The organism is Massilia sp. P1_C10 (assembly GCF_056406475.1).
This window is the reverse complement of sequence record NZ_JBFUAC010000001.1, coordinates 737,824-792,372: the sequence shown is the minus strand read 5'-3', so window position 1 is coordinate 792,372 and position 54,549 is coordinate 737,824. Positions and strand designations below refer to the sequence as shown.

The 54,549-nt window shown below is 65.4% G+C and carries 55 protein-coding genes, 1 tRNA gene and 1 riboswitch (2 of these 57 cut by a window edge); of the genes, 30 read left to right on the top strand and 26 right to left on the bottom strand.

Annotation, left to right across the window (positions count from 1 at the left end; all coding sequences use genetic code 11):
* Window positions 1-611, bottom strand: the 5' portion of a protein-coding gene (gene ribBA, locus AC1D02_RS03720) for a bifunctional 3,4-dihydroxy-2-butanone-4-phosphate synthase/GTP cyclohydrolase II (RefSeq protein ID WP_477313799.1). The gene continues 502 nt to the left of window position 1, outside the view; only the first 611 of its 1,113 coding nucleotides appear in the window; it begins with the start codon at window positions 609-611; its stop codon lies beyond the left edge, outside the window.
* 171 nt (window positions 612-782) lie between these two features.
* Here ribBA and AC1D02_RS03715 point away from each other — a divergent pair, with 171 nt between their 5' ends.
* A complete protein-coding gene (locus AC1D02_RS03715) occupies window positions 783-3,596 on the top strand; it encodes a M16 family metallopeptidase (protein WP_477313797.1) in 2,814 nt (937 codons plus the stop codon).
* 48 nt (window positions 3,597-3,644) lie between these two features.
* On the opposite strand, the gene AC1D02_RS03710 is transcribed toward AC1D02_RS03715, so the two are convergent.
* Window positions 3,645-5,582 carry a S9 family peptidase gene (locus AC1D02_RS03710; RefSeq protein WP_477313795.1) on the bottom strand — a complete coding sequence of 646 codons (1,938 nt, stop codon included), beginning with the start codon at window positions 5,580-5,582 and terminating at the stop codon, window positions 3,645-3,647.
* 103 nt (window positions 5,583-5,685) lie between these two features.
* Between AC1D02_RS03710 and AC1D02_RS03705 the strand changes: the two genes are divergently transcribed.
* Entirely contained in the window at window positions 5,686-6,171 is a 486-nt protein-coding gene (locus AC1D02_RS03705) for an N-acetyltransferase family protein (protein ID WP_477313793.1), read from the top strand.
* A 5-nt stretch (window positions 6,172-6,176) separates the two neighbouring features.
* Here the strand turns inward: AC1D02_RS03705 and AC1D02_RS03700 are convergent, their stop codons facing one another.
* The 9 genes from AC1D02_RS03700 to glyA all read right to left on the bottom strand — a co-directional run bounded on the left by AC1D02_RS03700 (window position 6,177) and on the right by glyA (window position 12,942).
* Window positions 6,177-6,794, bottom strand: a complete 618-nt coding sequence (locus tag AC1D02_RS03700) for a riboflavin synthase (RefSeq protein ID WP_477313791.1) — start codon at window positions 6,792-6,794, stop codon at window positions 6,177-6,179.
* Between the two features lie 11 nt (window positions 6,795-6,805).
* Window positions 6,806-7,876 (bottom strand): bifunctional diaminohydroxyphosphoribosylaminopyrimidine deaminase/5-amino-6-(5-phosphoribosylamino)uracil reductase RibD, encoded by a 1,071-nt coding sequence (gene ribD, locus AC1D02_RS03695; protein WP_477314007.1) that lies wholly within the window; start codon window positions 7,874-7,876, stop codon window positions 6,806-6,808.
* Between the two features lie 50 nt (window positions 7,877-7,926).
* Window positions 7,927-8,472: a GspH/FimT family pseudopilin gene (locus tag AC1D02_RS03690; protein ID WP_477313789.1), complete on the bottom strand. Its 546-nt coding sequence runs from the start codon at window positions 8,470-8,472 to the stop codon at window positions 7,927-7,929.
* Window positions 8,469-8,918 carry a type IV pilin protein gene (locus AC1D02_RS03685; RefSeq protein ID WP_477313787.1) on the bottom strand — a complete coding sequence of 150 codons (450 nt, stop codon included), beginning with the start codon at window positions 8,916-8,918 and terminating at the stop codon, window positions 8,469-8,471. The genes AC1D02_RS03690 and AC1D02_RS03685 overlap by 4 nt, the downstream gene beginning before the upstream one ends.
* 19 nt (window positions 8,919-8,937) lie before the next feature.
* Entirely contained in the window at window positions 8,938-9,519 is a 582-nt protein-coding gene (locus tag AC1D02_RS03680; protein WP_477313785.1) for a pilus assembly PilX family protein, read from the bottom strand.
* Entirely contained in the window at window positions 9,516-10,376 is an 861-nt protein-coding gene (locus tag AC1D02_RS03675; protein ID WP_477313783.1) for a PilW family protein, read from the bottom strand. Before AC1D02_RS03675 ends, AC1D02_RS03680 begins: the two co-directional genes overlap by 4 nt.
* On the bottom strand, window positions 10,373-10,888 hold the full coding sequence (gene pilV, locus AC1D02_RS03670) for a type IV pilus modification protein PilV (protein ID WP_477313781.1): 516 nt from the start codon (window positions 10,886-10,888) through the stop codon (window positions 10,373-10,375). The genes AC1D02_RS03675 and pilV overlap by 4 nt, the downstream gene beginning before the upstream one ends.
* A 260-nt stretch (window positions 10,889-11,148) precedes the next feature.
* Window positions 11,149-11,610, bottom strand: a complete 462-nt coding sequence (gene nrdR, locus AC1D02_RS03665; RefSeq protein ID WP_477313779.1) for a transcriptional regulator NrdR — start codon at window positions 11,608-11,610, stop codon at window positions 11,149-11,151.
* Between the two features lie 84 nt (window positions 11,611-11,694).
* Window positions 11,695-12,942: a serine hydroxymethyltransferase gene (glyA, locus tag AC1D02_RS03660; RefSeq protein WP_477313777.1), complete on the bottom strand. Its 1,248-nt coding sequence runs from the start codon at window positions 12,940-12,942 to the stop codon at window positions 11,695-11,697.
* A gap of 100 nt (window positions 12,943-13,042) precedes the next feature.
* Window positions 13,043-13,152: riboswitch (ZMP/ZTP riboswitch) on the bottom strand.
* Between the two features lie 127 nt (window positions 13,153-13,279).
* Here glyA and AC1D02_RS03655 point away from each other — a divergent pair.
* The 11 genes from AC1D02_RS03655 (at window position 13,280) to AC1D02_RS03605 (ending at window position 21,748) form a co-directional block, all read left to right on the top strand.
* Window positions 13,280-14,026 (top strand): SDR family NAD(P)-dependent oxidoreductase, encoded by a 747-nt coding sequence (locus AC1D02_RS03655; protein WP_477313775.1) that lies wholly within the window; start codon window positions 13,280-13,282, stop codon window positions 14,024-14,026.
* A gap of 429 nt (window positions 14,027-14,455) precedes the next feature.
* Window positions 14,456-14,860 (top strand): tol-pal system-associated acyl-CoA thioesterase, encoded by a 405-nt coding sequence (gene ybgC / locus AC1D02_RS03650; RefSeq protein WP_477313773.1) that lies wholly within the window; start codon window positions 14,456-14,458, stop codon window positions 14,858-14,860.
* 35 nt (window positions 14,861-14,895) lie between these two features.
* Entirely contained in the window at window positions 14,896-15,582 is a 687-nt protein-coding gene (gene tolQ, locus AC1D02_RS03645; RefSeq protein WP_477313771.1) for a protein TolQ, read from the top strand.
* 32 nt (window positions 15,583-15,614) lie between these two features.
* On the top strand, window positions 15,615-16,028 hold the full coding sequence (locus AC1D02_RS03640) for a biopolymer transporter ExbD (RefSeq protein ID WP_477314005.1): 414 nt from the start codon (window positions 15,615-15,617) through the stop codon (window positions 16,026-16,028).
* A 2-nt stretch (window positions 16,029-16,030) separates the two neighbouring features.
* A complete protein-coding gene (gene tolA / locus AC1D02_RS03635; RefSeq protein ID WP_477313769.1) occupies window positions 16,031-16,969 on the top strand; it encodes a cell envelope integrity protein TolA in 939 nt (312 codons plus the stop codon).
* A 37-nt stretch (window positions 16,970-17,006) separates the two neighbouring features.
* Window positions 17,007-18,263 (top strand): Tol-Pal system beta propeller repeat protein TolB, encoded by a 1,257-nt coding sequence (gene tolB, locus AC1D02_RS03630; protein WP_477313767.1) that lies wholly within the window; start codon window positions 17,007-17,009, stop codon window positions 18,261-18,263.
* A 37-nt stretch (window positions 18,264-18,300) separates the two neighbouring features.
* Complete coding sequence (gene pal / locus AC1D02_RS03625) at window positions 18,301-18,822, top strand: peptidoglycan-associated lipoprotein Pal (RefSeq protein WP_477313765.1); 522 nt, start codon at window positions 18,301-18,303, stop codon at window positions 18,820-18,822.
* 86 nt (window positions 18,823-18,908) lie between these two features.
* Entirely contained in the window at window positions 18,909-19,670 is a 762-nt protein-coding gene (ybgF, locus tag AC1D02_RS03620) for a tol-pal system protein YbgF (protein WP_477313763.1), read from the top strand.
* Between the two features lie 157 nt (window positions 19,671-19,827).
* Window positions 19,828-19,903, top strand: a tRNA-Lys gene (locus tag AC1D02_RS03615).
* Between the two features lie 368 nt (window positions 19,904-20,271).
* On the top strand, window positions 20,272-20,814 hold the full coding sequence (locus AC1D02_RS03610) for an ankyrin repeat domain-containing protein (protein WP_477313761.1): 543 nt from the start codon (window positions 20,272-20,274) through the stop codon (window positions 20,812-20,814).
* Window positions 20,815-20,908: 94 nt separating this feature from the next.
* Window positions 20,909-21,748 carry a hypothetical protein gene (locus AC1D02_RS03605; protein WP_477313759.1) on the top strand — a complete coding sequence of 280 codons (840 nt, stop codon included), beginning with the start codon at window positions 20,909-20,911 and terminating at the stop codon, window positions 21,746-21,748.
* A gap of 17 nt (window positions 21,749-21,765) precedes the next feature.
* On the opposite strand, the gene AC1D02_RS03600 is transcribed toward AC1D02_RS03605, so the two are convergent.
* Together AC1D02_RS03600 and AC1D02_RS03595 are read right to left on the bottom strand one after the other, a co-directional pair.
* Entirely contained in the window at window positions 21,766-22,065 is a 300-nt protein-coding gene (locus tag AC1D02_RS03600; protein ID WP_477313757.1) for a BrnA antitoxin family protein, read from the bottom strand.
* Window positions 22,025-22,165, bottom strand: coding sequence for a hypothetical protein (locus AC1D02_RS03595; RefSeq protein WP_477313755.1), 141 nt, complete (start codon window positions 22,163-22,165; stop codon window positions 22,025-22,027). Before AC1D02_RS03595 ends, AC1D02_RS03600 begins: the two co-directional genes overlap by 41 nt.
* Window positions 22,166-22,279: 114 nt before the next feature.
* Between AC1D02_RS03595 and AC1D02_RS03590 the strand changes: the two genes are divergently transcribed.
* From AC1D02_RS03590 to AC1D02_RS03570, 5 genes are all read left to right on the top strand, one after another.
* Window positions 22,280-22,780 (top strand): arsinothricin resistance N-acetyltransferase ArsN1 family B, encoded by a 501-nt coding sequence (locus AC1D02_RS03590; RefSeq protein ID WP_477314003.1) that lies wholly within the window; start codon window positions 22,280-22,282, stop codon window positions 22,778-22,780.
* Window positions 22,781-22,854: 74 nt separating this feature from the next.
* The gene (locus AC1D02_RS03585) at window positions 22,855-24,255 is read left to right on the top strand and encodes an L-cystine transporter (protein WP_477313753.1); all 1,401 of its coding nucleotides are present in this window, start codon (window positions 22,855-22,857) and stop codon (window positions 24,253-24,255) included.
* Window positions 24,256-24,330: 75 nt separating this feature from the next.
* A complete protein-coding gene (locus AC1D02_RS03580; RefSeq protein WP_477313751.1) occupies window positions 24,331-25,095 on the top strand; it encodes a histidine phosphatase family protein in 765 nt (254 codons plus the stop codon).
* 13 nt (window positions 25,096-25,108) lie between these two features.
* On the top strand, window positions 25,109-26,014 hold the full coding sequence (locus tag AC1D02_RS03575; RefSeq protein WP_477313749.1) for an NAD(P)H-hydrate dehydratase: 906 nt from the start codon (window positions 25,109-25,111) through the stop codon (window positions 26,012-26,014).
* 107 nt (window positions 26,015-26,121) lie between these two features.
* On the top strand, window positions 26,122-26,373 hold the full coding sequence (locus AC1D02_RS03570) for a hypothetical protein (RefSeq protein ID WP_477313747.1): 252 nt from the start codon (window positions 26,122-26,124) through the stop codon (window positions 26,371-26,373).
* Between the two features lie 180 nt (window positions 26,374-26,553).
* Here AC1D02_RS03570 and AC1D02_RS03565 read toward each other — a convergent pair whose 3' ends face one another.
* The 3 genes from AC1D02_RS03565 to AC1D02_RS03555 all read right to left on the bottom strand — a co-directional run bounded on the left by AC1D02_RS03565 (window position 26,554) and on the right by AC1D02_RS03555 (window position 31,574).
* Window positions 26,554-29,784, bottom strand: a complete 3,231-nt coding sequence (locus AC1D02_RS03565; RefSeq protein ID WP_477313745.1) for an efflux RND transporter permease subunit — start codon at window positions 29,782-29,784, stop codon at window positions 26,554-26,556.
* A 1-nt stretch (window position 29,785) separates the two neighbouring features.
* Entirely contained in the window at window positions 29,786-30,937 is a 1,152-nt protein-coding gene (locus tag AC1D02_RS03560; RefSeq protein WP_477313743.1) for an efflux RND transporter periplasmic adaptor subunit, read from the bottom strand.
* Window positions 30,938-31,148: 211 nt separating this feature from the next.
* The gene (locus AC1D02_RS03555; protein WP_477313741.1) at window positions 31,149-31,574 is read right to left on the bottom strand and encodes a divergent PAP2 family protein; all 426 of its coding nucleotides are present in this window, start codon (window positions 31,572-31,574) and stop codon (window positions 31,149-31,151) included.
* Window positions 31,575-31,721: 147 nt separating this feature from the next.
* Here AC1D02_RS03555 and AC1D02_RS03550 point away from each other — a divergent pair, with 147 nt between their 5' ends.
* Together AC1D02_RS03550 and AC1D02_RS03545 are read left to right on the top strand one after the other, a co-directional pair.
* Window positions 31,722-32,780 carry a DUF475 domain-containing protein gene (locus AC1D02_RS03550; RefSeq protein ID WP_477313739.1) on the top strand — a complete coding sequence of 353 codons (1,059 nt, stop codon included), beginning with the start codon at window positions 31,722-31,724 and terminating at the stop codon, window positions 32,778-32,780.
* A 36-nt stretch (window positions 32,781-32,816) separates the two neighbouring features.
* Window positions 32,817-33,188, top strand: coding sequence for a hypothetical protein (locus tag AC1D02_RS03545; RefSeq protein ID WP_477313737.1), 372 nt, complete (start codon window positions 32,817-32,819; stop codon window positions 33,186-33,188).
* A 3-nt stretch (window positions 33,189-33,191) separates the two neighbouring features.
* Here AC1D02_RS03545 and AC1D02_RS03540 read toward each other — a convergent pair whose 3' ends face one another.
* The 3 genes from AC1D02_RS03540 to AC1D02_RS03530 form a co-directional block, all read right to left on the bottom strand.
* Complete coding sequence (locus AC1D02_RS03540; protein ID WP_477313735.1) at window positions 33,192-33,914, bottom strand: substrate-binding periplasmic protein; 723 nt, start codon at window positions 33,912-33,914, stop codon at window positions 33,192-33,194.
* Between the two features lie 117 nt (window positions 33,915-34,031).
* The gene (locus AC1D02_RS03535; RefSeq protein ID WP_477313733.1) at window positions 34,032-36,299 is read right to left on the bottom strand and encodes a coiled-coil domain-containing protein; all 2,268 of its coding nucleotides are present in this window, start codon (window positions 36,297-36,299) and stop codon (window positions 34,032-34,034) included.
* 118 nt (window positions 36,300-36,417) lie between these two features.
* Window positions 36,418-37,404 carry a serine/threonine protein kinase gene (locus tag AC1D02_RS03530; RefSeq protein WP_477313731.1) on the bottom strand — a complete coding sequence of 329 codons (987 nt, stop codon included), beginning with the start codon at window positions 37,402-37,404 and terminating at the stop codon, window positions 36,418-36,420.
* A gap of 395 nt (window positions 37,405-37,799) precedes the next feature.
* Here AC1D02_RS03530 and AC1D02_RS03525 point away from each other — a divergent pair, with 395 nt between their 5' ends.
* The 3 genes from AC1D02_RS03525 to AC1D02_RS03515 all read left to right on the top strand — a co-directional run bounded on the left by AC1D02_RS03525 (window position 37,800) and on the right by AC1D02_RS03515 (window position 41,350).
* The gene (locus tag AC1D02_RS03525; RefSeq protein ID WP_477313729.1) at window positions 37,800-38,495 is read left to right on the top strand and encodes a UPF0149 family protein; all 696 of its coding nucleotides are present in this window, start codon (window positions 37,800-37,802) and stop codon (window positions 38,493-38,495) included.
* 95 nt (window positions 38,496-38,590) lie between these two features.
* Complete coding sequence (locus AC1D02_RS03520) at window positions 38,591-40,093, top strand: helicase HerA-like C-terminal domain-containing protein (protein WP_477313727.1); 1,503 nt, start codon at window positions 38,591-38,593, stop codon at window positions 40,091-40,093.
* A gap of 279 nt (window positions 40,094-40,372) precedes the next feature.
* Window positions 40,373-41,350, top strand: coding sequence for a DUF535 family protein (locus AC1D02_RS03515; protein WP_477313725.1), 978 nt, complete (start codon window positions 40,373-40,375; stop codon window positions 41,348-41,350).
* A 6-nt stretch (window positions 41,351-41,356) separates the two neighbouring features.
* Here AC1D02_RS03515 and AC1D02_RS03510 read toward each other — a convergent pair whose 3' ends face one another.
* Window positions 41,357-42,547: an HPP family protein gene (locus AC1D02_RS03510; RefSeq protein WP_477313724.1), complete on the bottom strand. Its 1,191-nt coding sequence runs from the start codon at window positions 42,545-42,547 to the stop codon at window positions 41,357-41,359.
* 220 nt (window positions 42,548-42,767) lie between these two features.
* On the opposite strand from AC1D02_RS03510, the gene AC1D02_RS03505 reads away from it, so the two are divergent.
* Window positions 42,768-43,721, top strand: coding sequence for an MBL fold metallo-hydrolase (locus AC1D02_RS03505; RefSeq protein ID WP_477313723.1), 954 nt, complete (start codon window positions 42,768-42,770; stop codon window positions 43,719-43,721).
* 74 nt (window positions 43,722-43,795) lie between these two features.
* Here AC1D02_RS03505 and AC1D02_RS03500 read toward each other — a convergent pair whose 3' ends face one another.
* The 6 genes from AC1D02_RS03500 to orn all read right to left on the bottom strand — a co-directional run bounded on the left by AC1D02_RS03500 (window position 43,796) and on the right by orn (window position 47,889).
* The gene (locus tag AC1D02_RS03500; RefSeq protein WP_477313722.1) at window positions 43,796-43,969 is read right to left on the bottom strand and encodes a hypothetical protein; all 174 of its coding nucleotides are present in this window, start codon (window positions 43,967-43,969) and stop codon (window positions 43,796-43,798) included.
* A 62-nt stretch (window positions 43,970-44,031) separates the two neighbouring features.
* Complete coding sequence (locus AC1D02_RS03495; protein WP_477313721.1) at window positions 44,032-45,789, bottom strand: chloride channel protein; 1,758 nt, start codon at window positions 45,787-45,789, stop codon at window positions 44,032-44,034.
* Window positions 45,782-46,213: a MarR family winged helix-turn-helix transcriptional regulator gene (locus tag AC1D02_RS03490; RefSeq protein ID WP_477313720.1), complete on the bottom strand. Its 432-nt coding sequence runs from the start codon at window positions 46,211-46,213 to the stop codon at window positions 45,782-45,784. Before AC1D02_RS03490 ends, AC1D02_RS03495 begins: the two co-directional genes overlap by 8 nt.
* A 106-nt stretch (window positions 46,214-46,319) precedes the next feature.
* Complete coding sequence (locus AC1D02_RS03485; RefSeq protein WP_477313719.1) at window positions 46,320-46,736, bottom strand: DUF1828 domain-containing protein; 417 nt, start codon at window positions 46,734-46,736, stop codon at window positions 46,320-46,322.
* A complete protein-coding gene (locus tag AC1D02_RS03480) occupies window positions 46,733-47,191 on the bottom strand; it encodes a hypothetical protein (protein ID WP_477313718.1) in 459 nt (152 codons plus the stop codon). Before AC1D02_RS03480 ends, AC1D02_RS03485 begins: the two co-directional genes overlap by 4 nt.
* Before the next feature lie 113 nt (window positions 47,192-47,304).
* A complete protein-coding gene (orn, locus tag AC1D02_RS03475; protein ID WP_477313716.1) occupies window positions 47,305-47,889 on the bottom strand; it encodes an oligoribonuclease in 585 nt (194 codons plus the stop codon).
* A gap of 47 nt (window positions 47,890-47,936) precedes the next feature.
* On the opposite strand from orn, the gene AC1D02_RS03470 reads away from it, so the two are divergent.
* The 6 genes from AC1D02_RS03470 to AC1D02_RS03445 all read left to right on the top strand — a co-directional run.
* The gene (locus tag AC1D02_RS03470; RefSeq protein ID WP_477313714.1) at window positions 47,937-49,193 is read left to right on the top strand and encodes a M48 family metallopeptidase; all 1,257 of its coding nucleotides are present in this window, start codon (window positions 47,937-47,939) and stop codon (window positions 49,191-49,193) included.
* A complete protein-coding gene (locus AC1D02_RS03465) occupies window positions 49,190-49,522 on the top strand; it encodes a 4a-hydroxytetrahydrobiopterin dehydratase (protein ID WP_477313712.1) in 333 nt (110 codons plus the stop codon). The genes AC1D02_RS03470 and AC1D02_RS03465 overlap by 4 nt, the downstream gene beginning before the upstream one ends.
* The gene (rsgA, locus tag AC1D02_RS03460) at window positions 49,519-50,409 is read left to right on the top strand and encodes a ribosome small subunit-dependent GTPase A (protein WP_477313710.1); all 891 of its coding nucleotides are present in this window, start codon (window positions 49,519-49,521) and stop codon (window positions 50,407-50,409) included. Before AC1D02_RS03465 ends, rsgA begins: the two co-directional genes overlap by 4 nt.
* 16 nt (window positions 50,410-50,425) lie before the next feature.
* A complete protein-coding gene (locus AC1D02_RS03455; RefSeq protein ID WP_477313708.1) occupies window positions 50,426-53,242 on the top strand; it encodes a sensor histidine kinase in 2,817 nt (938 codons plus the stop codon).
* A gap of 146 nt (window positions 53,243-53,388) precedes the next feature.
* Entirely contained in the window at window positions 53,389-54,315 is a 927-nt protein-coding gene (gene argF / locus AC1D02_RS03450; protein WP_477313706.1) for an ornithine carbamoyltransferase, read from the top strand.
* 38 nt (window positions 54,316-54,353) lie between these two features.
* Window positions 54,354-54,549 carry the 5' end (the start) of an argininosuccinate synthase gene (locus tag AC1D02_RS03445; protein WP_477313704.1) on the top strand. The gene runs 1,037 nt beyond the window's last position, so the window shows 196 of its 1,233 coding nt (coding positions 1-196); it begins with the start codon at window positions 54,354-54,356; its stop codon lies off the right edge, out of view.

Sequence of the window (54,549 nt, the reverse complement as noted above, 5' to 3'; positions counted from 1 at the left end):
GACTCGGTCTGGCCGCGGTAATGGATCAGGTCGGCGATGGTGCCGATCTTCAGCTTGTGTTCTTCGGCGAACTGCAGCAGGTCCGGCAGGCGCGCCATGGTGCCGTCTTCGTTCATGATCTCGCAGATCACCGACGCCGGCGTCAGGCCGGCCATCCCGGTCAGGTCGCAGCCCGCTTCGGTATGGCCGGCACGCATCAGCACGCCGCCCTTGACGGCCTTCAGCGGGAAGATGTGGCCCGGCTGCACGATGTCGCTCGGGGTGCTGTTCTTGGCCACGGCCACCTGCACGGTGCGCGCGCGGTCGGCCGCCGAGATGCCGGTGGTGACGCCTTCGGCCGCTTCGATCGAGACGGTGAAATTGGTGCCGAACGAGGTGCCGTTACGGGCAGTCATCATGCCGATGTCGAGCTGGTCGCAGCGCTCTTCGGTCAGGGTCAGGCAGATCAGGCCGCGCGCATGCTTGGCCATGAAATTGATGGCTTCGGGCGTGACGAAATCGGCGGCCAGCACCAGGTCGCCCTCGTTCTCGCGATCTTCTTCATCGACCAGGATGACCATGCGGCCGGCGCGCAGTTCGGCTACGATTTCCTGGGTGGTGGAGATAGACATATGGGATTCCTATGGGACGGGCGAACATTGCGCAATCCGCTATTTTAAAGGATTTGGCGGCTTCCCACCGCCGCCCGGCCGTATTGACGACCCGAAATTGTGCGAGTCGAGCAGAAATATTGCTGATAGACTAAATAAATCAACCACTCACGTCCTTGCGACCCCGTCCCGATGAAGCTCAAATTCCTGGCCGCGGCCTGCCTGTCGATTCTGCTTGCACAAGGCGCGCTGGCCGAGATCCGGCTGACCGACACCATCCCCGTCGGCCCGCAAGTGAAGGTGGGCAAGCTGCCGAACGGCCTGACCTACTACATCCAGAAGAACAGCCGTCCCGAGAAGAAGCTCGAACTGCGCCTTGTGGTCAAGGCCGGCTCGATCCTGGAAGACGAGGACCAGCAGGGACTGGCCCACTTCCTCGAGCACCTCGCGTTCAACGGCTCGGCCCATTTCAAGCAGCACGAGCTGACCGAGTACCTGCAGTCGATCGGCGTCAAGATGGGCGCCGACCTGAATGCTTACACCAGCTTCGACGAAACCGTCTACATGCTGCCGATCCCCACCGACAAGCCGGAAAACGTCGACAAGGGCTTCCAGGTGCTGGAAGACTGGGCCCACGGCCTGACGCTGGCCGACGCCGACATCGAAAAGGAGCGCGCCATCGTGCTCGAGGAAGCGCGCCTGGGCAAAGGCGCGGGCGAACGCATGAACAAGATCGTGATGCCGAAGATGTACAACGGCTCGCGCTACGCGCAGCGCCTGCCGATCGGCCAGGAAGCGGTCATCAAGTCGTTCAAGCCCGATGCGGTACGCCGGTTCTACCGCGACTGGTACCGTCCGGACCTGATGGCGGTGGTGATCGTCGGCGACATCGATCCGGCGCGCGCCGAGACGCTGGTCAAGGCGCACTTCGGCGCGATGAAAAACCCGTCGCCGCTGCGCCCGCGCACCTATGCGCCGATTTCCGCGCGCGCTGCGACCGAAGCGGTAGTCGCCACCGACAAGGAAGCATCTGGCAACGCGGTGATGATCCGCTATCCGGTGCGTGAGGCGCGCGAGCGCAGCACCTTCGGCGCCTACCGCGAAAAGCTGATCGACCTGATGTTTACGGCGATGCTCAACCAGCGCATGCAGGAACTGACGCAGCAGGCCAGCCCGCCGTTCATGGGCGGCGCCAGCTCGCTCGGCAAGCTCACGCCGCGCTACAAATCCTACGGCGCGGTCGCTTCGCTCGGCAAGGAAGGCGCCGCGCCGGCCATCGCCGCGCTGGTGCAGGAGAACGAGCGCGCGCGCCAGTTCGGCTTCAGCGACGCGGAACTCGAGCGCAGCAAGAAGAACTTCATGCGCGCGATGGAACGCCAGTACAACGAGCGCGAGAAGACCAACTCGAGCACCTATGTGAGCGAATACACCCGCAACTTCCTCGAGCGCGAGGAGATTCCCGGCATCGAGAACGAATACAACTATGCCCGCGAACTGGTGCCGGGCATCACGCTGGCCGAAGTGAACCGCTACGCCCGCGAGACCATCCCGTCCAACAGCGCCAAGCTGGTGGTCTACACCGGCTCCAGCAAGGGCGCCACGCCGACCCCATCGACCGCCGACCTGCTGGCGTGGACCGACGCGGCGGCAAGGAACAAGGTCGCGGCGCGCGTTGAAAAGCAGATCGCATCCAGCCTGATGTCGAAGGCGCCGGCGCCAGGTTCCATCGTCGCCGAGACCACCGAAAAGGCCCTGGGCCTGACCAGGCTGACGCTGTCGAACGGCGTCAAGGTGATCCTGAAACCCACCGACTTCAATAACGACCAGGTCTTCCTGAGCGCCTCTCGTCCCGGCGGCCTGACCCAGTTCGCGCAAAAGGACATCGTCAACGCCCGCTACGCCAGTTCGATCGTCGACAGCATGGGCCTGAACGAATTCTCGCCGCTCGACATGCAGAAGGCGCTGGCCGGCAAGACCGCCGGCATCGGCATGGGGATCGGTCAGTACAGCGACAATATCGGCGGCAGCGCGGGCAGCACCGACGTCGAACTGCTGCTGCAGATGGTCCATCTTCGCTTCACCACCATGCGGCGCGACGAAGACCTGTACAAATCCTATCTGGGCAAGCGGCTTGAAGCCGCGCGCAACGTGATGGCGCAGCCGGCCGCGGTGTTCAGCGACGCCCTGATCGGCACGATGTACAACGACAGCCCGTGGGTGGCGCGCCCGCCGCGGCCGGCGGACTTCGCCAACCTCGACATGGACCGCGCCATCGCGCTGTACAAGGAACGCTTCGCCAGCGCCAAGGGCCTGACCTTCATCCTGGTCGGCAGCTTCGACGTCGAGAAGGTGAAGCCGCTGGTGGCGACTTACCTGGCCAGCCTGCCGACGCCGGACCTGCCGCTGACGGTCAAGGATGTCGGCGTGCGTCCGGTCAGGGGCGTGGTGAAGAAGGAAGTGTTCAGCGGCGCCGAGCAAAAGAGCCAGGTGTCGATTAATTTCAGCGGCCCGGCGACCTTCTCCGAAGACGAGCGGATGCGCCTGCAGGCGCTGATCGACGTAATGAACCTTCGGATCAACGACATCCTGCGCGAAAAGCTGACGCTGATTTACAGCGGCCGGATGAGCGGTTCGCTCGAAAAAATCCCGTACGACCACTACACCATCGGCATGGCGCTGCCGACGGGGCCGGAGAACGTCGACAAGACCATCGCCGCCACGTTCGCGGAAATCGCGCAGCTGAAGGAAAAGGGACCGTCGGCGATTGACCTGGCGAAGGTGAAGCAGAACTGGATCCAGGTGCACCGCAGGGCGATGCGCGAAAACGGCTTCTGGCTGAATGAGCTGCAGTCGTCGGTCACGCTGGGCACCGACCCGGTGGAGTCGGTGCTCACGTACGAACAGCGGGTGGCGGCGATCACCGCGCAGGACGTGCAGGCCGCGGCGGCGCGCTACCTGGACACCAACAACTATGTGCAGGTGGTGCTGTATCCCGAAAAGAAGTAAGGAGCCTGCAAGCTGGGGGCTGGTCCTGCGGACCTGCCCCCAGCGTCGTTACTTCAGGTAGCGGTCGAACCACGCCAGCGTACGCGCGCGCTGATCGCGCTGATGCTCCGGCTTGCGAATCGAGTGTCCTTCACCGTCGTAGATCACCAGCGACGTCGGCACGCCCATCGCCTTCAACCCGTGCCAGAACTCGGTCGACTGCGCCGGCGGACACTCCACGTCGCGCTCGCCCACATAGATCAGCGTCGGCGTCTTGGCCGCCTTGATCGATTCGATCGGCGAAGCCTTTCGGTAGATCGCCGGATCGTCATACGCCGATGCGCCGAAGAACGGAATCATCCACTGGTCGATGCCGTTCTGGCCGTAATAGCTGATCCAGTTCGCGATTCCCGCGCCGGCCACCGCCGCCTTGAAGCGCGTGCTGTGCGTCACGCCCCACATCGTCATGAAGCCGCCGTACGAATGGCCCATCAGGCCGAGGCGCTGGCCGTCGACCGGCGCGACCTTGATGGCCGCATCGACGCCGGCCAGGATGTCGCGCCAGTCGCCGCCGCCGAAGTCGCGCTTGTTGGCGCCGCTGAAGGCCGTACCCTGGCCGAAGCTGCCGCGCGGGTTCGGCATGAACACAAAATAGCCCTTGTTGGTCAGCTCGCGCAGCAGCGCGTTGCCGCCCTCGCCCTCCGACACGAAGCGCGGCCCCGCGGCGGAGGCCGGACCGCCGTGCACCATCACGATCATCGGATACTTCTTGCCCGCTTCGATCTTCAACGGCTGCACCAGCCAGCCCTGGACATTGAATTTGTCGTTGATCCAGCTGATGCTGCGCGCCGACACCTGCGGCGCGTGGCCCTCGTTGTCGTGCGTGATGGGCGCCAGGTTCGGCAGGCGGCCGGCGACGATGCGCGCCGCGTGCTGGAAGTCTTCATGGACCGAAGCCGCCACCGCGCCGTCGGCGCTGAAGGCGAAGCGGCCGTCTCGCGAGCCCGAGGCCGACACCGGCGCCGACCACAGCGTGCGCTGGGTGCGGGCGGCCGGATCGATCGTCACGATCGCCTGGTCGCTGCCGACCAGCGCCGACGCCACGATCTGCCTGCCCTGCCACGACAGTCCGTTGAACGAGCCCTTGTAGCCTGGCGTCGCGTTGACCGGTGCGCCGCCCGCGGCCGGCACCACGAACACGTCGCCGCCGACCGAGCCGAAGTCGCTCATCAAGCCGCCGATGAAAGCGACCGACTTGCCATCGCTCGACATGCGCGGCATGTTCATCTGCATCTTCGGCGCCGCCAGGATGCGCAGCGAGCCGGTCGCCGCGTCGACATGGCCGAGCGTCGCCACCCACCAGTTGTTGTCGCCGTTGCCCTTGGCGCTGATGACGACGAAGCCCTTGCCGTCCGGCGTCCAGTCGTATTCGTAGATGAAGGTGTCGCTTGGGGACACCAGCTTGATCTCGCCGCCGCTGCGCGCCACGACGGCGATGCGCTGCTCGTCTTCCTCGGCGCCTATTTCACCCACCAGCGCGGCGCCGGCCTCGGTTGCACCGGTCATCTTTTTCGCGCCGACGGTGGCCAGCAGCGCCAGCCGCGCGCCGTCCGGCGACCAGCGCGCCGTGTTGGCGACGCCCTTGATGGTGGTAAGCGCCGTGATCTTGCCTTCGTCGGCGACGTACAGCGTCGCGGTGCCGGCCTTGCGGTCGGATCCGATGAAGGACAACGCGTTGCGGTCAGGCGACCAGGAAGGAAAATCGTAAGTACAGGTCGTGCACGGGTCGAAGGTCGCGACGACCTTGCCGGAGGCGGCGTCGCGCACGTTGATGACGCCGTGAGGGCGCGCTGCACCCTCGCCCACTTCGATCGACTCGATCGCCGCCACGCGGTCGCCGGCGCCGCTGATCGCCAGCGCGCGGTATGCATGCATCCCCTGCGCCGCGGCGGCGCCGGACAAGGCGCCCAGCATCACGATCAGCACACCCGATTTCAATTTCGTCATTCCGCATCCCGTTTTCAAAAAGGTGAAGCCGGGAGTCTACGCCAAAACAGATGAGAATTGCAGCATGCTATGCTGACAATCAACTCACTGAAAGGACCGATTCTTGATCATTCGACCGACCACGGAAGAAGACTGGACCGCGCTGAAAGCCATGCGCCTGGCTGCGCTGCGCGACGCGCCCACCGCGTTCGGCGTCGATTACGCGACGGCGGCGGCGAACAGCGACGATCAATGGCGCAATCGGGCGGCCGGCCGCGGGCCCGCCCGATTTTTCATGGCGTTCGAAGACGATGAAGCGGTGGGACTGATCGCCGGCGTGGCGGATCAAGCCGGTGAAACCGAATTGATCGCCATGTGGGTGCGGCCCGAAAGCCGCGGCCTTGGTGTCGCCGACCGGCTGGTGGACGCGGTGAAGGAGCTTGCCGTGGCCAGCGGGCACGCGCGCGTTTTGCTCGACGTAGCGGCCGAAAATGCGCGCGCAGCAGGCTTCTATCGCAAGCAGGGCTTCGCGTTCCTGCCCGAATGGGCGCCACTGGCCAGCCATCCCGGCATCACGGTGCAGAAGATGGAATGGCGTGCAAATACCTGAGGAATTTACGTGGCCGTCAATGACAGCATGCGCTCGACATAGCGCGCAATCAGGTCGATCTCGAGATTGACCTTGCTGCCGGCGCGCAGGTGCTTGAGCGTGGTGACCGCGATCGTGTGGGGAATCAGGTTGATCGAGAAGCGGCACACATCGCCGATGTCCTCGACCCGGTTGACCGTCAGCGATACGCCGTTGACGACCACCGAGCCCTTGAATGCCAGGAACTTGGCCAGCTCGCGCGGCGCGTCGATCACCAGCTCGCACGACTCGCCGATCGGCTCGAAGCGCTGCACGGTGCCCAGTCCGTCGACGTGGCCCGAAACCAGGTGCCCGCCCAAGCGCTCGGCTAGCGTCAGCGCCTTTTCCAGGTTCACTTCACCGACCGCATCCAGCCCCGCCGTGCAGTTCAGGCTTTCGCGCGACACGTCCACGCTGAACGAAGTGGCGGTCTTGTCGACCACCGTCATACAGGCGCCGTTGATCGAGATCGAGTCGCCCAGGCCGACGTCTGCCAGCGGCAAGCCGCCCGCATCGATATCGAGGCGCACGCCCGCATCCAGTCCGCCCGGCTGCGGCGCGACCGAATTGATTTTTCCGACTGCGGCGACAATTCCAGTAAACATAAAGAGGCTTCCTAATTCTTGAGGATTCTTGCAAGGATACGCAAGTCGTCGCCGACTTGCTGGACATGGTGGAAAGCGAGGCGCTCGCGCTGCTCCAGCGAGTCGTACGGCCCGAGCGCGAACATGCCCTGCGCTTCGCCGAGCAGGCTGGGCGCAAGGTACACCAGCAGTTCGTCGACGCAGCCTTCGCGCACCAGCGAGCCATTCAGCTTCGAACCGGCTTCCACATGCACTTCGTTGATCTCGCGCCGGCCCAGTTCGCGCATCAGCGCCGGCAGGTCGACCTTGCCCGACGCATTCGGCAGGAGAATGACGTCGTGCCCTGCTTCGCGCAGTGCCGCTTCCTTGACCGGGTTGGTGGACGCGCCGACGATCCAGCATGGCGCGCCGGCAAGCGCGCGCGCATCGAGCGCGATTTCCAGTTTGCTGTCGACGATCACCCGGCGCGGCTGGCGCGTTGCTTCGATGCCGCGCACCGTCAGTTGCGGGTCGTCGGCCTTGACGGTGCCGATGCCGGTCAGGATGGCGCAGGCGCGCGCGCGCCAGGCGTGGCCGTCGGCGCGCGCGTCGGGCCCGGTGATCCACTGGCTGGCGCCGTTGTTCAGCGCCGTCATGCCGTCCAGGCTCGCCGCGACCTTCAGCCGCACCCACGGCAGGCCGCGCCGCATGCGCGAGAAAAAGCCGATGTTCATTTCGTGGGCCGCGTCTTCCAGCACGCCCGATGCGGTGGCGATGCCGTTGGCGGCCAGCTTGGCCATGCCCTGCCCCGCGACCAGTGGATTCGGGTCTTCGATCGCGGCGACGACTCGCCCGAGCCCCGCGCGCACCAGCGCATCGGAACATGGCGGCGTGCGGCCGTGGTGATTGCAGGGTTCGAGCGTGACGAAGGCGGTGGCGCCGCGCACGTCGTTGCCGCGCGCCTCGGCGTCGCGCAGCGCCATGATCTCGGCGTGCGCCTGGCCGGCGGGCTGGGTGTGGCCGGCGCCGATGACCTGGCCGCCGCGCACGATCACGCAGCCCACGCGCGGGTTCGGCGCGGTGCTGGTCATGCCTTTGGCCGCCCATTCGAGCGCCAGGGTCATGCCATCGATGTCGTTCAGTATTTGCACGGTGTTCCAGTCTGGGTTGTCGATCACGGATCGTCGCCGGCGCAGCTGGCGCCGTCCCGCGCCGGATTGCACACGCGGGCGCGCCCCAGCATGTTGATCCTGATGCGCCGCACCTGCCCGCCGTGGACCAGCGACAGCGTGCCCCAGCGCGCGGCCTGGCTGCTGGTGTCGGAGCAGCTGCGACCCGCACTATTATAAGCAAGATACGGCGCTCCCGCCTGGCTGGTGAAGCTCATGCCGATCTCGATGCCGGCCGCCAGCGGCCCGTGACGCGAGATCACCTCCTCGCCGGCGCCTGGCCGGCGGTTGCCATCCCGGTCGATGAACACGATCCAGCCACCGCGCCAACCCTGGCCGATATCGGCGGGCGCCAGTGTCACTTTGCGGCCGCGCGCGATCGCGTGCATGCGCGCCAGGCCGATCGCCGCGAACAAGTCGTTGGCGGCTGCCTTGATCTGCATCGAATGGGCCAGGTGGCGCAAGCCGGGCAAGGCCATGCCGCTCAACACGGCGCCAATCGCCAGCACCACCAGCAGTTCGAGCAGCGTCGCGCCTGGCTGGCGCTTCATGGCCAGCAGCGCTCCATCGGCCCGGACGCGCCCCGCTCGCCGGCGCTGTTGAGGGTGAGGGTTTCGCAATCGGCGTCGCGGAACCTGGCGTCGACCTTGTCGGTGCCGGGCGTCGCGCGCACTTCGACGCACTGGGTCAGCTCCTGGCCGGCGCAGGGATAAGCGCGCAGTTCGTAGGCGCTGCGCGCGGCTGCGGCTCCCGACCACCATTTGAAGCGCTTCTCCTCCTCGTCGGTGGAGGCCGAGGAGAACGCGATGTAGGTATTGTGCGCGGAGTAGAAGCGTTCCTGCTGCTGCAGCGCTTCGATCAGCGCGATCTGGCCTTCGATCCGGCGCGACTTGGTGATGTAGCCGGCGTACGCCGGGTACGCGATCACCGCCAGCACCGCCATGATCGCCAGTACGATCAACACGTCGATCATGGTAAATCCGCTCGTCCGCTTCATTGTTATCTCCCCTTTTGAGTTATGTGGCGGCATCGTGCAGCTCCTGCCAGTTGGCGATTTCGCGCCAGCTGACGCGCAGGTGCGCGGCGCCTCTCTTGCGATGGATCGATTGCAGAACCACTTGGCTGTTCGAGCTAACGCCGAATCCGATCGCCGTGATGCGGTAGAGGTGGCCGGCGACCGGATCCGACGTAATCAGCTCGATGATGTAGCGCGGCGCGCGGCCCGGCAGCGTGGCGCCGGTGAAGGCGCCGTACGGCGTGCTCACCGCAGGGTCGGCCAGGTCGGCGGATTGCCATGCCGGCGTTGCGTCCGCGGGCATGAACATGCACAGGCCGGCCTGGCCGCAGCCTTGGGTGAATGCCGATGCCTGACCTTCCGCAAACAGCGCCGCGCGGGCGCCGTCCGCGATATCGCGCTCGGCATCGGCCAGCCCCGCTTCCGCCGACTGGAACGCAAGATGGCGATCGCGCTCGTTGCGCGCGGTCTTTTCGGCGTTCAGCGCAGTCTGCGCTGCCGAAGCGCCGATCAGCATCACCGCAGCCGTCGCGAACAACGCGGTCAGCAAGGCGGCGCCGGACTGGAATCGGCTGAGGGTCATGGCCGCGTATGCAAGCTGATGGTGGTTGCGAACAGCTTGCGCTGACGCCGGCGCAACTCCTCGGGCATCCGCGCCTCGTCGAGGCGCACACCCGTGTCGGCAAGGGTAAATCCGTCGCTGTAGGCCCTGCCGAACAAGTCGTGGACTTTCGGCTGCGCCTGCGCCGCCTGCGCGCCGTGCAGCAGCAGCGCCACGCGGATCGCGGCAACGCGCTTCCACGAATTCGCGCCGCGCGCATCAAGCACGCTGGCGCTGACGTATTCGTTGGCGACGCCGTCGGGCGGATCGTCGGTGTCGACGCCGTACAGCACCTGGAATGCGTCGACGCCGGCGACGATCGCGTCGGCGCCCCAGCTGCCCGAACCGCCCGAACCGCGATACTTGCAGCGCAATTCGGCCTCGCCGCGGCCGTTGCGGGCGACGTAGAAGATGCTCCAGCCGTCATCCGTCTCGCCCACGCCGAAGCCGGCGCAATTGACTGCGCTGCCGTCGCCGCCGGCAGCGGCGCCGGAACCGGGAAAGCGCACGGCCAGCACGTCGCTGCCGTTGACCGAGTCCGCGAGCGGGTCGTCGATGCCTGCGCTGGTGCGCGACAGCGAGCGCGCATCGAGTCCGGCCAGGCGCGCCGGTCCCGCGACATCGACCCGGTCCCAGTTGACGAAGGCCGCCTGGCGCGCGGCGCGGGTGATCGACTCGATGGCGAAGCGGCCGGCGTCGTCGAGCGTGGCGGCGTCCATCTGCGCCAGGTAGGCTGCGTTGGCCGACACCAGCATGCCGGCCGCCATCAGCATCGCGGCCATGCCGACGGCCAGCGCGACGAGCAGTTCGGCGAGCGTGGCGCCGCGAGCGCGCTTCATCCGCCCGCTCCGGGAAGGGCGACCGCAACGCGGGGACGGTCGGCGCCGGCGCCGCGCCAGCCGATCTTGATCATCACCGGCGCTGCGGCGGCATCGTCGCAGGCCCAGGTCAATTCGGCGGCGCCGTCGCGGCAGATCACGACGCGGCCGCCGGGATAATGTGCGTGCAGCGCTTGCTTGAACTGGTGGACTTCGGCTTCGGCGAGCTGCAAGGCATCGCACGGCGCACCGGCGTGGCATGGCGGCCCGGATGCGAGCGGCGCGCCGTCGGCCGCCGCGTCGTAGCGGATCAAGTAGGGATTGGCGCCGGCCGCCATCGCGGCGCGGTTGGCGCGCATGCTGTCGGCGAGGCTGCCGGCCAGCTGCACGGCGTCGGAGGCGAGGCTCGACTGGTGGCGCGCGCGCAGCGCGGCGAGCTGCATCGCGGCGGCGCCGAGTGCGCCGATGGCCAGCACGCACAGCGCGACCAGCACTTCGATGAGCGTGAAACCCCTGGCGAACCGCAATCGCATTGTCGACCTCCGCTGCCTGATTTGTTCAAGTTATCAAGGCGAGACTTGGCCAGCCGTGAGATGGCTCAACTGTGCGAGGCAGTGGAAATGGAACTTTGCTGAGATGCGGCGTTCACGCGTGGGGGCGGGCTGCCAGTCTGGAAACCGTCGTTTCTGCCACTGGCAGAAGCGACTACCAGCGAAGGCTGGTACCCATGCTGAACACGCAAAACTAGTTTAAGTCCGCTCAGTATGGGTACCTGCCTTCGCAGGTACGACCCTTAGCTCTTGCGCGGCTGGCCGACTTCGGCGATCGCGTCCTGGAATTCGGCCAGGTCCTCGAAGTTCTTGTACACCGAGGCGAAGCGGATGTAGGCGATCTTGTCGAGCCGCTTGAGCTCCTGCATCACCAGTTCGCCGACGTAGCCGCTGTCGACTTCGCGCCGGCCGCTGGTGAGCAGCTTCTCTTCGATGGTGGCCACCGCGGTGTCGATCGCGTCGGCCGACACCGGCCGCTTGCGCAGCGCCAGCATCAGGCTCGCGCGCAGCTTGGCCGAGGCGAACTCGGTGCGGCTGCCGTTCTTCTTGACGATGATCGGCATCGACAGCTCGATGCGTTCGTAAGTGGTGAAGCGCTTGTCGCACTGCGCGCAGCGGCGCCGGCGCCGCACGGCGTCGCCCTCCTCCGATACGCGGGTGTCGAGGACCTGGGTTTCATCGTGCTGGCAGAACGGACATTTCATGATGGAGCCGGTGCTGGTCGTGCTGCGAATTCGAAGGGGCCGCCGCCAACAACGCGCGCGGCCCCGAAAGTACTGCTGTCCTGCTTACGCCGCGTAGACCGGGTACTTGTCGGTCAGCTTCTTGACTTCGGCTTTGACGCGCTCGATGACCGCTTCGTCGGTCGGGTTATCCAGCACGTCGGCGATCAGGTTGCCGACCAGCGTCGCGTCTTCTTCCTTGAAGCCGCGCGTGGTGAACGCCGGGCTGCCCAGGCGGATGCCCGAGGTGACGAACGGCTTCTGCGGGTCGTTCGGGATGCCGTTCTTGTTGCAGGTCATGTGGGCGCGGCCGAGGATCGCTTCGGCTTCCTTGCCGGTCAGGTTCTTCGAACGCAGGTCCACCAGCATCACGTGCGACTCGGTCCGGCCCGACACGATGCGCAGGCCGCGCGCGATCAGCGCCTTGGCCAGCGCGTCGGCGTTCTTGACGACCTGCGACTGGTACTCCTTGAATGACGGATCCAGCGCTTCCTTGAACGCGACCGCCTTGCCGGCGATGACGTGCATCAGCGGGCCGCCCTGGATGCCAGGGAAGATCGCCGAGTTGATCTGCTTCTCGAATTCGGCCTTCATCAGGATGATGCCGCCGCGCGGGCCGCGCAGCGACTTGTGCGTGGTCGAAGTGACGAAGTCGGCGTGCGGCACCGGGTTCGGGTACAGGCCGGCGGCGATCAGGCCGGCGTAGTGCGCCATGTCGACCATGAAGTAGGCGCCGACCGCTTTGGCGACCTTGGCGAAGCGCTCGAAATCGATCTTCAGCGAGAAGGCCGAAGCGCCGGCGATGATCATCTTCGGCTTGTGCTCGTGCGCCAGGCGCTCCATCGCGTCGTAGTCGATGTCTTCTTCCGGCGTCAGGCCGTAGGACACGACGTTGAACCATTTGCCCGACATGTTCAGCGCCATGCCGTGGGTCAGGTGGCCGCCTTCGGCCAGCGACATGCCCATGATGGTGTCGCCCGGTTTCAGCATCGCGAAGAACACGCCCTGGTTGGCCTGCGAGCCGGAATTCGGCTGGACGTTGGCCGCTTCGGCGCCGAACAATTCTTTGACGCGGTCGATCGCCAGCTGCTCGGCGATGTCGACGTATTCGCAGCCGCCGTAGTAGCGCTTGCCCGGATAGCCTTCGGCGTACTTGTTGGTCAGCTGCGAACCCTGGGCCTGCATCACGGCCGGCGAGGTGTAGTTCTCCGAGGCGATCAGCTCGATGTGGTCCTGCTGGCGCTTGTTTTCCTGCTGAATCGCGTCCCACAGGTCCGGGTCAACGTTGGCGAGCGTGTGATCTTTTGCAAACATGAAAAACTCCAATCGGGTATCGGTGCAAGCACCTGGCAGTATGGAACGAATGAGGGAGAACGGAATAACCGAAGAGGCAGCCTCATCGCGCGCTTCCATCGGTGGCTGCCCAGGCGAACGGCTAATGAAATCTCACGTTCCCCGGTGGAAGCCCACCTTTTGCCGAACGGCCTGGGAGGCCGCGGCGTTTCGCCAGTCACGTGAGACGTAATGGAGCACAAATTGTAAGTTAAACCCCAAGATTGGGCAAGGAAGGTGCTGACAAACAATCATCGCCGTCCTCGAATCTGGCCATTTCGGCTACAATTTACGACGTTCCTCTTTTCGGGCCTTCACCATGATCGTATTTATCACCGGCGCATCTTCGGGCTTCGGCGCCGAAATGGCGCGCACCTTCGTCGCCAACGGGCACCAGGTCGTCCTCAGCGGGCGTCGCAAGGATCGCCTCGACGCGCTCGCGGCCGAGCTGGGCAACCTGGCGCTGCCGCTGGTGATGGACGTGACCGACAAGGCCTCGATCCAGGAAGCGCTGTCGCTGATGCCGCAGTCGTGGCGCCAGATCGACGTGCTGATCAACAATGCCGGGCTGGCGCTGGGCACGCAGGGCGCGCACGAAGCGTCGCTGGCGGACTGGGAAACCATGATCGCCACCAACTGCACCGGGCTGGTGACGATGACGCGCGCGCTGCTGCCGTCGATGGTCGAGCGCGGAAGCGGGCTGATCATCAATCTGGGATCGGTGGCCGGCGCCACGCCCTACCCGGGCGGCAACGTGTACGGCGCGACCAAGGCCTTCGTCGACCAGTTCACGCTGAACCTGCGGGCCGACCTGGTGGGCACCGGCGTGCGCGCGACCAACATCGCGCCGGGCCTGTGCGGCGGCACCGAATTCTCCAACGTGCGCTACAAGGGCGACGACGCGGCCGCGGCCAAGGTGTACGAAGGCACCCAGCCGCTGACGGCGCAGGACATCGCCGCGACCGCGTTCTGGATCGCCACCTTGCCCGCGCACATCAACATCAACATCATCGAGATGATGCCGACCTGCCAGGGCTACGGCCCGCTGGCGATCAAGCGGGTCTGACCCGCTTGTTATTCGGCCATCTCCACCATCGCGCGAATATAACGCGGGTCAGACCCGAACGATATTTAGGGCATTCGGCCAACGTGCGAATATTAACGCGGGTCAGACCCGAATGATATTTGGGGGGCCTCGCAAATGCGCGAATATAACGCGGGTCAGAGCAGAATGATGTTTGGACTCGGCGGCGAAAGAGCAAAGGTTCGGCGGTCTGTTCCTTCGGCGAAAATAGATTTGTACCAATGTAACGAAAGATGTTAACCTGTTAGGAATTGTTTCAGCCCTTGGCGCATCTGTAGGCATAACGTCTACTACGGACGCGAATCCGCCCTAACCTTGCGGATCGCACCCGATCGCTCATATGTGCGCTGGCGTACTTAAAGCCCGCCAAATCGGGTAGAATATTTCCCAATATCATTTATGGCAACAGCAATGCCCTCAGTCTTCACCTGGACAGTTCGTGTGTACTACGAGGATACCGACGCCGGCGGCATTGTCTTCTATGCCAATTACCTCAAGTTTTTCGAGCGCGCCCGCACCGAGTGGCTGCGCGCCCTCGACGTCAGCCAGCAGCAGATGGCCGACGAGCACGACGCCATTTTCGTCGTCAAGTCCGCCAGCGTCGACTATCACGCGCCGGCCCGGCTCGATGATGTAATAACATTGACCCTGTCGATCGAGAAGCTCGGCCGGGCTTCGGTCCATTTTGTCCAGCACGCCTCCTGCGGCGACGCCCTGCTCGCCAGTGCCCGCGTCAAGGTCGCTTGCGTCAATCGCGCCGGCATCAAGCCGCGTCCCCTGCCCGACCCGGTCGCCGCCCGGATGCGCTCCGCCTGACTCATCACTCATTCAAAGAAAAACCTAGCCGCCCAATGAACGCAGCCCAAGACCTTTCCTTCATCGCCCTGATCGCCAATGCGCACCTGATCGTCAAGCTGATCATGCTGCTGCTGGTGGGCATCTCCCTGACCAGCTGGACCTATATCTTCCGCAAGATGTTCGCAATCCGCGCCGCGCGCCGCCAGACCGAGCTGTTCGAGCGCAGCTTCTGGGCCGGCGGCAACCTGCACACCCTGCACCAGAGCGCCAGCAGCCAGCGCGACCAGAGCGGCGCCCTGGCGCGCATCTTCGAATCCGGCATGGGCGAATTCATCAAGGGCAAGCAGGCCGCAACCAAGGAAATGCTCGACATGGGCGCCGTGCTCGACAGCTCGCGCCGCGCCATGCGCGCCGCCTTCCAGCGCGAACTCGACGCCCTCGACATCCACCTGAACTTCCTCGCCTCGGTCGGCTCGGTGTCGCCCTACATCGGCCTGCTCGGCACCGTGTGGGGCATCATGAACGCCTTCCGCGGCCTGGCCAACGTGCAGCAGGCGACGCTGGCCGCCGTCGCGCCGGGCATCGCCGAAGCGCTGATCGCCACCGCGATCGGCCTGTTCGCCGCGATTCCCGCCGTGGTCGCGTACAACCGCTTCACCCACGACATCGACCGCCTGGCGATTCGCTTCGAAAGCTTCGTCGAGGAATTCTCGAACATCCTGCAGCGCCAGTCGCGCTGATCGGAGGACGCATGGCATCCCTATCGAGCAGCATGCGCGGCGGCCGCGCCCGCAAGTTCAAGTCCGACATCAACGTCGTGCCCTACATCGACGTGATGCTGGTGCTGCTGATTATTTTCATGGTGATCCCGCCGGCCAACAGCCCGAGCGTGATCAACCTGCCGAGCGCGGAGAAGTCGGCGCTGCCGCCGGACGACTACATCCAGGTGGTGCTCAAGCCGAATGCGACCCTGTCGATCGGCGTCAACGGCAAAAACAGCACGCCGGCCAAGGACATGCCTGACCGCACCGCCGTGATGCGCGCGCTGCGCACCCTGCACGCCGAGCATCCCGAATACCCGGTGATGATCGCCGGCGACAAGGACAGCAAGTACGACGACGTGATCCAGCTGATTTCCGAAGCGAAGAAGATGGGGATCAACCGGGTGGGGCTGGCGACCAAGTGAGCATGAAGCCTGTAACCGCCGGCGCGCCCTACACCGTGCCGCCCGAACCGAAACGCTGGCCGGCGATCGCGCTGGCCGCGGCGATGCACGCCGGCCTGCTGGCGTTCCTGTTCATCGGCGTGAACTGGCAGAACACCGAGCCGGTCGCGGTCGAGGCCGAGGTGTGGGACATGAAGACGCAGTCGGCCGCGCCGCCGCCACCGCCGCCGCAGGAAACGGTCGAACCGGAGCCGGCCCCGCCGCCCGAGCCGGCGCAGAAAGTCGTCGAGCCGCCGCCGGTGGAGCAGCCGGTCGCGCCGAAGCCGCCCGACATCGCGCTGGAAAAGCGCAAGGCCGAAAAACGCCGGCTCGAAGAGCAGCGCCTGGAAGAACAGCGGCAGGAAGAAAAGCGCCTCGCCAAGGAAGAAAAAGAGCGCAAGAAGGCCGAGAAGCTGGCCGAGAAAAAGGCCCAGGAAGCGGCCGAGAAGAAGGCGCAGGAGCTGGCCGACAAGAAGAACGAAGAGAAAAAGCTGGCCGAGAAGGTCAAGGCCGACAAGCTGGCCAAGTCGAAGCTGGCGGCCGCCGAGCAGGCCAAGCTGGACAAGCTGAAGGCCGACGAAATGAAGCGCATCACCGGCTCCGGCATGGTGGGCGACGCCGCCAAGTCGAGCGCGCCGCGCATCGACAGCGGCTACCTGGCGGCCATCCGCGGCAAGGTCAAGAGCACCACCTCGTACGCCGGCGACACCGACGTCGCGGGCAACCCGACGGCGGAATTCAGGATCGAGCAGCTGCCGACCGGCGAGATCATTTCGGCGCGCCTGGTCAAGAGCAGCGGCATCGCTTCGTTCGACGATGCGGTCGAGAAGGGTATTGTTAAAGCGTCACCACTGCCAAAGAAGAAAGATGGTACCGTTGAGCGAACACTTGTGATCGCTTTCAAGATGAAGGATTTGAATTGATATCGCATTCCGTCACCAACCAGGACCGAACCGACCTATGAAAAAAAACCTCTCCATCCTGCTGTATTCGGCCGTGCTGGCCGCCTCCTCCGCCAGCGCGCAGGTGCGCGTCGAGATTGCCGGCGTCGCCAGCAATCAGATTCCTGTGGCCGTCGCCACCTTCGCCGACGAATCGATCGCGCCCGCGCAGATGTCGGCGATCATCCGCGCCGACCTTGAGCGCAGCGGCGTGTTCAAGGTGATCGACACCGGCAGCGTGCTGTCGGAAACCGCGCCGGTCGACTACGGCCAGTGGAAGTCGCGCGGCGCCGACGCGCTGGTGGTGGGCAGCGTGCACGCCAACGCCAACGGCAGCTTCGAGGTGCGCTACAAACTGTTCGACACGATCAAGTCGGCGCAGCTGTCGACGCTGTCGCCGGTGGTGCCGGCCGAAGGCGCGCGGCGCGCGGCGCACCGCATCGCCGACGACGTCTACGAAAAGCTGACCGGCACGCGCGGCGCCTTCAACACGCGCTTTGCCTACGTGACCAAGGCCAGCAACGAATACCGCCTCGAAGTGGCCGACGCCGACGGCGAAGACCGCAAGGTCGCCGCGCACGGCAAGGAGCCGATCATCTCGCCGTCCTGGTCGCCCGACGGCAGCAAGGTCGCCTACGTCTCGTTCGAGCAGCGCAAGCCGGTGGTCTATGTGCAGGACCTGGTCTCCGGCACGCGCCGCGTGGTGTCGAACGAAAAAGGCAGCAATTCGGCTCCCGCCTGGTCGCCTGACGGCTCGCGCCTGGCGGTGACCTTGTCGCGCGACGGCCACTCGCAGGTGTACGGCGTGAACGCCGACGGCAGCGGCATGCGGCGCCTGTCGAACAGCAACGGCATCGACACCGAGCCGCAGTTCTCGGCCGACGGCCAGAGCATCTACTTCACCAGCGACCGCAGCGGCGGCCCGCAGATCTACAAGATGAGCGCCAGCGGCGGCGCGGCCACCCGCGTCACCTTCAACGGCAGCTACAACATCAGCCCGCGCCTGTCCTCGGACGGCAAGACGCTGGCCTGGATCTCGCAGCGCAACGGCGCCTTCTCCCTCTACGCGATGGACCTGGCCAGCGGCCAGGAACTGCGGCTGGCCGATGGCGCCAGCGAACCGAGTTTTTCGCCGAACGGCAAGTACATCATGTACGCGACCAAGGGCAGCGGCTCAGGCCTGGCCGTGGTCTCCGTCGATGGACGTGTCAAGCAGCGACTGACGACCCAATCGGGAAATATACGGGAGCCCAACTGGGGCCCGTTCTTGAAGTAAGTAGTAGTCCTTAACTAGTGACCAGGAGAAGAAAATCATGCGCAATTTTAAGAGTTTAGCTTTCATCGTAACGAGCGCCGCCCTGCTCTCAGCTTGCAGCTCGCCAGTCAAACTGAACGAAGCGCCGGTCGTCGAGCGCACCCCTGAACGCGTCGCGCCAATCGCCGACACCAACGCGATCCGCCCAGTGGAGACCGGCACCGCCGATCCGCTGAACGATCCGCAGGGCGTGCTGGCCAAGCGCAGCGTCTACTTCGATTTCGACAGCTACGCCGTGCGCGACGACGGCAAGCCAGTGGTCGAGAACCACTCCGCCTACCTGAACAAGAACAAGTCGCGCAAAATCCTGATCCAGGGGAACACCGACGAGCGCGGCGGCACCGAATACAACCTGGCGCTGGGCCAGAAGCGCGCTGAAGCCGTGCGCAAGGCAATGAGCTCGATGGGCGTGGCCGAGTCGCAGATGGAAGCGGTCTCGCTGGGCAAAGAGAAGCCGAAGGCAATGGGCAGCAACGAAGCGGCATGGGCTGAAAACCGCCGCGCCGACATCGTCTACTAATCGATTCGCCTGAGCGGGCCGATTGACAAGGGGGCGGCGTGCGGTGCAGACTGCACCCGCCCCGATTTTTTTGAAAGTCACGACCAATGAACTCCATTTCCAAGTCCCGCATTGCCGCCGCCTGTTTCGCGCTGGCCGCCTGGTTCCCGCTGCAGGCCGGCGCCGGCATCCTCGACGACGACGAAGCGCGCAAGGCGATTCTCGATTTGCGCTCGAAGGTCGAGAACCTCTCGCGCGAACTGAATGCGCGGATCGACACCAAGTCCGACAAGAGCGCCGCGCTCGACCTGGTGAACCAGCACGAGCAGACCATGCAGGAAATCGCGCGCCTGCGCGGACAGATCGAAGTGCTGGCCAACGAAGTGGCCAACTCGCAGAAGCGCCAGAAGGACTTCTACGCCGACCTCGATGCGCGCATCGCCAGGCTCGAGCCGCGCAAGGTCAACATCGACGGGCGCGAAGCCGAAGTCGAAGTGAGCGAACTGAAGTCGTACGAAGCGGCGATGGCGCTGTACAAGGCGGGCGATTTCAAGGGCGCCTCGACCTCGCTGGCCGAATTCGTGCGCCGCTTCCCCGACTCGAGCTACGCCTCGAGCGCGCAGTACTCGCTGGGGAACGCCTACTACGCGCAGAACGACTACAAGAACGCGATCGTCGCGCAGGAAGCGCTGGCGGCCAACTACAAGGACAGCCCGCGCGCGCCGGACGCGATGCTGACCATCGCCAGCAGCTACATCGCGCTCAAAGACAAGAAGAACGCCAAAAAGACGCTGCAGCAGGTGGTGGCGAAGTATCCGGGTTCGACCGCCGCAGTGGCCGCGAAGGACCGCCTGGCGACGCTGAAGTAATCGTCACCGCAGAAGCCGGGGTCAGGTCCACTGGACCTGACCCCGGTTTTGTCGCCGTCGCGTGAGCTTGCCGATAGTGCCTTCGCTGTGATGCCCAAAAATGTGGTTTTGGACATTTGACAGGATCGCCTTTGCCCCCTATAATCTTGCTTCTTTCGGGTCGTTAGCTCAGCTGGTAGAGCAGCGGACTTTTAATCCGTTGGTCGCAGGTTCGAATCCCGCACGGCCTACCACGAATAAACAAAAAGCCCACGAATTCACGTTCGTGGGCTTTTTGCCATTTGCGGCCGCAACTTCCTCCGTATTATCGCAGCGAACGACGCGGACCGCGGGCCGGCACTGCCTGTTTGAAGACGCGGGCCTGCACTTTGCGCCAGACAAAGCCGGCGATGGCCATCATGATGAGTTTTCGCATGTGATTCTCCTGGAGTCGATGAATGTGTGAACGGCGGCGCAAGCCGAGGCCGCCAATCCGCCAACATTAGCGCAAATAGCGAAGCGGCGCCGTTTTTGCAGCCGGTCTTGTGCAGTGTGCGCATCCGCACCGACGTGCAGGCGCCGCGCGTTTAGCTTGATACAGCAAATCAAACGACGAGGATGTATGCAGACCGAACCACCGAACGACTCCCTTGCCGCCGCTGCGCGTCCCCCGATGGACGACCAGACCCTGGACTTCATCCGCCAGGTATTCAACCTCGTGCGCGAAGGCGACAGCGCGCGCCTGGCGGGCTTGGTAGAAAAAGGCTTGCCCGTGAATTTTCGCAATGAAAAGGGCGACAGCCTGATCATGCTGGCCAGCTACCACGGCCATCTCGACACGGTACGCGTTCTGCTCCAGGCGGGGGCCGATCCCAACGTCCCCAACGACCAGGGCCAGACGCCGCTGGCAGGCGTGGCCTTCAAGGGCTTCATCGACATCGCCGCCCTGCTGCTCGAATACGGCGCCGCGGTCGATGGCAACAGCCCGGATGGTAAAACACCGTTGATGATGGCGGCCATGTTCAACCGCGCCGACGTGCTGGCGCTCCTGATCGCCCACGGCGCCAATGTCGACGCGATCGACAGCCGCGGCATGAGCGCGGCAAGCCTGGCGGCGAAGATGGGAGCCGAAAATACGCTGGCGGCACTAAAGTCGCGCGAATAGCAGGCGAGACGGGCCAGGGCCGAAAATAAATGCTCGACGGAAACGCTGGACGGTGGTCTAATCAGCAATCATTCCGACGTGCCAAGAGCCTTCCTTGATTCCCGATTACACCGATTACGATCTAGAACAGTTGCGCCAGGTGCTTAGAACCATCGACGCCGAGCGTTTCCCGGAACGCGCAAGCGAAGTGCGGGAACGCATCGCCGCACTCGAGCAAGCGCGGTCTGCACCAGAAACCGCCGAGACGGCGCCCCAGCCGGAGCAAGGCACACTGCGCAGTGTCGGCAAGGTGCTGGCGGCCGTTGGCGCGGTCGATGCCGTCGTCGCCGTCGCGACGTATCTGCTTCACCCCGAGAATGGCTTCTACATGAGTGTTGCCATGTGGCTCGGCGCGGTGATGGTTTGGTCCGGCAATCTACGCGCCGTCTCAATGGTTCGCTGGGTCGCCTGCGCTTACCTGCCTATTGCGCTGCTTTGGGCGGTTGCGCTCTTCTTCCCGCCTCTCGATCTGAGCCTGAGCTACCTGCGCTTATACCCGCTACAACTGCTGATGCTCGCCGGCGTACAAGTATGTCACTGGGTCGTGGCGTTGTGGCTGGTGCGTACTCTCGGCATGCCGCCAATTCTTGCCGCTCGCCTCGCCGCGGGCAAGCCTGTGCGCGACATGCGCATTCCATTCGCACTGGGCTCGCTGGGCGTCCTCTTCAGCATTTTCCTGATGACCAAATTGCTCGGCAGCGAACGCGCGCATCGCGCCGAAGCCCTGGCGCAGCAGTCAGTGGGCAAAGGCTATCGTGTCTACACCGAGTCTCTCAATATCGCGACTACCGCTGCCCTGGGTTCGGGCGAAAGCGCGACCCATGTCACTGCATCGGTCGCTGCGTGGAATGACAGCGTGGTTATCCACGTGCCGGTGCACTGGCGCGAAAACTGATGGTGCGCTGGAGGCGGCTACTGTGGATGGGACTTGAGCCAATCGCGCAGCGCATCGTTCATGCGGGTTTGCCAGCCCTCACCCTGCGCCTTGAAGGCAGCCAGGATGTCCGCGTCGAAGCGGATCGTGGTGCTGATTTTGGTCGTGTCGGCGCTCGGGCGGCCCCGACGTTTTTTGTCCTCGATGCTGGCCTCCTCGCGGGTCACTACCCTATCCCCGATCCGCCAAACTCCCTTTTCGAAAAACTCGTCCGTGAGTTCGGGAGCTTCGTCCGGATCAACCCAGGGCTGCGGTGTACTTTTTGATTTCACGCTCATTTGCTTTCCTCATGCTGATGATCCTGCGGGCCGGGCCGCGCGGTGTCCCTTTCTCGTCGCGATTTTTCTCTCTCTTGAGCGCGTCGAAAGTGATTTTCATTGAATGATTTATTGTAGTAACAAATAATCGGATCAGCCAGCGCAATTTGCTTGCCCAGGAATCAGTCACTCGGAGCGCAACCGTTCCCATAGGTAGAATAATGGTCAGGAGGAAATAGAATTGAATATCCGCGATGCCCACGTGGAGGATGCCGAGCCGTTCGCATCCATCTACAACCATTTTGTGCTGACGACGTCGATCAGTTTTGAGGAAGCCGAGGTGCCGGTCATCGAGATGGCGGGCCGCATCGCCGATGTCCAGGGGGCGGGCTTGCCCTGGCTGGTCGCGGAAGTGGACGGCGTCGTCATCGGCTACACCTATGCGACTAGCTGGCGGGTGCGCCATGCGTACCGTTTTTCGGTCGAGACCACGGTCTACCTGGCGCCAGCCAGTGCGGGACAAGGCGTCGGCACCATGCTGTATCGCGCCCTGCTCGATCGGCTGCGCGCCGGCGGCTACCATCTGGCGATTGGCGGCATCGCGCTGCCCAATCCGGCCAGCATCGCATTGCACGAGAAGCTTGGCTTCACGAAAGCGGCAGAATTCCGTGAAGTTGGTTTCAAGTTCGGTCGCTGGACGGACGTCGGGTATTGGCAGCTGAATCTGGTGGAGTAGACCCCAAGCACTGCTGCGCGAATGTGGATAGAATGCTGCGAATCATTGCTTGAACGAACCGTCCTAGGAAGCCCATGAATATTCCACTGATCCTGAATCTGCTGGTCGCGCTCGCTGTGTGCGTCGCCCTGTACCGCATGCAAGCCGTCCACGTCTCGTTCACCAAGCGCGTGTTCGCCGGCATGGGCGCCGGCGTGCTGCTCGGCGCCGCGTTCCAGGCGCTGTACGGCGCCAGCTCGGCCGTCGTCACCGACACCGCCGCCTACCTCGACATCGTCGGCTCCGGCTACGTCAAGCTGCTGCAGATGATCATCATCCCGCTCATCATGGTGTCGATCGTCTCGGCCATCCTCAAGCTGAGAGACGCCTCCTCGCTGGGCAAGATCAGCGTGCTGACCATCGGCACCCTGATGGTGACCACGATGGTCGCCGCGCTGGTCGGCATCCTGATGGCCAAGCTGTTCGGCCTGACCGCCGTCGGCATCACCTCGACCGCGACCGAACTGGCGCGCGGCCAGTATTTGCAGGGCAAGCTGCCCGACGCCCAGGCCATCAACCTGCCGTCGATGATCCTGTCGTTCATCCCGGCCAATCCCTTCCTCGACATGACCGGCGCGCGCAAGACCTCGACCATCGCGGTGGTGCTGTTCTCGATCTTCATCGGCATCTCGGCCACCGGCATCGCCGCCAAGAAGCCGGACATCTTCGGCTCCTTCAGCCACTTCGTCAAAGTCGCCCACGTGATCGTGATGCGCATGGTGACGCTGGTGCTGCGCCTGACCCCGTTCGGCGTGTTCGCGCTGATGACGCAAGTAGTTGCGCAGTCAAGTATCTCCGACATCCTCAAGCTGATCAGCTTCGTCGGCGCCTCCTACAGCGCGCTGGCGATCATGTTCTGCGTGCACCTGATGATCATTTCCTCGGTCGGTCTGAACCCGCGCCGCTACCTGCAGAAGATCTTTCCGGTGCTGGCCTTCGCCTTCACCTCGCGCACCAGCGCCGGCGCCATTCCGATGAGCGTGCAGACCCAGACCGCCCGCCTCGGCACGCCGGAGGGCATCGCCAACTTCGCCGCCTCGTTCGGCTCGACCATCGGCCAGAACGGCTGCGCCGGCATCTACCCGGCGATGCTGGCGGTGATGATCGCGCCGACCGTCGGCATCGATCCCTTCACCAGCTCATTCATCCTGCAGCTGGTGGCGATCGTCACGGTCGGTTCGGTCGGCGTGGCCGGCGTCGGCGGCGGCGCCACCTTCGCCGCGCTGATCGTGCTGTCGGCGATGAACCTGCCGGTCGCGCTGGCGGGCCTGCTGATCTCGATCGAGCCGCTGATCGACATGGGCCGCACCGCCCTCAACGTCAGCGGCTCGATCACCGCCGGCACCTTCACCAGCCGGGTCCTCGGCCAGACCGACATGGCGGTCTTCAACAACGCCGCGGAAGTCGAACTCGATAGCGAGCAGCTGGTCGCCTGAGGGGCCTATCGTGCGCTGAAAGGCCGCCGAATCCGTCTATCATGACGACGTGTCAACATGAGCGGTGGGTGATCGATGGAACAGAAGTGGCCTCAGGAGATCTGGCTGGTGCGGCACGGCCAGAGCGCCGGCAATGTGGCGCGCGATGCCGCCGAAGCGGCGAAGGGCTTGGTCATCGACATCGCCGAGCGCGACGTCGACGTGCCCTTGTCCGACCTCGGCGTGCAGCAGTCGCAGGCGCTGGCCGCCTGGTTCGCCGCCATGCCCGAGGAACAGCAGCCCAACGTCATCCTGCATTCACCCTACCTGCGCGCCGCTGAAACGGCGCGCATCGTCAAGGCCGGCTTCGACGAGGACAGCCTGTTGATGGCGACCGTCGACGAGCGCCTGCGCGAAAAGGAATTCGGCATCCTCGATCGCCTCACCACCCACGGCATCTCGGCGCGCTATCCCGACCTGTACGAACAGCGCAAGCACGTCGGCAAATTTTATTTCCGCCCGCCCGGCGGCGAAAGCTGGTGCGACGTCATCCTACGCCTGCGCAGCGTGGTCGACACCATCACCCGCGAATACGCGCGCGAACGCGTGCTGATCGTCGGCCACCAGGTCACCGTCAACTGCTTCCGCTACCTGCTCGAACGGCTCGACGAATCGAAGATCCTGGAATACGACCGCAACGGCGACGTGCCGAACTGCTCGGTCACGTCGTACAGCTTCGATCCCAGCCAGGGCAAGCGCGGCAAGCTGGCGCTCAAGCTGGTCAACTTTGTCGCGCCGCTCGAAGCGACCGGAACGCCGGTGACGGTATCCAAAGATGTCCCCGCTGCTCCGAAAGCGTAGGCGCCCGGGGCCGATGGACACGCCATCTTCCAGCACCTACTCCGTCAACGTCGACGCGACGGCGCTGCGCGCCTGGCCGCTGCCGATGCCCTCGGGCGACGGCGACAAGGAGGCGCGCGGCCACGTGCTGATCCTGGGCGGCTCGCGCGAGATGCCGGGCGCGGTGATCCTGGCCGCCACCGCGGCCCTGCGCGCCGGCGCCGGCAAGCTGACCATCGCCACTGGCGCCAGCGTGGCGCAGCTGGTGGCGCTGGCGCTGCCCGAAGCGCGCGTGATCGGCCTCGCCGAGACCGACCAGGGCGGCTTCACCGAAGATGCGGTCGGCAAGCTCGATCCGCTGGCCGACAAGGTCAACGCGATCCTGATCGGCCCCGGCATGCAGGACGAGGAAGCGACCGCGGTGCTGGTGCGCGCGCTGCTGCCGCGCCTCGACGGCAGCGACGTCAGCGTGGTGCTCGATGCCACGGCGATGGGCATCGTGCTCGACGAGGCGTTCCGCTTCAGCGTGCCGGTAATCGTCACGCCGCACGCCGGCGAGATGGCGCACCTGACCGGCGCCACCAAGGAAGCGGTGTGCGCCGCGCCCGACGACCATGCGGCGCAGGCGGCGCGCGACTGGAACGCGGTAGTGGCGCTGAAGGGCGCGCGCACCGTGGTGATCACGCCCGGCGGCGAACGCTGGCAGCACGAGGGCGGCAACGTCGGACTGGCCACGTCGGGCTCGGGCGACACGCTGGCCGGCATCATCGCCGGCCTGGCCGCGCGCGGCGCCACCCTGCCCCAGTCCGCCTGCTGGGGCGTTGCGCTGCATGCGCGCGCCGGCGAACAGCTGGCCGAACGCTTCGGCGTGCTGGGCTACCTGGCGCGCGAAATCCCCGAGCAGATTCCGGCGCTGTTGGAAAGCTTCGCGCGCCCCTAATTTGAGCTGCGTCAAGCCGCAGCCCTTCACTGCCGAATCATCGAACCCGCCCGGCCGTTCCAAGTCTAAACCTCACATTCCTGTCGATGTGAACGAGGAGCGAACCGATGAAACCGACCAGAAGCGCATTCAAAATATTGCTGGGCGCCGCCGCCGTGGCCGCGCTGCTCGGCGCCTGCAAGAAGACCGAAACGACGGTGGTGCCCCCGGCCGAAACCACGGCGGTAGCGCCGCCGGCGACCACCTCCGGCACCAGCGGCACGACGGGCACCACCGGCTCGCCGCCGGTCCAAACCACGCCGCCGCCGAGCGAGATGCCGCCGGCCTCGGCGCCCACCACGCCGCCAAAGAATCCCTAGGTAATGGTTGCGGGCAAATTCATGCGGCGCCGAAAAAACCGGGGTCAGGTCCGGCGGACCTGACCCCAGTCCTTGGTCGCCGCCGCGTGCAAGAACGAAAATGGGGCCAGGTTCGCAGAACCAGACCCCATTGGAATTCGGGGGGCTGGTCCCGCGGACCTGTCCCCATCTTGCGTCGGCTTACACCTTGTCGAGCGCCACGGTTGCCGGTCCCACTGCCTTGCCGCGGCGGCCGGTGGCGAAACGCACCAGCTTGACGATGCCGCGGTAAATCAGGCGCACGAATAGAATGGTCAGGATCGCTTCGACGAAGGTCATGAAGAACGCCAGCACCGGGTTGTAGCGCTCGGCGCGGCGGCCGAACTTGGCCACCATGCGGTCGCGCGCGATTTCGATGCTGTCGTAGAAGGTCGGCACCACCAGCAGGGTCAGGATGGTCGAGGTGATCGTGCCGCCGATGATCGAGATCGCCAGCGGACGATAGAACTCGCCGCCCTCGCCCAGCCCCAGCGCGACCGGGAACATGCCGGCGATCAGCGCGAAGGTGGTCATCAGGATCGGGCGCAGACGCATGCGGCCGGCGTCCATCAGCGCGTCTTCGCGGCCGAAGCCTTCGGCCTCGCGCTTGCGCGCCGCGTCCAGCAGCAGGATGGCGTTCTTCGCCACCAGGCCCATCAGCATGATGATGCCGATCAGGCTCATCAGGTTGATCGTGCTGCCGGTGATCAAGAGCGCCAGCACCACGCCGATCAGCGACAGCGGCAGCGACAGCATCACCGCGCCGGGCGCCGTGAACGAGCCGAACTGCATCACCAGGATCAGGTACATCAGGCCGATGCCCGACAGCAGCGCGATCCCCATGGCGCCGAACAGTTCGGCCTGGTTCTTGCCGGCGCCGCCCAGCTTCAGGCCGTAGCCCGGCGGGTAGTCGAACGACTTGGCCAGCTTCATCGCGTCGCTGGTCACTTCGCCGCTCGAGCGGCCTTCCGCGTTGGCCGACACCGAAATGGTGCGCTTGCCGTCGGTGTGCTGGATGCCCGACGGGCCCTTGCCCATCGTGATCTTGGCGATCTGGTCGAGCGGTACCATCTGCGTGGTGCCGGTGACCGCGATCGGCAGGCGCTCGATGTTCTCGAGGCTGAGGCGGTCGTCCGGATGCAGGCGCACCGCGACGTCGCGGGTCTCGCCGGTCGGATCGACCCAGTCGCCCACTTCGACGCCGGCGAAGGCCACGCGCAGCGCCTGCGCCGCGTCGTTGACCGAAATGCCCATCGAATTGGCCAGGCCGCGGTTCATCTCGATCTGCAGCTCGTCCTTCGGATCCTGCTCCGACAGGCCGACGTCGACCGCGCCCGGCACCTGGCGCAGCTTGGCCATGTAGGCGTTGGTGATCTCGAGCAGCTTGCGCGAATCCGGGCCGGTGAAGTCGATCTGCACCGGCTTGCGCGCGCCGCCATTGAGGTCGTCGATGACGACGAATTCGGCGCCCACCAGCGGCTTGATCTTCTCGCGCAGTTCGGCCGCGACTTCCTTGGCGCTGCGCTTGCGGGTATTGCGCTTGTCGATGTCGACGTAGATCGAACCGCCGCTGGCCTTGATGTTGCTGTTGGTGTCCTTGGTCTCCGGCAGCGTGCGGGCGATCTCCGCGGCCTTCTCCATCTTCAGGCGCGCGTATTCGATCGACGCCGACGCCGGCGTGCGCACTTCGATCTTCAGCATGCCCTGGTCGGACGCCGGCATGAAGCTGACGCCGCCCAGCGTGGCCTGCAGCGCGATGGCGCCGACAAAGGTGCCGAAGGCGATCAGCGACATCCAGACGCGGTGGTGCAGCGCCCAGGCGATCACATTGCCGTAACGGTCGGCCTGGTGATCGAACCAGTCGTTAAAGCGCTGCAGCACCTTCGAGATGCCCGTTTTCGGCGCCGTGTGGTGATCCGCCGGGTCGCCCCAGTAGGCCGACAGCATCGGATCGAGCGTGAACGAAATGCCCAAGCTGACGATCACCGAGCAGGTCACGGTCAGCGCGAACGGGCGGAACCACTCGCCCGGCATGCCCGGCATGAACGCCACCGGAATGAACACGGCGATGATCGAGAACGTCGTCGCGGCCACGGCCATGCCGATTTCGGCGGTGCCTTCCAGTGCGGCCTTGCGGCGGTCGGAACCGCGCTGCATGTGGCGCACGATGTTTTCCCGCACCACGATGGCGTCGTCGATCAGCACGCCGATCGCCAGCGACAGCCCGAGCAGGGTCATGAAATTCAGCGTGAAGCCGCACAGCCACACCGCGATGAAGGCGGCGATGACGGACGTCGGCAGCGACAGCGCGGTGATCAGCGTCGAGCGCCACGAGTTGAGGAAGGCGTACACCACGAAGATGGTCAGCACGGCGCCGAGGATCAGCGACTCGATCACGTTGTTCAGGCTGCGCTGGGCGTTCTCGCCGCCGTCGCGCGTGACTTCGATCTTGGTCCCGGGCGGCAGTTCCTTCTCGATTTCCTTGACGATGGCGCGGATCTTCTTGGCCACCGAGACGGTCGAGGCGTCGCGCGCGCGGGCCACGTAAATGCCGACGTTCGGCTTGGCGCTGCGGATCGAGAAGCTGCTGATCTCGGCGAAATCGTCCTTGATCTCGGCCACCTGGGCCAGGCGCACGATCTCGTCGCCGCGGCGCTTGACCACGATCGCCTGGAACTCCTCGGGCGACTCGATGCGGCCGACCAGGCGAATGCTTTTCTCGTCGAGCGTGCCGCGCACCTTGCCGACCGGCGCGTTGGTATTCTGGGTGCGCAGCGCCTGCACCACTTCGCCCACGGCGACGTTATATTCGCGCAGCTTCTCGGCGCGCAGCAGCACCGACAGCTCGCGGCGCAGGGCGCCGCCGACGCTGACGTTGGAGACGCCGTCGATCGAGCGGAAGCGGTCGGCCAGGGTGTCCTCGGCCAGGCGCGACAGCTCGGCGTGATTCAGCGTGGTCGACGACAGCGCCAAGTTCATGATCGGCTGCTGCGACGTGTCCCAGCGCGTGATGATCGGCTCGCGCATCTCGATCGGCAGCTTGTAGCGCACCGACGAAATCGCATTGCGCACTTCGTCCGATGCTTCGATCAGGTTCTTCTTGAAGCCGAATTCGAGCTGGATGAAGGCGTTACCTTCGTTCATCGAGCTGTCGACCTTTTCGACGCCGGAAATGGCCAGCATCGATTTTTCGAGGCGGTTGATGATTTCGCGTTCGACCGTGTCGGGCGAGGCGCCCGGGTACGGAATGCTGACGAACAGCATGGGCGCCTCGACGTCGGGCTCCTGGTTGACGCGCAGCTTGGTCAGCGCGAGCAGGCCAAGGCACATGATCGCCACGATCAGGACGACGGTGGCGACCGGCCGGCGGATACTAAAATCGGACAAGAACATATTATTTCCCCTGCGCGGCTGCGTTTTGGGCCGGCGTCACGGACGCGCTGGCGACCTTGGCGGCGGCGCGTTCGACCTTCTGGCCGTCCTTGAAGCTGGAAGCGGGCGTGCGCATCACCAGGTCGCCGCTGGACAGGCCGCGCTGCACCTCGTAATTGCCGGTGCGCGCATCGCGCTGGCCCAGGGTCAGCTCGACCTTCGACAGCGTGTTGTCCTTCAGGCGCCAGGTGTAAGCCTTGTCGCCGGCCTTGACCAACGCGCCTTCCGGCAGCATCAGCGCGGACTTGGTGGCGGCGTCGATGCGGCCTTCGCCGTACAGGCCGGACACCTTCGGCTGGGCGCTGTTGGCGAAGCCGACCAGCACCTCGACCTGGCGCGTGACGGCGTTGGCGGCCGGATCGATGCGCTTGACCACGCCCTGGAATTCCTGCTCGCCGTAGCCGTTGATGCGGAACGCAACCGGCTGGCCGACCTTGACTTCGGCGATGCGGTCGGACGAGACGCGCCCTTCGAAGCGCATGCTGGTCGGGTCGATCACTTTCAGCAGTTCCTTGCCGATGGCGGCGGTGTCGCCGGCCGAGACCTTGCGCTCGGAGACCACGCCGTCGAACGGCGCGCGCACCAGGGTGCGCTGCAGCTGCTGGCGCGCCAGCGCGGCGCGGGTGCGCGAGGCCGCCACTTCGCTCTGGGCGCTGTTGCGGCGCACTTCGGCGTCGTCCAGCGCCTGGACCGAGGTCATGCCCGAGGCGCGCAGGGTCTTCAGGCGTTCGAACTGGCGCTCGGCCTGCTCGAGGGCCTGGCTTGCCGCGCGCGCCGACGCTTCGGCCGAACCGAGGCTGTCGCGGATCGCGGTTTCATCGAGCTTGACCAGCACGTCGCCGCGCTTGACCCTCTCGCCGTTCTCTTTCAGTACCTGCAGCACCACCGCCGACACTTCGGCGCGCAGGTCGGCCTTGCGCTCGGGCTGGATCGAGCCGGTGATCACGGGGCCGGAGGCCAGCGAGCTGCCCTGCACGGTCAGCAGGTCTTCCGGCGCGACCTGCAGCTGGACTGCCTTGGTGTCGGCCTTGGCGTCCTTCGGGTCCTTGCCCTGCTTGGAGCAGGCGACGAGCGCCGAGGCGACAGCGAGGACGAGCATGGTTTTGCGCAGCATTGTATTTCTCCGGAAATATAGATTTTTTAGACGTGAACACAGCCCGATCGAACGGTCAGCGTAGAAGTATCCTTGAGCCCCTGTGACCCGTCAATCGGCGAGATTCGTAATGACGATTTGGTGGGATGAAATGCAGATACGGGCGACAGCCTGCATTTCCGGGGTGCAAAGGAAGGGTCTGACCCGGCGGGGTCAGACCCCGGTGTGGGGGTCAGAGCAAGCGCGTGGAAACGTAATTAATTGCCAGCGCCACCAGGATGCCGGTGCAGATGCCCCCGCTGATCTCCACCAGCGTGTGCCCCATGCGCTCGCGCAGCGGCTTGACGCCCTCTCCGGCGCCGCCGAGGCGGTTGATCGCCGCGGCCTGGCGCCCGACGTGCTGGCGCAGGCTGTTGGCGTCGATCATCACGATGAACGCCAGCGTCACCGCTACCCCGAACGCCGGATCGGCCATGCCTTCGCGCAGCGCGATCAGGGTCGCCATGCTGGTCACCACCGAACTGTGGTTGCTCGGAAAGCCGCCGTTGCCGACCAGGTCGAAGGCCAGGCGGCGCTGGCGCACGCTGGTAATCAGGAACTTGATCGGCCCGACCAGCATCCAGGTGATGACGGGGGTGACGAGATAAGTGATGTCCATTGTATGTCCAGTAATAGAATGCGTGGATAATGCCGTGCAGAATTATCGCAGAAGCAAGCTCCGGCGGCGACCATCAAAGCGCCCGGGCAGGCCCAGACACGTTAAACTCCTGTCCATTGTGGCGTTTCAGCCAATAAGAGGGTAACAATGCAACACTTCAAACTGTCGATCCTGGTCACGGTCGTGCTGATGGCGCTGGCCGGATGGTGGGGTTACGCACACGGCGGCCCGGCCGCCATGCTGCAGGCGCTGTGGATCACGGCGGTGCTCGGCGTGCTCGAAGTATCGCTCTCGTTCGACAATGCGGTGGTCAACGCCACGGTCCTGCGCAATTGGAACGCCTTCTGGCGCAAATTGTTCCTCACCGTCGGCATCGTGGTGGCGGTGTTCGGCATGCGCCTGGTGTTCCCGCTGGTGATCGTCGCCGTCGCCACCGGGCTTGGCCTGGTCGACGTCTGGCACATGGCCATCAACTCGCCGGTCGAATACTCGCGCAACCTGGTCGCCCACCATGCCGAAGTGTCGGCCTTCGGCGGCGCCTTCCTGATGCTGGTGTTCCTCAACTTCCTGTTCGACGACGAAAAGGAGCTGCACTGGCTCGGCTGGATCGAGCAGAAGGTCGGCCAGTACGGCACCGAAGGCCTGGCCGTCCTGCTGACCATGGGCGCGGTGTTCGCCTGCACCACCCTGATGCCCGAAGCGCGCAAGCTGGCCGTGCTCACGTCCGGCATCGTCGGCGTGCTGGTCTACGTCGGCGTCGACTGGATCAGCGGCTTGCTCGAGGAAGAAGAGTCGAACGATCCGGCGGTCGGCAAGCTGATCTCGCAAGGCAGCATCGGCGGCTTCCTCTACCTCGAAGTGCTCGACGCCTCGTTCAGCTTCGACGGCGTAATCGGCGCCTTCGCCATCACCAACGACGTCGTCATCATCATGCTGGGCCTGGCGATCGGCGCCATGTTCGTGCGTTCGATGACGGTCTACCTGGTCCACCGCGGCACGCTGGACGAATTCGTCTTCCTCGAGCACGGCGCCCACTACGCCATCGGCATCCTGGCGCTGATCATGTTCGCCAGCGTGGAATATGAGATTCCGGAATGGTTCACCGGCCTGTCCGGCGTCGCCTTCATCGTCGTCTCGCTGTGGTCCTCGATCCGCCACAAGCGGCAAGAAGAGCGCGAGCTGGCCGACAAGCACCTGCGCGCCTGAGCGGCGCCTCCGATTCATCAACCCTGAAAGCGCTCCATGCCCACGCCTAAACGCGTCAGCTTCATCCTGCTGTCCCTGATCATCGGCGCCGTCGCGCTGTTCGCCGCCTACACCTGGGTGACCCTGACCATGTCGTATGCGGACGGCGAACGCGCCGGCTTCCTGCAGAAATTTTCGCGCAAGGGCTGGATCTGCAAAACGTGGGAAGGCGAGATCCTCCTCACCAGCATGCCGGGCGCGATTCCGGAGAAGTTCGAGTTCTCGGTGCGCGACGACGCCGTCGCCAGACAGCTGATGGATGCGATGGGCAAGCGGGTGAAAATCAGCTACGAGCAGCACAAGGGAGTGCCGAGCGCCTGCTTCGGCGAGAGCGAATACTTCGTCGGCAAGGTCGTCGTCACGCCCTGAGGGCTAGCGGTAGCGCGCCGCGATCGCCGCCACGACGCCGTCCTTGACGATGCGCGCGATCGCATTATCGACTTCGGCGAGGTCCACCCTGCCCTTCGGCGACACGGCGCAGCGGGTCATGTAGGTGGTGACCACCAGCGGCGGATACAGCGACAGGCCCGGTTCGCCGGTCTTGATGCGGTAATCGGACCAGCTCTTCATCGTCACGATGTGGCGCAGGCGGCCGGCCGCCAGTTTGCGGAAATTGAGTTCGATGCTGGGCGCATCGGCGCGCGCGAAGTCCTTGCCCAGCACGCGGTCCAGTTCGGGATAGCTGAAGCCGAACACCGTGCCGACCTGGTGCCCGGCCAGGTCCGCCACCGTATTCGGGCGCGCGCCGGCGCGGTCGCTGAGCACCACTTCCACCTGCGGATAAAACGGCTGGCTCCAGCCGAACTGCCCGTCCAGCCATTCCGGCACGTACCCGCACAGCACATCGGCTTCGCCCGCCGCCAGGGCCAGCGCAATGCGCTTGCGCGGCAGCGCCAGGAATTTCGGCCTGCGTCCCAGTGCCTTGGCCAGCGCCTCGCCGATATCCTTGTGGACGCCCTCGACGAGGCGGTAATGGTCGAAACGCGCCATCGGCATGTCGGTTCCCGTATCGACCAGCACCACCAGTTCGCCGGATTGGGCGAACAAGGGCGACAGCAGCGCGCAGCAAAGCGCGAATCGACGGAGCGATGGCATGGGGCGGCGCGAGTCAGCAAAAAGAGAAAAAGGAATGAATGGTACGCGATCCGGCGGCAAATAAAACCATGCCTCCGGCATTAATGATCGCGGCGTCGCGTTTTCGATACGACGTATTTATTTGTCCGGGGTCGACGACGAAGGCTGGGTCAACAGGCGACCGATCACTTCGCGGGTGATGGTTTCGGAGGCGACGCGCTGCTTCGCTTCGGACGAGCGCTGCGCCACCGCCTCGCCGGTGGCGGCCAGCGCGCGGCGTTCGGCCGCCAGGCGCGAGGTCTCCAGCTCCAGCAACTGCTGCTTGGCGTCGGCCATCGCCTGCGTCGTCATCGCCACCTTGCGCTGCATTGCGGCATGCGCTTGCGCGCTTTCGAGCAGGATGCGCTGCGCATTGAGCTTGTCGCTCATCGCTTCGGCCGCCTGTTCTTCCGCCGCCTGCACTTCCAGCGCGATCACCGCTTTTTGCTGCTCGGCCTCGGCGCGCTGGCGCGCCGCTTCGGTGGCCGCGCGCTCCGCTTCGAGGCGCACCGAGATGGCGTCGTTTTCCTGCGCTTGAGCGGCGGCCGTCTCGCGCTTGGCCGCCAGCAGTTGTTCGGCCAGCGCCAGCGCAGAACGGTCCGCTTCCGCCGCGGCGCGTTCGGCCGTCAGGACTTCTTCGTCCAGCGCCAGCTTCTGGCGTTCGAGTTCGGCGCGCTGCGCCTGCACCTCGGCCAGATCGGCCGCGGCGCGCACCTGCGCGGCGATCGCCTCGCCGGCGGCGCTCTGGTGCGCGCTTTCCAGCTCGGCCTGATCGGCCAGCAGGCGCGCAGCTTCGTTTTCGGTCAATTGCGCCTGTTCGGCGCGGCGTTCGGCGTCGGCCTTCTGGCGCAGCAGCGCCGCCTGCTCCTGCTGCGCGGCGGCGCGCGCTTCGGCGGCCGCGGTCAGTTCCTGTTCGGCCGCGAGCTTTTCCTGCAAGGCCAGCAAGGCCTGCTGCTCCGCTTCGGCGCGGGCGTGTTCGGCCGCTTCCAGCGCCGCGGCTTGTTCGGCCTTGCGCGCGGCCAGTTCGGCCGTCTCGGCGTGGCGCGCCGCTTGCGCGGCCAATGCGTCGCGCTCCGCTTCGCCCGCCGCGTTCTCGGCGGCGGCCAGGTCGGCCGATTTCTGCGCCAGCGCGGCGCGTTCCTCGGCCAGTTCGCGGGCGCGCTGGTGCTCCTGCGACTCGAGCTGCGCGGCGCCGGCCGCGGCATGTTCGGCGGCGGCGCGCTGGCGCGCCTGTTCGGCGGCGGCTTTCTCCGCCTCGACCTTGGCTTCGGCGGCCTGGGTTTGCTCTTCCTCGGCCAGCGCGCGCGCCAGCGCGACTTCGCGCAGCTGGCGGTCGACCAGGATGCGCGCCTCGGTGGCGGACATGATCCGCGCTTCCGCATCGCGGCGCGCCTCGGCGCTGGCCAGCGCCATCTGCTCGATGCGCTCGCGATGCACCGCGGCTTCGCGCAGTTCTTTTTCGGCCTGCAGGCGCAAGTGGATCGACTTCGCCGCCATCCGCTCGGAATCGGCCTGCGCCTGGGCGATCGCCTCGCGCTCCTGCTCGATGTGGGCCAGCGCGCGGGCTTCCTCCAGCGCGCGCGCCTCGGCCATGGCGCGGGCGAAGGCCGCGGCCAGCGCGACCTGGTCGGCCTTCTCGCGCTGCACGGTCAGCTCGAGCGCCTCGGCTTCGGCGTCGGCCAGCAGTTCGGCGGTCTGGCGCGCGCCCTTGGCCTGGCGCTCGCGCTCGCGCGCCAGCGTCGCCATGCGCGCGTCGGCGCTGGCGATCTGCAGCACTTCCTCTTTCGCGGCGTGCACCGCGGCGACGCGTTCGACCGCCTGGAGCCTGGCCTGCTCGGTGTGGACTTCGAGGTCTTCGGCGGCGCGCGCGGCGCGTTTCGCCATCTCGGCCTCCGCTTCGATCTGTTCGGCGGCGCGGCGGCGCGCCTCCTCTTCGGATTTGGCGCGCGCTTCGGCGGCCAGCTTGATCATGGTGTCGGCTTCGACGCGCGCGCGCAGTTCGGCGGTCTCCTGGCGCACTGCTTCGAGGCGTTCCATGCTGGCCTGTGCGGCGGCGCGCAAGGTCTCGACGCGGTCGCGGTTGGCCTCGATCGCATCTTCCGACGCCTGGGCATGCTCCAGCGCGGCCTGGGCGGCGGCGGCGTCCATCGCGGCGCGCTCCTCGGCCAGGCTGCGCGCGCGCGCCTCGGCGTGGGCGCGGCTTTCGGCGGCGCAGTTCGCCTTCGCTTCGGCCTCGACGCGGGCGATGCCCTCGCGGATGGCGCGCATCTCCGACTGCGCGCGGTCAGGCGACTCCGGCGCGCCGGGGGCGGCGGGAAGGTCGATGCTGATGTCGGCGTCGTCGTGAGGGGGCTGAAGCGGTTCCATTGTCGTGCTCGCAAGATCGTCTTCCAAGACGGAAAACATACACGATTATGGCCTGGGGCGGCGCTCGGGCTAGCCCCAAGCAGACGGGGGAAAGTGGCTTATTTCACCAGATCGGCGCTCACACCGGCCACAGCGGCGGCTCGTCCATCAGCGCCACCTGCTCGCGCAGCTCGAGGATCCGGTCCTGCCAGTAGCGCTGGGTGTTAAACCACGGAAACGCAACAGGGAAAGCGGGATCGTCCCAGCGCATTGCCAGCCAGGCCGAATAATGGACCAGGCGCAAGGTGCGCAGGGCCTCGACCAGGTACAGCTGGCGCGGGTCGAAGTCGGCGAAATCCTCGTAGCCGGCGAGGATGTCGGCCATCTGGCGCACCATGTCGGCGCGTTCGCCCGACAGCAGCATCCACAGGTCTTGCACGGCCGGGCCGGTGCGGCTGTCGTCGAAGTCGACGAAGTGGGGGCCGTCGGGGGTCCACAGCACGTTGCCGGCGTGGCAATCGCCGTGCAGGCGCAGGGTCGGCTGGCTGCCGGCGCGGTCGAAGCAGCGGGCCACGCCCTCGAGCGCCTGGTCGACCACGCTGGTCCATGCCGGCGCCAGTTCAGGCGGAATGAAACCGTTGGCCACCAGGTAATTGCGCGGCTCGCGCCCGAAGGTATCGATGGTCAGCGCGGGCCGCTCCGAGTACGGCGCCAAGGCGCCGACGGCGTGGATGCGGCCGATGAAGCGCCCGATCCATTCGAGCGTTTTGGGGTCGTCCAGTTCCGGCGCGCGGCCGCCGCGGCTGGGAAACACCGCGAAGCGAAAGTCGGCGAATTGGTGCAGCGTGCGGCCGTCGATCGCGATGGCCGGCACGACGGGAATTTCGCGCTCGGCCAGTTCGGCGACGAAGGCGTGCTCCTCGACGATGGCGGCGTCGGTCCAGCGCTGCGGGCGGTAGAACTTCACGACGACGGGTCCGCCCTCTTCGCGGCCGGCCTGGTAGACGCGGTTCTCATAGCTGTTGAGCGCCAGCAGGCGCCCGTCGCCGTGCAGGCCGACGCTGTCGAGGGCATCGAGCACGCAGTCGGGTCCGAGGGCGGAAAATGGGTGGGCAATGTCGGTCATCGCCCATTGTAAGTCCTACACCGGGGTCAGACCTCCGAATTCGGAAACCAGGGTCAGACCTCCACCGCGGGGTCAGACCCGCTTTTTCTCTTGCCGGATGGGTTATCGCAGTCGTCATGTCACGCGCCGAGGCAAATTTTCCGGAACAAATCCGTCCGCTTGACGGTTGTTGACGATTTAAATTGGGGTCTGACCCCGGTTTGGCGGAAACCGGGGTCAGACCCGCTTTTTCTCTTGCCGGATTGCTTATCGCAGTCGTCTTGTCGCGAGCCTCCGCAAATTTTTCGGAACAAATCCGTCCGTTTGACGGTTGTTGACGATTTTAATTGGGGTCTGACCCCGGTTGGGGGGCGCAGGCGTTAAACTAGCGCCTTCACTTCAAGAAAGAGCATCCCATGCAATACGATCAGCCCCTGTCGGACAAAGAATTCGACGAACTCGACAAATTCCTGCTGTCGGACCGCAGCTCCGACGACGCGATGACGATGGATACCCTGCACGGCTTCCTCACCGCCATCATGATCGGGCCGGAAACCATCATGCCGTCCGAGTGGCTGCCGAAGGTCTGGGGCGAAGACGGCGCCAGCGAGCCGAAATGGAAAAATCCGAAGGAAGCCGAGCGCATCTTCGAGCTGATCATGCGCTTCATGAACGAGGTCTCGGTCACGTTCGAAGTCGCGCCGAAGGAATTCGAGCCGCTGTTTTGCGAGCACGAGCACGGCGACGAGACCCTGATCGACCCCGAAGCCTGGTGCTGGGGCTTCTGGGAAGGCATGGAGCTTCGTCCCGGCTCGTGGAACCCGATCTGGGAATCGGACCTGGCGCCGCTGATGCGCCCGATCTACCTGCTCGGCGCCGACGAGATCGAAGAAGAGGAACTGAAGGAAGTCGACGATCCGGTCAAGGCCCACAAGCTGGCGCTCGAGATCGAGGCGAACCTGCCGGCGATCTACAAGTTCTGGCTGCCGCTGCGCAAGTCGGCGGTGCAGACCATCAAGCGCGACGAGCCGAAAGTCGGCCGCAACGACGATTGCCCTTGCGGCAGCGGCAAGAAGTACAAGAAGTGCTGCGGCGCCAACGACGCGGAATAAGCTTCGTTCAAGGGGCCTGGTGCTGCTGACCTGTCCCCGCGCTTCCTCTCCCGCATAGTAGAATCGTCGACATCGCTATTGCACCGGAGAGCCGCATGCCCACCCTTCTGCCCATCGCCGCCAGCATCGACAAGCAGCCCGCCGCCGTCTACGGCCTGCTGTCGAACCTGGCCAACCGCCACGGCTGCATCACCGGCGCCACCGGCACCGGCAAGACCGTGACCTTGCAGGTGATGGCGCAGGAACTGTCGAACATCGGCGTGCCGGTGTTCATGGCCGACGTCAAAGGCGACCTGGCCGGCCTGTCGCAGCCGGGGACCCTGTCCGCCAAAATGGCAGAGCGCCTGAAGATGCTGGGCGTCGAGGCGCCGGCCTGGGCCGCCTGCCCCGTCACGTTCTGGGACGTGTTCGGCGAACTGGGCCACCCCGTGCGCGCGACCATCTCCGACCTCGGCCCGCTGCTGCTGGCGCGCATGCTGAACCTGAACGACACCCAGGAAGGCGTGCTCCAGCTGGTGTTCAAAATAGCCGACGACAACGGCCTGTTGCTGCTCGACACCAAGGACCTGCGCGCGATGCTGCAGCACGTCGGCGACAACGCGGCCGATTTCCGTACCAGCTACGGCAACATCTCGGCCGCCAGCATCGGCGCGATCCAGCGCGGCCTGATCGGCATCGAGGAGCAAGGCGGCGACAAGTTCTTCGGCGAGCCCATGCTCAACATCGACGACCTGCTGCAGACCGACGCCGCCGGCAAGGGCATCGTCAACATCCTGGCCGCCGACAGGCTGATGAACTCGCCGCGCCTGTACGCGGTGTTCCTGCTGTGGATGCTGTCCGAGCTGTTCGAACACCTGCCCGAAGTGGGCGACGTCGACAAGCCGAAGCTGGTGTTCTTCTTCGACGAGGCGCACCTGCTGTTCGACGACGCACCCAAGGCGCTGCTCGACAAGATCGAGCAGGTGGTGCGCCTGATCCGCTCGAAGGGCGTCGGCGTGTTTTTCGTCACCCAGAATCCGCTCGACATTCCCGACACCGTGCTCGGCCAGCTGGGCAACCGGGTCCAGCACGCGCTGCGCGCCTACACGCCGCGCGACCAGAAGGCGGTCAAGGCCGCCGCCGACACCTTCCGCCCCAACCCGGCGCTCGATACCGCCCAGGTCATCACCGAGCTGGGCGTGGGCGAGGCGCTGGTCTCCTTCCTCGACGAAAAAGGCCGCCCCAACATCGTCGAGCGCGCCTTCGTGCTGCCGCCCGCCTCGCGCATCGGCCCGATCGATCCGGCCGAGCGCAAGGCGGTGATCGCCAGGTCGCTGGTGGCCGGCGTCTACGAGCAGACGGTCGACCGCGAATCGGCCCAGGAAAAACTCAGCGGCCGCACCGCTGCCACCGCCAAGCCGGCCGCACCGGCGCCCGCGGGCGCCCCGCCGGCGGCAAGCGACAACTCCCTCGGCGGCATGCTCGGCGGCCTGTTCGGCAGCAGCAACCGGCGCGACTCGCCGATGCAGGCGATGGTCAAGTCCGCCGCGCGCAGCATCGGCTCGCAGGTGGGGCGCGAAATCATCCGCGGCGTGCTCGGTTCGATCCTGAAGCGTTAACGCAACAATAATCTTCCTTTCCAAAATTTAAAGTTTCCTAGCGTATTTACTCTTGATACAATGTGATACATTGCGTTACATGTTGTAGCAAATAAATAATACAACGAGACTTCCCGCCAGCCAGCCCCGCCGCCCCGCATTCCCGGTCGGCGCGTTGCGCTGATCGGGCAAACGCGCCCAGCAACACGCGCTGAAATTCCAATCGCCACTTCAGAATCCCCATCTGCCGCCTCGTCGCCGCCAGGGTCCTGCTGCGCCGATTTTTGCCGAGTAGTGTTAATGAATCAACCTATTACCCTCCGCTGCGGCCTGCGCGCAGAACTGTCCGGCCTGGCGCTGTGGCGCGAATCGATGAAGCTGTCGGCGCGCGCGCTGCTGCATCCGCACCAGACCGGGCGCTGGCTCGGCCTGCTCAATTCCCACCCCTTGTTCCGCCAGATGCTGCCGGCCTGCCCGCGCATGGTCAACAAGATCTACCGCGACTACTTCAGCACCCGGCTCGGCTGCGAAGACCGGCTCGGCGTGCTGCAGACCCACTACGACACGGTGATCCGGCGCGGCCTGGCGCCGCTGGTGGCGCGCGCCGCGCACGGACCGGTCGAACTGTGCCGGCTCGACGGCAAGACCGGCCAGCACTACCGCATCGAGCTGCGCGCCGGCGGCGTGCTGTGCCGCGAAGGCGAGCTGATCCTGCAGCTGGCGCACGGCGACGACGTGCTGTACTCGATCGCGTTTTCCTTTTTGCACCATTTTGGTGCAATCGCGCTCGGCGTCGGCTGCCTGCAGGGCAAGCACGGCGGCGGCGGCCTCGACCAGGTGCGCGACGCCACGCGCGAATTGCACGGGCTGCGTCCAAAGAATTTGCTGGTGCGCATGGTGCGCCAGTTCGGCTTCGACCACGGCTGCGAACAGATGATCCTGGTCGGCAACGCCAATCGCGTCGTCACGACGTCGATGAAGCAGGGCAAAGTGCACGCCGATTACGACGCGTTGTGGCGCGAGCTGGACGCGTGGCGCCGTCCCGATGGCGACTTCTGCCTGGCCTGCGAGGATTTGCCGGAACCGGACATGGCGCAGATCGCGTCGAAGAAACGTTCGGAAGCGCGCAAGCGCCACGAGATGCTGGGCGGCGCCATCGAAGCGATGCGGGCGCAGGTGGTGCGCTCGCAACGCGCCGCGACGCCGCTGCGGCTGGTGCCGATCCGCACGGCGCCGGCGCCCGCTGTGGCGGCGCCGCCGCTGCTGCAAATCGGCTGATTCGAATCAGGCCGGCTGCAGCGCCATGCCCTTCTCGTTCAGGCGGCCTTCGTACAACGCCGCCAGCAGGTCCGACTGCGTCACCATGCCGACGAAGCGCTCGTCGGCGTCGACCACCGGAATATGGTGCAGCCCCGAGTTCGACATCAGCGGCACCAGTTCGACGATCGGCGTGGACGCCTTCGAGGTCACCACGTTCTCGCTCATGATCTGCCCCACCACTTCCGGCTTGTCCGAATGCGTCTGCGGACTGCGCCCGAGGAAGCGGCGCAGGCGGTGCCCGAACGACACGAACTCATCGAGCTCGCTGTGCTTGAGGAAGTCGCTCTGCGACACGATGCCGATCACGCGGCGCGCCTTGTTCAGCACCGGCAGCGCATGCACCTTGTGGTGGCGCATCAGGCGCCACGCCTCGTCCAGGCCGCTGGCGAAGTCGAGCGTGACCGCGTCCTTCGACATGATGTCGCCGCAGGTGATGATGCCGAAGCGCCGCTCGTAGGCCTGCATCTCGGTGGCCAGGATGATGTCCTCGAGGTCGTCGCGGCTGACGTCGAGCACCTGGCCGTAGCGCTTGAGCACGGCGTCCAGGTCGTCGCTGGTGAAGCCGACGCGCGCGGTCGGCGCCAGGTCGCGGGTGTCGTGCGCCGGCGCCAGGCTCGATTGCTGGGTGTGCGGATAGCGGCGGCCGGTCAGGTTGTTATACAGCAGCGCGGCGACGACCATCAGGCCGGTGTTGAGCGCCACCTGCTCATAGACGAACTGGTAGCCGGACGCGTGCACGGCCGGGCCGGCCAGCACCGCGGTCAGCGCCACCGCGCCGCCGGGCGGATGCAGGCAACGCAGCAGGAACATGCAGACGATGGCCGTGCCGCCGGCCACCGGCGCGGCCAGCATCGGATCGGGGATCAGCATCGCGCAGGTGACGCCGACGAAGGCCGACACCACGTTGCCGCCGAAGACCGACCACGGCTGCGCCAGCGGGCTGGCCGGCACGCCGAACAACAGCACCGACGAGGCGCCCATCGGCGCGACCAGGAAGGCCATGCCGCTGTGGTCGCGCAGCAGCAGGTGCGTGATGATCGCCGTCAGCAGCAACCCGAAGATCGCGCCGGCGCCGGCGCGCACCTGTTCGGTCCGGCTCGCCGTGTTCGGCTTCGGCAAAAACGATTCCCACCACTCCCTGCGCAATAACACCATGCTGTGCATTCCTACCAATTCACGAGAGCGCAATTATGCGCAAGTTTGGACGGGCGCGCACTGAACGGGTGCGTTTTTGTGGCGTGTCCGCAGCGCGCTGGGCTCGTTGCCAAAATCATGACGCCGGACATTGACGAACCGCGACGGATGCGTTCCAATCCGCGCTCGCCGGATTGATGTAGGATATACAACACACTCAACCCGCCGAAAAGGAAGAACAATGAACCGCCTATCCAAGCAAACCGCCCTGGCCGCGCTCGCCGCCGCCCTGTTCGCCGCGCCCGCCTACGCCGCCGCGCCCATGGCCAAGACCCAGGCGCCGGGCTACTTCCGCATGATGCTGGGCGACTTCGAGATCACCGCCATCGGCGACGGCACCACCGACCTGCCGGTCGACACGCTGCTGCAAGGGATGAAGAAAGGCGAGATCGACGCGGCGCTGAAGAAAAGCTTCGTAAAGAGTCCGCTCGAAACATCGATCAACACCTTCCTGATCAACACCGGCAGCAAGCTGATCCTGATCGACACGGGCGCGGCCGGCCTGTTCGGCCCGCAGACCGGCAAGTTCGCCGCCAACCTGAAAGCGGCCGGCTACCAGCCGGAACAGATCGACGAGATCTACATCACCCACATGCATGGCGACCACGTCGGCGGCCTGAGCGCGAATGGCCAGCGGGTGTTCCCGAACGCGATCGTGCGCGCCCAGAAGCAGGAGTCCGACTTCTGGCTGAGCAAGGAAAACATGGAAAAGAATCCCGCCAAGGCCGACAACTTCAAGGGCGCGATGAGCTTGATGAATCCCTACGTCAGCGCCGGCAAATTCAAGGCGTTCGAAGGCGACGTCGAACTGGTTCCCGGCATCAGTTCGCTGTCGGGCAAGGGCCACACGCCGGGGCATGCGACCTACCTGGTGCAAAGCAAGGGGCAGAAGCTGGTGCTGATTGGCGACCTGATCCACGTGGCGCCGGTGCAGATGGCGCATCCCGAAGTGACGATCAGCTTCGACAGCGACCAGAAGACGGCGGCGGCGGAGCGGCGCCAGGCCTTCGACGCGGCGGCGCGCGGCGGCTACCTGATCGGCGCGGCGCACCTGCAGTTCCCGGGCATCGGCCACCTGGTCAAGGATGGCAAGGGCTACGACTTCATCCCGGTCAACTACGGCTTACCGCATTAAAAAAATGGGGTCTGGTCCTGCGGAGCGACGGGGACGCGTAGTCCCCGGTTTTGTCGCGGTCGATTCAATCGCCCTTACTGCCCGCGCGGCCCCTTGTCGGCGCCCTTGTGGTCCTTCTGGCCGTCCTGCTTGTGACGGCCGGCCACTTCATGCTCTTCGGCGCGCTGCTGATTGCGCTGTGCTTCCTGCTGAGCCTGCTCTGCATCGCGCTGCTGCTGTTCGCGTGGATCGTTGCTTGGTTTGGACATGGCAGTCTCCTTGTTTAAAAGCACACCTTACCCCCGCCACCCTGCCCGCACCGTTCGCCACATCACATTAGCTGGCGATTCGATCCGATCCGGATGCGCCGGAACGCCTGGCGCTGGTGCTCCTCCTCGTGCAGGGTCAGCGACGCCTTGATCAAATCGCTGCGGCTGACCAGCCCCACCAGCCGGCGCGAGTGCGCGTCGTCCACCACCGGAAGGCGCTCGAGCTGATGCACGGCCATGCGCGTGGCCACCGTGCGGCAGGTCTCGCCCGCCAGCGCGAAGATCGGCACGTTCACGCCATACAGCTCGCCGACCAGGCGCTTGCCCTCGCCCGACACCAGCGCCGCGCGGTCGAGCATCCCCACCAGCACGCCGTCGCGCACGACCGGGAAGGCGCGATGCAGCTGGCCTTCGCCGAAATGGCTGTCCAGCACCGCGTCGATGGCGGCGCCGGCGTCGATGCGCACCGGCTGCGCCGTCATCACTTCGGCGACGCTGTGCCGCTCGAGCGGATCGATGCCGTATTCACGATAGATGTGATAACCGCGCCGCGCGATTTTCTCGGTCAGGATCGAGCGGTGCATCGTCAGCACGGTGAAGCCGTACGCCACCACCGACGCCGCCAGCACCGGCAGCAGGGCGTTGGTGTCCTGCGTGAGCTCGAACGCGAACACCACCGCCATGATCGGCGCACGCATCATGCCGCCAAGGGTGGCGGCCATGAACACCAGCGGCCACACCGCCGGCTCGCCGCCCGGCAGGTAGGGCGCCATCACCGCGCCGAGGCCCGCGCCCAGCATTAGCAGCGGCGCCAGCACGCCGCCCGAGGTGCCCGAACCGAGCGCGATCAGCCACATCACCATCTTCGCCAGCAGCAGGCCCGCGAGCACGCCGGCGCCGATGTGGTTGTGCAGCAGGTCGGCGATGACGTCGTAGCCGACGCCCAGCGCGCGCGGCTGGAAGTAGCCGCCGATGCCGACCGCAAGGCCGCCGATCGCCGGCCACCACATCCAGTGCAGCGGCAGCTTGTGGAACAGGTCCTCGACCTTGTACAGCATGGTCGACATCAGCCACGCCAGCATCCCGCACAGCAGGCCGGCGATCGCGCATGAGGCCAGGCCGAGCGGCTGCAGCGGCATGGTCTGCAGCGGGAACAAGGCGCCGCCTTCCATGATCAATGGCCGCAGCACGCCGGCCACCGCGCACGCCACCGCCACCGGCAGCAGGCTGCGCGGACGCAGTTCGAACAGCAGCAGTTCGACCGCCAGCAGCAGCGCGGCGATCGGCGTGCCGAACACCGCGGTCATGCCGGCCACCGCGCCGGCCACCAGCAGCGTCTTGCGCTCGCTGCCGCTCAGATGAAAGTGCTGTGCCAGCAGCGAGCCGACGGCGCCGCCGGTCATGATGATCGGCCCTTCTGCGCCGAACGGGCCGCCGCTGCCGATCGCGATCGCCGAGGCGAGCGGCTTGAGCACCGCGACCTTCGGCGACATCGCGCTCTTTTTAAACAGGATCGCCTCGATCGCTTCTGGGATGCCGTGGCCGCGGATCGCCTCGGTGCCGTAGCGCGCGATCAGGCCGATCACCAGCCCGCCAAGCACCGGCACCGCGATCACCCACGCGCCCAGCGTGTGCAGCGCCGGCGACGCCGGCTTGTCGGACAAGGTCTGGAAGAAGAACAGGTTGGTGAAGAAGCTGATCGCGTGCAGCAGAAGCCACGCGGTGCAGGTACTGAGCACGCCGATCACGGCGGCCATGCACGCGATGCGCAGCAGGCGCGCCTCGCCGTTGAAGTCGCGACGGGTGTCCGTCTTATTCATGCGGGTCTTCCTTCTCGATGACCGGGACGGCGAAGATGCCATCGAGGGATGCTAGTTCGGCGCGGTGCAGCGCGGCCAGGTGGGTCAGGATCGCCTCGCCGGCCGGCAGCAGGTGGATCTCGACGCGGCGCCGGTCGACCGTGCTGGGACGGCGCACCACCAGCGAACTGGTTTCGCAGCGCGACACCAGCGCAACAACGCCGTGCGGTTTGGCCTGCAGGCGCTCGGCCAGTTCGCCGACGGTGGCCCACTCGCGGCCCTTGAAGCCCTTCAGGTGCAGCAGCAGCAGGTACTGCAGCGGCGTGATGCCCTCAGCCTGCACGGCGTTCTCGGAAAAGCGCTCGAAACGGCGCATCTGGTAGCGGAACTCGGACAGGACGGCAAAATCGTCCTTGGCGAGCGAGCGCTTCGGGGGTAAGGTCATCGGCAGACTCGTCATCGGAAAACCGATAATATATCACGTCATGATATAAATTGCCCGCAAAAAAAAGCCGCAGGAGAATGCGATGCGGCTCATCTGGCTTGCGGAATTATTTCACGGCCGATACAGGTAGCTGGTCGTAGAACTCCCCCTCCCATGCTTTTTCCCAACTGATGAATGCCAACAGTGCGGCCATGTATTTGGCGAATGTGGAAGAGCAATCTCCTGGTGCGCTCTGGATTTCGATATTGCCTGCTCCCGAATACGAAACGCCATTCGATTCTGCAATCGCCGCTAAGAACTCCGTCCCACGTTCCGCGTCGACCGGGATTCCCCGTCCGAGAAAGTGAAAAAAGACATCGCCATCATCGAAGAATCGAACGAAGTCGGAACCAATTTCGGCATAGGCAGGGACGTCATCCCCATCCGCGAACTTGAATGGAGTCTTGATCATCGCCACGCTCCCATCATCGGTGAACGCTTGGCAGGGATATCCGATGATCTGAGAAAGCAATGCAAAGTTCATGGTTTCCTCACACGCCAAAAACCAGCCGGATCAGGAGGGGGTGGTTCGAAAGTGATGTTGGTTCGCGAACAGAAGTGCTCCAGAACTTCATGATATCCCCAATCCTGCCACGCTGCCGAACCGTTCAAGCGCCGGTCGCCTATATGCTCATGCGATAGGCCGTGCAAATCTTTGGTGTCCCGCGAAGTGTGCGTCACCTCAAGTTGATACACCCGGCTCTTTCCGTAGCTTCGCCTCAAATAGACTGAAAACAGATATTTGGTGGCCGTTTTCCCGCCGCTTCGATAGCTGAGCTCAACTTCCATAGGAGTTGCAAGGCCTGAATGGTCCATGACGCCGACAGACAGTACCAGGCTTGCGGGCCGATCTGCGGCTGTGGCCCACGCGAAATCGGCCTCGCAACGCAAAGGACGACTCAGGAGCACGCGCGCTTCTGCTTCGGAAATCTTCAGCATGAATGGACGGAAAGTTAGTCGGCGTGGCCGCTCCTGGCGAACGATTGCCAGGCTTCCCGGAGTATGAGCGGCCCGCGGGCGCGGCAGTTTGCCGCACCACACGGGTCGTCGAGTTACAGCTTGATGAAATGCTCGCGGTAGTACTTCAGCTCTTCGACCGACTCGATGATGTCGGCCAGCGCCGTGTGCTTCTGGTGCTTCTTGAAGCCGCCCACGATCTCCGGCTTCCAGCGGCGGCACAGTTCCTTCAGGGTCGACACGTCCAGGTTGCGATAGTGGAAGAACGCTTCCAGCTTCGGCATCGTGCGCACCATGAAGCGGCGGTCCTGGCAAATCGTATTGCCGCACATCGGCGACTTGCCGGCCGGGACGAACTGCTTGAGGAAGGCGATCAGCGCCGCCTCGGCCTGCTCTTCCGTCACGGTCGACGCCCTGACCCGGTCGATCAGGCCGCTGCGTCCGTGGGTACCCTTGTTCCACGCATCCATCTTGTCCAGCGTTTCGTCCGACTGGTGGATCGCGAACACCGGGCCTTCGGCGATGGTGTTCAGGTGCATGTCGGTGACCACGACCGCGATCTCGATGATCCGGTCGGTGTCCGGCTCGAGGCCGGTCATCTCCAGGTCGACCCAGACCAGGTTGAATTCATTCGGGCGGTGCGCGACCGCGCCTTCGGTTGTTTCAGTGGCTTGTGACATAATTCTCTCTTGGCCTAATCAATCCTGCATTTTCTCACAGGCACAGAATGTATTCATCCGCGTTTTCGGTTTTGTTTGTCGGTTTTTTGATTTTCACCTTGATCCTGCGTTTCTGGCTGGCAAATCGCCACGTGCGCCACGTGCTGGCCAACCGCGCCGCGGTGCCGGCCGAATTCGCCGCCAGCATCCCGCTCGCCGCGCACCAGAAGGCCGCCGACTACACCGTGGCCAAGACCAAGTTCGGCCTCGCCTCGCTGCTGTTCTCCAGCATCGTGCTGGTCGGCTTCACCCTGATGGGCGGCCTGCAATGGCTGGCCGCGACCGTGCTGCCGCTGACCGGCCCCGGCATGAAATACCAAATCGCGCTGCTGGTGGCTTTCGCCGCCGTCTCCGGCCTGCTCGACCTGCCGTTCGACTGGTACCGCCAGTTCGTGCTCGAACAGCGCTTCGGCTTCAACAAGATGACGCCCGGCCTGTGGCTGGCCGACATGGTCAAGGGGGCGCTGCTCGGCGCCGTCATCGGCCTGCCGCTGGTGTGGGTCGTGCTCACGCTGATGGACAAGACCGGCCCGCTGTGGTGGCTGTACGCCTGGCTGGTGTGGAGCGGCTTCCAGCTCTTGATGATGGTGCTGTTCCCGACCGTGATCGCGCCGCTGTTCAACAAATTCAGCCCGCTCGAAGACGACAGCCTGAAGGCGCGCATCGAAGGCTTGATGCAGCGCGTCGGCTTCGCCTCGAAAGGCCTGTTCGTGATGGACGGCTCGAAGCGCAGCGCCCACGGCAACGCCTACTTCTCCGGCTTCGGCGCCAACAAGCGCATCGTCTTCTTCGACACCCTGCTCGAGCGCCTGGCGCCGCAGGAAATCGAAGCGGTGCTGGCGCATGAACTGGGTCACTTCAAACTCAAGCACATCGTCAAGCGCATCGCCGTGATGTTCGCCGTCTCGCTCGGCTTCCTCGCCCTGCTCGGCTACCTGAAGACCCGCACCTGGTTCTACGAGGGCCTGGGCGTCGACCCTGTCTTCGCCAGCGACGCGATGGCGCTGATCCTGTTCATGCTGGTGCTGCCGATCTTCACCTTCGTGCTGTCGCCGCTGACCTCGATCAGCTCGCGCAAGCATGAATTCGAGGCCGACGCCTTCGCCGCCACCCACACCGACGCGCGCGACCTGGTCTCGGCGCTGGTCAAGATGTACGAAGATAACGCCTCGACCCTGACGCCCGATCCGCTGCACTCGGCCTTCTACGACTCGCATCCGCCCGCCTCGGTGCGGATTCGTCACCTGAACACGGCGGCCGCATGAACCTGCTCGATCAATTCTGCGTCGAAGGCGCCCCCAAACTGGATGATGCTGCCATCGCGATGCTGCTGCCCGAAGTCCCCGGCTGGGCCATCGACGGCGGCCAGCTGCGCCGCAAATTCGCCTTCCGCGACTACCGCGAGACCATCCAGTTCGTCAACTCGCTGGCCGAGATGGTCAACCAGGAAAACCACCACCCGACGCTGACCGTGACGTACCAGCACTGCGCGGTCGCGTATCACACCCATTCGGCCGGCGGCGCAATCTCGCAGAACGATTTCATCTGCGCGGCCAAGGCCAACGCGATCTACGCGCAGCGGGCCGGCGCATGAGCGCCATCACCGGCACCATCATCGCCGCCCACGGACGCCATTACCTGGCCGATGTCGATGGACAGAAAATCCAGTGCGTCACCCGCGCCAAGAAGACCAACATCGCGGTGGGCGACGTCGTCAACCTGCAGATGACGTCGGCCGACCAGGCCAGAATCGAATCGACCGTCGAGCGCAAGACGCTGCTGTATCGCTCGGACCAGTACAAGTCCAAGCTGCTGGCGGCGAACCTGACGCGCCTGTTCATCGTCGTCGCCACCGAACCTGGCTTCGCCGACGACCTGATTTCGCGCTCGCTGGTGGCGGCCGAAGCGGCCGGCATCGACGCTCACCTGATCCTCAACAAGATCGACGTCACCGAGTCGCTCGACAAGGCGCGCGATCGCCTGAAGATGTACACCTCGCTCGGCTACCCGCTGCACGAAGTATCGGCGCGCGCCAACCCGGAGCACGCGGTGGCCACCTTGATGCCGCTGTTAGAGGGCCAGTCGTCGATCTTCATCGGCCAGTCCGGCATGGGCAAGTCCTCGCTGATCAACCTCCTGGTGCCGGACGCCGACATCGCCGTGCGCGAAATCTCCGCCGCGCTCGACACCGGCAAGCACACCACCACCTTCACGCGCCTGTATGCGCTGAAGGACGGCGCCTCGATCATCGACTCGCCGGGCTTCCAGGAGTTCGGCCTGTACCATCTTTCGGAAGGCATGCTGGAACGCGCCTTCGTCGAATTCGCGCCCTATCTGGGCGGCTGCAAGTTCTACAACTGCCGCCACCTGATCGAGCCGCAGTGCGCCGTGCTGGCCGCGGTCGCCGACGGCAGGATCGCCAAGTTCCGCCACACGCTGTACGGTCAACTCCTGCACGAGTCGGCACAGACATTATATTAGGCCGGCTCGGATGGAGATGTTCGTCGTCGATGAGGAGCTGGCGCGCTGGGAGCAGTCCCTGCCCGCGCTGACCGGCGCCGCCCGCCTTGCACTGCTGCTGCCGCTGGCCTGGCACCTGCGCCAGCGCGACACGCGCCGTGCGCTGGCATTGGCGCACGAAGCGCTGGAGCTGCTGCCGCAAGCGGCCCTGGCGCCTGCCGCAATGGCGCTTGCCGAAGCGCGCGTCGATCTGGTGCGCGTCGAATCGCACTGGCTTCATGGCGAATTCGATGCCGCGCTGGCCCTCGCCGACGCCATCCTGGCCGACTGCGCCGATCCGCTCGCACGCGCCGATGCGTATTGGCTGCGAGCGTCGATCGCGCTCGATCGGGGCGACCATGGCGACATCGAACACCGGTTCGGCCAGGCGACGGACGCCGCCCGCGGCGGCGGCGACGAGCTGCGCGCCCTGCTGGCCGAGGCCGCGCTGGCGCGCGCGATGCTGTTGAAGGACCGCGGCGCCGCCCTGAATCGCTGGGGCGGGCAGATGAACGCACCCGGCGCCCTTCGCCATCCCGCGCTGGACGCCTGGATCCACGACTTCCGCGCGGTCGCCGCCAACCTGGCGGCCGACTTCAGCGCCTCCGCCGCGAGCTTCATGGCATGTCACGAAGCCGCTCTGCAAAGCGGCCAGCTGCGCACCGCGATCAATGCCGCCTCCAACATCGGCGAGAACTTCACGATGCTGGGCGACCATCACACCGCGCTCGAATGGATTCAGGGCGCCCTCGCGCTGGCGCGGCCCACCGGATGGCCGAAGACCGTCGGCGGCTGCCTGATGCAAAGCGCGAACACCTTGCGCCGCCTGGGCCAGCACGCCGCCGCGCAGGCCATGCTCGACGAGGCCCTCGTTGCGCTCAAGCCGGTCGCGAACGCGCGCAGCTACGCGGTCGCCTTGCAGTACCAGGGCGACCTGTCGCTCGACTGCGGCGATTTCGACGCGGCGCTGCTCACCTTCCGCGCCATCGAGGCGCGCGGCGAGATGCTGGGCCAGGCGGATTTTCAAAGCGCCGCCAAGCGCGGCCAGGCCCATGCGCTGCTGCGCCTGGGGCGCGCCGACGAGGCACGGCAAGCGGCGCAAAGCGCCATCGCGCTGGCGGCCGAACAAACCCTCGCCCATAGCCACATCGATGCGCTGCGGGTGATGGCGATGATCCACGCTTCCCACTGCCTGCCGGCGCCGCGCGGCATGACCGAGCCGACCGCCGCGCTGCACTACCTGCGCGAGGCGCTGGCGGTCGGCGCCAATATCGACCAATACTGCGCGCCGGCCGAACTGCATGACGCGATGGCGCGCGAATACGCCGCCGCCGGCGACTTCGCGCGCGCCTACGAATCCGCCCTGGCCGCCGGCGCCGCGCGCGAGCGTACCCACGGCCAGGAAACCACCAACCGCGCCATCGCGATGCAGGTGCACCACCAGACCGCGCAGGCGCGCAGCGAAGGCCAGCACCATCGAGAACTGGCGGAAGCGGAAGCGCGGCGCGCCGAACTGCTGCAGCGAACCAGCGACACGCTGGCGCGGCTGTCGGCGATCGGCCAGGAAATCACCGCGCAGCTCGACGCGCCGGTGGTGTTCGCGGCCCTGAACCTGCATATCCGCGCGCTGCTCGGCGCCAGCACCTTCGCGATCTACCTGACCGACGAAAGCGGCGCCCGCCTCGAGCGCGCTTTCGGCGTCGACATGGGCCGCCCGCTGCCGCCCAATTCGATTCCGCTGTCGAACTCGGAGGCGATGTCGGTGCGCTGCCTGGCGGAGCGGCGCGAGATCTACATTCCGCACTGGCCCGAGGCCGACCAGCGCAAGGTGGCGCGCGACGATTACCTTTCCGCCCTGTTCGTGCCGCTGGTGGTCGGCGAGCGCGCGATCGGCGTGATGACCGTGCAGGCGCCGCAGTCGCACGCCTGGGGCGAGGACGAGCGCCTGATCTTCCGCACCCTGTGCGCGTACGGCGCGATCGCGCTCGACAACGCCGAGGCCTACCGCCAGCTGAAGGACGCCCAGTCGCAGCTGGTGTCGCAGCAGAAGCTGGCCGGGCTCGGGTCGCTGATGGCCGGCGTCGCCCACGAACTCAATACCCCGATCGGCAACAGCCTGCTGATCGCCAGCACGATGCAGGCCAAGACCGAAGAAATCGAGCGGAAGCTGAACGCCCACGGCCTGCGCCGCTCCGACCTGGCGGCCTACCTGGAAGACACCAGGACGGCGTCGGTGCTGGTGCTGCGCGGCCTGTCCAGCGCGGCCGACCTGGTGAACAGCTTCAAACAGGTTGCGGTCGACCGCACCACCGAACAGCGGCGCGCATTCAGCCTGCTGCAGGTGTGCCGCGAAAGCATCGCGACAATGATGAACCGGATCCGCGGCGCCGGCCACGAGATCGAGCTGCACATCGACGAACACATCGTCCTCGACAGCTATCCCGGTCCGTTCGGCCAGGTCGTCACCAATTTCATCAACAACGCCCTGCTGCACGGGTTCGGCGCCGAGCGGCGCGGCCGCATGGTGCTGTCGGCCGCGACGCCGGCCGCTGACCGCGTGCTGTTCGCGTTCCGCGACGACGGCGCCGGCATCCCGCCCGAGCACCTGAACCGCATTTTCGACCCGTTCTTCACCACCAAGCTCGGACAGGGCGGCAGCGGGCTGGGGCTGTCGATCAGCTACAACATCGTCACCGTGCTGCTGGGCGGCCAGGTGTCGGTGACATCCGGCGCGCACGGCGGCGCCTGCTTCACGCTCGACCTGCCGCTGGTGGCGCCATGCCTGGGTCAGGGTCCGCACGACCCGTCCATCTGACTGGCGCCGCGACCGGCACCCGGGGTCAGGTCCGACGGACCTGACCTCGCCTTTGACGGCGCCGCAGGAATAACCACCGCCCTGTTTCCCGGAAAACAGGCAAACCCCTTATAATTGTCTGCTAGCCGCCTCAAAAAGTTGCATGCATGTCTACCAATAAACCCATCAAGCACTTCCTGCAGTTCTCCGACTTCACGCTGGCCGAATTCGAGTACGTCATCGAACGCGCCAAGATCATCAAGCGCAAGTTCAAGAGCTACGAGATCTATCACCCGCTGATCGACCGCACCCTGGTGATGGTGTTCGAGAAGAACTCGACCCGCACCCGCCTGTCGTTTGAGGCGGGCATGCACCAATTGGGCGGCGCGGCGATCTACCTGAACACGCGCGACAGCCAGCTCGGACGCGGCGAGCCAGTGGAAGACGCCGGCCAGGTCATGAGCCGCATGTGCGACATCATCATGGTGCGCACCTTCGGCCAGGAGATCATCGAGCGCTTCGCGGCGAACTCGCGGGTCCCGGTGATCAACGGCCTGACCAACGAACACCACCCCTGCCAGGTGCTGGCGGACGTCTTCACTTTCGTCGAGCACCGCGGCTCGATCACCGGCAAGACGGTGGCGTGGATCGGCGACGCCAACAACATGCTGTACTCGTGGCTGCAGGCGGCCGAGGTATTCGGCTTTCACCTGAACGTGTCGACGCCGAAGGGCTACGACATCGACATGGCGCAAGTGAGCACCAAGCGCTTCACCTTCTTCGACAACCCGTCCGACGCCTGCGCCGGCGCGCACCTGGTCAACACCGACGTGTGGACCAGCATGGGCTACGAGAAGGAGAACGCCGCGCGCCTCGAAGCCTTCGCCGGCTTCATGGTCGACGCGCCGAAAATGGCGCGGGCCGCGCCGGACGCGCTGTTCATGCACTGCCTGCCGGCCCACCGCGGCGAGGAAGTCTCGGCCGACGTCATCGACGGGCCGCAATCGGTGGTCTGGGACGAAGCGGAAAACCGCCTGCACGTGCAGAAGGCCCTGATCGAATACCTGCTGCTCGGCGAAATCTCCGGCCGCTGATTTATCAAACCATTCAAGCAATCCAACGGAAAATCATCATGAGCGATATTAAAAAAGTAGTCCTCGCCTATTCGGGCGGCCTCGACACCTCCGTCATCCTGAAATGGCTGCAGGATAACTACGGCTGCGAAATCGTCACCTTCACGGCCGACCTGGGCCAGGGCGAAGAACTCGACCCGGCGCGCGCCAAGGCGCTCAAGTTCGGCATCAAGCCGGAGAACATCTACATCGACG

Excerpts from the sequence above, each read along its gene's own strand:
- glyA (WP_477313777.1), bottom strand. The coding sequence starts at position 12,942 with ATGTTTGCAAAAGATCACACGCTCGCCAACGTTGACCCGGACCTGTGG.
- AC1D02_RS03505 (WP_477313723.1), top strand. The coding sequence starts at position 42,768 with ATGAACCGCCTATCCAAGCAAACCGCCCTGGCCGCGCTCGCCGCCGCC.
- AC1D02_RS03680 (WP_477313785.1), bottom strand. The coding sequence starts at position 9,519 with ATGACCCTCAGCCGATTCCAGTCCGGCGCCGCCTTGCTGACCGCGTTG.
- orn (WP_477313716.1), bottom strand. The coding sequence starts at position 47,889 with ATGTCACAAGCCACTGAAACAACCGAAGGCGCGGTCGCGCACCGCCCG.
- AC1D02_RS03470 (WP_477313714.1), top strand. The coding sequence starts at position 47,937 with ATGTATTCATCCGCGTTTTCGGTTTTGTTTGTCGGTTTTTTGATTTTC.
- AC1D02_RS03570 (WP_477313747.1), top strand. The coding sequence starts at position 26,122 with ATGAAACCGACCAGAAGCGCATTCAAAATATTGCTGGGCGCCGCCGCC.
- AC1D02_RS03540 (WP_477313735.1), bottom strand. The coding sequence starts at position 33,914 with ATGCCATCGCTCCGTCGATTCGCGCTTTGCTGCGCGCTGCTGTCGCCC.
- AC1D02_RS03550 (WP_477313739.1), top strand. The coding sequence starts at position 31,722 with ATGCAACACTTCAAACTGTCGATCCTGGTCACGGTCGTGCTGATGGCG.
- AC1D02_RS03490 (WP_477313720.1), bottom strand. The coding sequence starts at position 46,213 with ATGACCTTACCCCCGAAGCGCTCGCTCGCCAAGGACGATTTTGCCGTC.
- AC1D02_RS03595 (WP_477313755.1), bottom strand. The coding sequence starts at position 22,165 with ATGAAAATCACTTTCGACGCGCTCAAGAGAGAGAAAAATCGCGACGAG.
- AC1D02_RS03510 (WP_477313724.1), bottom strand. The coding sequence starts at position 42,547 with ATGGTGTTATTGCGCAGGGAGTGGTGGGAATCGTTTTTGCCGAAGCCG.
- AC1D02_RS03520 (WP_477313727.1), top strand. The coding sequence starts at position 38,591 with ATGCCCACCCTTCTGCCCATCGCCGCCAGCATCGACAAGCAGCCCGCC.
- AC1D02_RS03500 (WP_477313722.1), bottom strand. The coding sequence starts at position 43,969 with ATGTCCAAACCAAGCAACGATCCACGCGAACAGCAGCAGCGCGATGCA.
- pal (WP_477313765.1), top strand. The coding sequence starts at position 18,301 with ATGCGCAATTTTAAGAGTTTAGCTTTCATCGTAACGAGCGCCGCCCTG.
- tolQ (WP_477313771.1), top strand. The coding sequence starts at position 14,896 with ATGAACGCAGCCCAAGACCTTTCCTTCATCGCCCTGATCGCCAATGCG.
- AC1D02_RS03710 (WP_477313795.1), bottom strand. The coding sequence starts at position 5,582 with ATGACGAAATTGAAATCGGGTGTGCTGATCGTGATGCTGGGCGCCTTG.
- AC1D02_RS03640 (WP_477314005.1), top strand. The coding sequence starts at position 15,615 with ATGCGCGGCGGCCGCGCCCGCAAGTTCAAGTCCGACATCAACGTCGTG.
- tolB (WP_477313767.1), top strand. The coding sequence starts at position 17,007 with ATGAAAAAAAACCTCTCCATCCTGCTGTATTCGGCCGTGCTGGCCGCC.
- AC1D02_RS03535 (WP_477313733.1), bottom strand. The coding sequence starts at position 36,299 with ATGGAACCGCTTCAGCCCCCTCACGACGACGCCGACATCAGCATCGAC.
- rsgA (WP_477313710.1), top strand. The coding sequence starts at position 49,519 with ATGAGCGCCATCACCGGCACCATCATCGCCGCCCACGGACGCCATTAC.
- AC1D02_RS03555 (WP_477313741.1), bottom strand. The coding sequence starts at position 31,574 with ATGGACATCACTTATCTCGTCACCCCCGTCATCACCTGGATGCTGGTC.
- AC1D02_RS03675 (WP_477313783.1), bottom strand. The coding sequence starts at position 10,376 with ATGAAGCGCGCTCGCGGCGCCACGCTCGCCGAACTGCTCGTCGCGCTG.
- AC1D02_RS03685 (WP_477313787.1), bottom strand. The coding sequence starts at position 8,918 with ATGAAGCGGACGAGCGGATTTACCATGATCGACGTGTTGATCGTACTG.
- AC1D02_RS03465 (WP_477313712.1), top strand. The coding sequence starts at position 49,190 with ATGAACCTGCTCGATCAATTCTGCGTCGAAGGCGCCCCCAAACTGGAT.
- ybgF (WP_477313763.1), top strand. The coding sequence starts at position 18,909 with ATGAACTCCATTTCCAAGTCCCGCATTGCCGCCGCCTGTTTCGCGCTG.
- AC1D02_RS03580 (WP_477313751.1), top strand. The coding sequence starts at position 24,331 with ATGGAACAGAAGTGGCCTCAGGAGATCTGGCTGGTGCGGCACGGCCAG.
- tolA (WP_477313769.1), top strand. The coding sequence starts at position 16,031 with ATGAAGCCTGTAACCGCCGGCGCGCCCTACACCGTGCCGCCCGAACCG.
- argF (WP_477313706.1), top strand. The coding sequence starts at position 53,389 with ATGTCTACCAATAAACCCATCAAGCACTTCCTGCAGTTCTCCGACTTC.
- AC1D02_RS03525 (WP_477313729.1), top strand. The coding sequence starts at position 37,800 with ATGCAATACGATCAGCCCCTGTCGGACAAAGAATTCGACGAACTCGAC.
- AC1D02_RS03530 (WP_477313731.1), bottom strand. The coding sequence starts at position 37,404 with ATGACCGACATTGCCCACCCATTTTCCGCCCTCGGACCCGACTGCGTG.
- AC1D02_RS03700 (WP_477313791.1), bottom strand. The coding sequence starts at position 6,794 with ATGTTTACTGGAATTGTCGCCGCAGTCGGAAAAATCAATTCGGTCGCG.
- AC1D02_RS03495 (WP_477313721.1), bottom strand. The coding sequence starts at position 45,789 with ATGAATAAGACGGACACCCGTCGCGACTTCAACGGCGAGGCGCGCCTG.
- AC1D02_RS03655 (WP_477313775.1), top strand. The coding sequence starts at position 13,280 with ATGATCGTATTTATCACCGGCGCATCTTCGGGCTTCGGCGCCGAAATG.
- ybgC (WP_477313773.1), top strand. The coding sequence starts at position 14,456 with ATGCCCTCAGTCTTCACCTGGACAGTTCGTGTGTACTACGAGGATACC.
- AC1D02_RS03610 (WP_477313761.1), top strand. The coding sequence starts at position 20,272 with ATGCAGACCGAACCACCGAACGACTCCCTTGCCGCCGCTGCGCGTCCC.
- nrdR (WP_477313779.1), bottom strand. The coding sequence starts at position 11,610 with ATGAAATGTCCGTTCTGCCAGCACGATGAAACCCAGGTCCTCGACACC.
- AC1D02_RS03600 (WP_477313757.1), bottom strand. The coding sequence starts at position 22,065 with ATGAGCGTGAAATCAAAAAGTACACCGCAGCCCTGGGTTGATCCGGAC.
- AC1D02_RS03560 (WP_477313743.1), bottom strand. The coding sequence starts at position 30,937 with ATGCTGCGCAAAACCATGCTCGTCCTCGCTGTCGCCTCGGCGCTCGTC.
- AC1D02_RS03715 (WP_477313797.1), top strand. The coding sequence starts at position 783 with ATGAAGCTCAAATTCCTGGCCGCGGCCTGCCTGTCGATTCTGCTTGCA.
- pilV (WP_477313781.1), bottom strand. The coding sequence starts at position 10,888 with ATGCGATTGCGGTTCGCCAGGGGTTTCACGCTCATCGAAGTGCTGGTC.
- AC1D02_RS03565 (WP_477313745.1), bottom strand. The coding sequence starts at position 29,784 with ATGTTCTTGTCCGATTTTAGTATCCGCCGGCCGGTCGCCACCGTCGTC.
- AC1D02_RS03690 (WP_477313789.1), bottom strand. The coding sequence starts at position 8,472 with ATGAAGCGCCAGCCAGGCGCGACGCTGCTCGAACTGCTGGTGGTGCTG.
- AC1D02_RS03485 (WP_477313719.1), bottom strand. The coding sequence starts at position 46,736 with ATGAACTTTGCATTGCTTTCTCAGATCATCGGATATCCCTGCCAAGCG.
- AC1D02_RS03575 (WP_477313749.1), top strand. The coding sequence starts at position 25,109 with ATGGACACGCCATCTTCCAGCACCTACTCCGTCAACGTCGACGCGACG.
- AC1D02_RS03455 (WP_477313708.1), top strand. The coding sequence starts at position 50,426 with ATGTTCGTCGTCGATGAGGAGCTGGCGCGCTGGGAGCAGTCCCTGCCC.
- ribD (WP_477314007.1), bottom strand. The coding sequence starts at position 7,876 with ATGACCCTGGCGCTCGAATGGGCGGCCAAAGGCATGACCAGCACCGCG.
- AC1D02_RS03585 (WP_477313753.1), top strand. The coding sequence starts at position 22,855 with ATGAATATTCCACTGATCCTGAATCTGCTGGTCGCGCTCGCTGTGTGC.
- AC1D02_RS03515 (WP_477313725.1), top strand. The coding sequence starts at position 40,373 with ATGAATCAACCTATTACCCTCCGCTGCGGCCTGCGCGCAGAACTGTCC.
- AC1D02_RS03480 (WP_477313718.1), bottom strand. The coding sequence starts at position 47,191 with ATGCTGAAGATTTCCGAAGCAGAAGCGCGCGTGCTCCTGAGTCGTCCT.
- AC1D02_RS03545 (WP_477313737.1), top strand. The coding sequence starts at position 32,817 with ATGCCCACGCCTAAACGCGTCAGCTTCATCCTGCTGTCCCTGATCATC.